The 57,671-nt window shown below is 39.6% G+C and carries 51 protein-coding genes, 4 tRNA genes and 2 pseudogenes (1 of these 57 running past the window's edge); 40 read left to right on the forward strand and 17 right to left on the reverse strand.

Translation table 11 applies throughout. The annotated features are described in order from the left end of the window. From J678_RS14660 to J678_RS14715, 12 genes and pseudogenes are all read left to right on the forward strand, one after another. Positions 1-322 (forward strand): annotated as a pseudogene (locus J678_RS14660) (elongation factor Tu); the annotation flags it as partial. A gap of 60 nt (positions 323-382) precedes the next feature. Further along, positions 383-458, forward strand: a tRNA-Trp gene (locus J678_RS14665). A gap of 75 nt (positions 459-533) precedes the next feature. Next, positions 534-974 (forward strand): preprotein translocase subunit SecE, encoded by a 441-nt coding sequence (gene secE, locus J678_RS14670; protein WP_002157045.1) that lies wholly within the window; start codon positions 534-536, stop codon positions 972-974. A gap of 7 nt (positions 975-981) precedes the next feature. After that, on the forward strand, positions 982-1,515 hold the full coding sequence (gene nusG / locus J678_RS14675) for a transcription termination/antitermination protein NusG (RefSeq protein ID WP_002115092.1): 534 nt from the start codon (positions 982-984) through the stop codon (positions 1,513-1,515). A 109-nt stretch (positions 1,516-1,624) separates the two neighbouring features. Further along, positions 1,625-2,053, forward strand: a complete 429-nt coding sequence (gene rplK, locus J678_RS14680) for a 50S ribosomal protein L11 (RefSeq protein ID WP_001074682.1) — start codon at positions 1,625-1,627, stop codon at positions 2,051-2,053. Between the two features lie 3 nt (positions 2,054-2,056). Next, positions 2,057-2,752 carry a 50S ribosomal protein L1 gene (gene rplA / locus J678_RS14685; RefSeq protein ID WP_002156922.1) on the forward strand — a complete coding sequence of 232 codons (696 nt, stop codon included), beginning with the start codon at positions 2,057-2,059 and terminating at the stop codon, positions 2,750-2,752. Positions 2,753-3,072: 320 nt separating this feature from the next. Next, positions 3,073-3,579: a 50S ribosomal protein L10 gene (gene rplJ / locus J678_RS14690; protein WP_002157004.1), complete on the forward strand. Its 507-nt coding sequence runs from the start codon at positions 3,073-3,075 to the stop codon at positions 3,577-3,579. A 42-nt stretch (positions 3,580-3,621) separates the two neighbouring features. Further along, on the forward strand, positions 3,622-3,993 hold the full coding sequence (gene rplL, locus J678_RS14695; RefSeq protein WP_001229360.1) for a 50S ribosomal protein L7/L12: 372 nt from the start codon (positions 3,622-3,624) through the stop codon (positions 3,991-3,993). Positions 3,994-4,297: 304 nt separating this feature from the next. Further along, positions 4,298-8,386 carry a DNA-directed RNA polymerase subunit beta gene (rpoB, locus tag J678_RS14700; protein ID WP_004710883.1) on the forward strand — a complete coding sequence of 1,363 codons (4,089 nt, stop codon included), beginning with the start codon at positions 4,298-4,300 and terminating at the stop codon, positions 8,384-8,386. 86 nt (positions 8,387-8,472) lie between these two features. Continuing rightward, positions 8,473-12,666: a DNA-directed RNA polymerase subunit beta' gene (gene rpoC, locus J678_RS14705; protein ID WP_002053534.1), complete on the forward strand. Its 4,194-nt coding sequence runs from the start codon at positions 8,473-8,475 to the stop codon at positions 12,664-12,666. Between the two features lie 166 nt (positions 12,667-12,832). Continuing rightward, on the forward strand, positions 12,833-13,198 hold the full coding sequence (locus J678_RS14710; protein WP_002157021.1) for a hypothetical protein: 366 nt from the start codon (positions 12,833-12,835) through the stop codon (positions 13,196-13,198). Between the two features lie 211 nt (positions 13,199-13,409). Then, complete coding sequence (locus J678_RS14715) at positions 13,410-13,766, forward strand: hypothetical protein (RefSeq protein ID WP_023187972.1); 357 nt, start codon at positions 13,410-13,412, stop codon at positions 13,764-13,766. Between the two features lie 41 nt (positions 13,767-13,807). Here J678_RS14715 and J678_RS14720 read toward each other — a convergent pair whose 3' ends face one another. Further along, entirely contained in the window at positions 13,808-14,293 is a 486-nt protein-coding gene (locus J678_RS14720; RefSeq protein WP_031955856.1) for a DUF4442 domain-containing protein, read from the reverse strand. Between the two features lie 117 nt (positions 14,294-14,410). Here J678_RS14720 and J678_RS14725 point away from each other — a divergent pair, with 117 nt between their 5' ends. The 5 genes from J678_RS14725 to htpG all read left to right on the forward strand — a co-directional run bounded on the left by J678_RS14725 (position 14,411) and on the right by htpG (position 20,287). Beyond that, on the forward strand, positions 14,411-15,289 hold the full coding sequence (locus J678_RS14725) for an alpha/beta fold hydrolase (RefSeq protein ID WP_079377330.1): 879 nt from the start codon (positions 14,411-14,413) through the stop codon (positions 15,287-15,289). Positions 15,290-15,393: 104 nt separating this feature from the next. After that, positions 15,394-16,818, forward strand: coding sequence for a Na+/H+ antiporter family protein (locus J678_RS14730; RefSeq protein ID WP_032027373.1), 1,425 nt, complete (start codon positions 15,394-15,396; stop codon positions 16,816-16,818). Between the two features lie 328 nt (positions 16,819-17,146). After that, positions 17,147-17,728: an OmpW/AlkL family protein gene (locus J678_RS14735; RefSeq protein WP_002156917.1), complete on the forward strand. Its 582-nt coding sequence runs from the start codon at positions 17,147-17,149 to the stop codon at positions 17,726-17,728. A 183-nt stretch (positions 17,729-17,911) separates the two neighbouring features. Then, the gene (locus J678_RS14740; protein ID WP_016804569.1) at positions 17,912-18,265 is read left to right on the forward strand and encodes a lysozyme inhibitor LprI family protein; all 354 of its coding nucleotides are present in this window, start codon (positions 17,912-17,914) and stop codon (positions 18,263-18,265) included. 102 nt (positions 18,266-18,367) lie between these two features. Next, positions 18,368-20,287, forward strand: coding sequence for a molecular chaperone HtpG (gene htpG / locus J678_RS14745; RefSeq protein WP_004710874.1), 1,920 nt, complete (start codon positions 18,368-18,370; stop codon positions 20,285-20,287). An 85-nt stretch (positions 20,288-20,372) separates the two neighbouring features. Here htpG and J678_RS0104230 read toward each other — a convergent pair. The 3 genes and pseudogenes from J678_RS0104230 to J678_RS14755 all read right to left on the reverse strand — a co-directional run bounded on the left by J678_RS0104230 (position 20,373) and on the right by J678_RS14755 (position 23,597). Beyond that, positions 20,373-21,274, reverse strand: a pseudogene (locus J678_RS0104230) (selenocysteine synthase). A 122-nt stretch (positions 21,275-21,396) separates the two neighbouring features. Then, a complete protein-coding gene (locus tag J678_RS14750; RefSeq protein WP_004710872.1) occupies positions 21,397-22,536 on the reverse strand; it encodes a hypothetical protein in 1,140 nt (379 codons plus the stop codon). Between the two features lie 350 nt (positions 22,537-22,886). Next, positions 22,887-23,597 (reverse strand): DsbA family oxidoreductase, encoded by a 711-nt coding sequence (locus J678_RS14755; protein ID WP_002156938.1) that lies wholly within the window; start codon positions 23,595-23,597, stop codon positions 22,887-22,889. Positions 23,598-23,774: 177 nt separating this feature from the next. Here J678_RS14755 and J678_RS14760 point away from each other — a divergent pair, with 177 nt between their 5' ends. Further along, complete coding sequence (locus tag J678_RS14760) at positions 23,775-24,533, forward strand: hypothetical protein (RefSeq protein ID WP_031955862.1); 759 nt, start codon at positions 23,775-23,777, stop codon at positions 24,531-24,533. An 18-nt stretch (positions 24,534-24,551) separates the two neighbouring features. Here J678_RS14760 and J678_RS14765 read toward each other — a convergent pair whose 3' ends face one another. Continuing rightward, positions 24,552-24,920, reverse strand: a complete 369-nt coding sequence (locus J678_RS14765) for a MerR family transcriptional regulator (protein ID WP_006580936.1) — start codon at positions 24,918-24,920, stop codon at positions 24,552-24,554. A gap of 71 nt (positions 24,921-24,991) precedes the next feature. On the opposite strand from J678_RS14765, the gene J678_RS14770 reads away from it, so the two are divergent. Continuing rightward, positions 24,992-25,636: an RBBP9/YdeN family alpha/beta hydrolase gene (locus J678_RS14770; RefSeq protein ID WP_068791452.1), complete on the forward strand. Its 645-nt coding sequence runs from the start codon at positions 24,992-24,994 to the stop codon at positions 25,634-25,636. A 67-nt stretch (positions 25,637-25,703) separates the two neighbouring features. On the opposite strand, the gene J678_RS14775 is transcribed toward J678_RS14770, so the two are convergent. Then, positions 25,704-26,420, reverse strand: coding sequence for a hypothetical protein (locus J678_RS14775; RefSeq protein ID WP_031955865.1), 717 nt, complete (start codon positions 26,418-26,420; stop codon positions 25,704-25,706). 275 nt (positions 26,421-26,695) lie between these two features. On the opposite strand from J678_RS14775, the gene J678_RS14780 reads away from it, so the two are divergent. Then, entirely contained in the window at positions 26,696-27,187 is a 492-nt protein-coding gene (locus J678_RS14780; RefSeq protein ID WP_031955867.1) for a hypothetical protein, read from the forward strand. A 47-nt stretch (positions 27,188-27,234) separates the two neighbouring features. Here the strand turns inward: J678_RS14780 and fadA are convergent, their stop codons facing one another. Both fadA and fadB read right to left on the reverse strand, forming a co-directional pair. Next, positions 27,235-28,407 carry an acetyl-CoA C-acyltransferase FadA gene (gene fadA, locus J678_RS14785; RefSeq protein ID WP_002157046.1) on the reverse strand — a complete coding sequence of 391 codons (1,173 nt, stop codon included), beginning with the start codon at positions 28,405-28,407 and terminating at the stop codon, positions 27,235-27,237. A gap of 12 nt (positions 28,408-28,419) precedes the next feature. Continuing rightward, positions 28,420-30,573, reverse strand: a complete 2,154-nt coding sequence (gene fadB, locus J678_RS14790) for a fatty acid oxidation complex subunit alpha FadB (RefSeq protein WP_002156941.1) — start codon at positions 30,571-30,573, stop codon at positions 28,420-28,422. A 476-nt stretch (positions 30,574-31,049) separates the two neighbouring features. On the opposite strand from fadB, the gene J678_RS14795 reads away from it, so the two are divergent. Together J678_RS14795 and lpxO are read left to right on the forward strand one after the other, a co-directional pair. Beyond that, complete coding sequence (locus J678_RS14795) at positions 31,050-32,054, forward strand: hypothetical protein (RefSeq protein ID WP_032027374.1); 1,005 nt, start codon at positions 31,050-31,052, stop codon at positions 32,052-32,054. A gap of 170 nt (positions 32,055-32,224) precedes the next feature. Beyond that, complete coding sequence (lpxO, locus tag J678_RS14800; protein WP_031955870.1) at positions 32,225-33,139, forward strand: lipid A hydroxylase LpxO; 915 nt, start codon at positions 32,225-32,227, stop codon at positions 33,137-33,139. Positions 33,140-33,311: 172 nt separating this feature from the next. Here the strand turns inward: lpxO and J678_RS14805 are convergent, their stop codons facing one another. Further along, entirely contained in the window at positions 33,312-33,596 is a 285-nt protein-coding gene (locus J678_RS14805) for a hypothetical protein (protein ID WP_031955871.1), read from the reverse strand. Between the two features lie 882 nt (positions 33,597-34,478). On the opposite strand from J678_RS14805, the gene J678_RS14810 reads away from it, so the two are divergent. The 6 genes from J678_RS14810 to J678_RS14835 all read left to right on the forward strand — a co-directional run bounded on the left by J678_RS14810 (position 34,479) and on the right by J678_RS14835 (position 40,152). Then, positions 34,479-35,009 (forward strand): CHAP domain-containing protein, encoded by a 531-nt coding sequence (locus J678_RS14810; RefSeq protein WP_004710856.1) that lies wholly within the window; start codon positions 34,479-34,481, stop codon positions 35,007-35,009. Positions 35,010-35,142: 133 nt separating this feature from the next. After that, positions 35,143-36,942 carry an excinuclease ABC subunit UvrC gene (gene uvrC, locus J678_RS14815; RefSeq protein WP_031944813.1) on the forward strand — a complete coding sequence of 600 codons (1,800 nt, stop codon included), beginning with the start codon at positions 35,143-35,145 and terminating at the stop codon, positions 36,940-36,942. Positions 36,943-37,062: 120 nt separating this feature from the next. Next, positions 37,063-37,857, forward strand: coding sequence for a thioesterase family protein (locus J678_RS14820; protein ID WP_004883572.1), 795 nt, complete (start codon positions 37,063-37,065; stop codon positions 37,855-37,857). A 118-nt stretch (positions 37,858-37,975) separates the two neighbouring features. Continuing rightward, positions 37,976-38,563: a CDP-diacylglycerol--glycerol-3-phosphate 3-phosphatidyltransferase gene (pgsA, locus tag J678_RS14825; RefSeq protein WP_002156973.1), complete on the forward strand. Its 588-nt coding sequence runs from the start codon at positions 37,976-37,978 to the stop codon at positions 38,561-38,563. Between the two features lie 126 nt (positions 38,564-38,689). Continuing rightward, a complete protein-coding gene (locus tag J678_RS14830) occupies positions 38,690-39,544 on the forward strand; it encodes a bifunctional transcriptional activator/DNA repair enzyme AdaA (RefSeq protein WP_031955872.1) in 855 nt (284 codons plus the stop codon). After that, positions 39,541-40,152, forward strand: coding sequence for an alpha-ketoglutarate-dependent dioxygenase AlkB family protein (locus tag J678_RS14835; RefSeq protein ID WP_002156920.1), 612 nt, complete (start codon positions 39,541-39,543; stop codon positions 40,150-40,152). The genes J678_RS14830 and J678_RS14835 overlap by 4 nt, the downstream gene beginning before the upstream one ends. A 195-nt stretch (positions 40,153-40,347) precedes the next feature. Here J678_RS14835 and J678_RS14840 read toward each other — a convergent pair whose 3' ends face one another. After that, positions 40,348-41,121: an IclR family transcriptional regulator gene (locus J678_RS14840; protein ID WP_004883565.1), complete on the reverse strand. Its 774-nt coding sequence runs from the start codon at positions 41,119-41,121 to the stop codon at positions 40,348-40,350. Between the two features lie 494 nt (positions 41,122-41,615). Between J678_RS14840 and J678_RS14845 the strand changes: the two genes are divergently transcribed. The 3 genes from J678_RS14845 to J678_RS14855 are packed head-to-tail and all read left to right on the forward strand — an operon-like array spanning position 41,616 to position 44,955. Further along, a complete protein-coding gene (locus tag J678_RS14845) occupies positions 41,616-43,715 on the forward strand; it encodes an FUSC family protein (RefSeq protein ID WP_031955874.1) in 2,100 nt (699 codons plus the stop codon). Beyond that, positions 43,708-43,914, forward strand: coding sequence for a DUF1656 domain-containing protein (locus tag J678_RS14850; RefSeq protein WP_002157017.1), 207 nt, complete (start codon positions 43,708-43,710; stop codon positions 43,912-43,914). Before J678_RS14845 ends, J678_RS14850 begins: the two co-directional genes overlap by 8 nt. Positions 43,915-43,953: 39 nt before the next feature. Beyond that, positions 43,954-44,955, forward strand: a complete 1,002-nt coding sequence (locus J678_RS14855; RefSeq protein WP_002156989.1) for an HlyD family secretion protein — start codon at positions 43,954-43,956, stop codon at positions 44,953-44,955. 58 nt (positions 44,956-45,013) lie between these two features. On the opposite strand, the gene ruvX is transcribed toward J678_RS14855, so the two are convergent. The 3 genes from ruvX to recN form a co-directional block, all read right to left on the reverse strand. Then, positions 45,014-45,454: a Holliday junction resolvase RuvX gene (gene ruvX, locus J678_RS14860; RefSeq protein ID WP_000127528.1), complete on the reverse strand. Its 441-nt coding sequence runs from the start codon at positions 45,452-45,454 to the stop codon at positions 45,014-45,016. Further along, entirely contained in the window at positions 45,454-46,008 is a 555-nt protein-coding gene (locus tag J678_RS14865) for a YqgE/AlgH family protein (protein ID WP_001979301.1), read from the reverse strand. The genes ruvX and J678_RS14865 overlap by 1 nt, the downstream gene beginning before the upstream one ends. 126 nt (positions 46,009-46,134) lie before the next feature. Further along, entirely contained in the window at positions 46,135-47,802 is a 1,668-nt protein-coding gene (gene recN, locus J678_RS14870) for a DNA repair protein RecN (protein ID WP_031955875.1), read from the reverse strand. Positions 47,803-47,916: 114 nt separating this feature from the next. On the opposite strand from recN, the gene J678_RS14875 reads away from it, so the two are divergent. The 4 genes from J678_RS14875 (at position 47,917) to J678_RS14890 (ending at position 51,431) form a co-directional block, all read left to right on the forward strand. Then, positions 47,917-49,227, forward strand: a complete 1,311-nt coding sequence (locus tag J678_RS14875; RefSeq protein ID WP_032027375.1) for a tetratricopeptide repeat protein — start codon at positions 47,917-47,919, stop codon at positions 49,225-49,227. Between the two features lie 76 nt (positions 49,228-49,303). Then, on the forward strand, positions 49,304-49,630 hold the full coding sequence (locus tag J678_RS14880) for a pyrimidine/purine nucleoside phosphorylase (protein WP_000099685.1): 327 nt from the start codon (positions 49,304-49,306) through the stop codon (positions 49,628-49,630). 101 nt (positions 49,631-49,731) lie between these two features. Further along, complete coding sequence (rlmB, locus tag J678_RS14885; RefSeq protein WP_002156969.1) at positions 49,732-50,481, forward strand: 23S rRNA (guanosine(2251)-2'-O)-methyltransferase RlmB; 750 nt, start codon at positions 49,732-49,734, stop codon at positions 50,479-50,481. Positions 50,482-50,516: 35 nt separating this feature from the next. Further along, on the forward strand, positions 50,517-51,431 hold the full coding sequence (locus tag J678_RS14890; RefSeq protein WP_032027376.1) for a DMT family transporter: 915 nt from the start codon (positions 50,517-50,519) through the stop codon (positions 51,429-51,431). Here the strand turns inward: J678_RS14890 and coaE are convergent. Genes coaE through pilB form a run of 4 tightly spaced genes read right to left on the reverse strand, consistent with a single transcriptional unit; the run spans position 51,428 to position 55,852 of the window. Then, the gene (gene coaE, locus J678_RS14895; RefSeq protein ID WP_031955877.1) at positions 51,428-52,024 is read right to left on the reverse strand and encodes a dephospho-CoA kinase; all 597 of its coding nucleotides are present in this window, start codon (positions 52,022-52,024) and stop codon (positions 51,428-51,430) included. The two genes, J678_RS14890 and coaE, sit on opposite strands and share 4 nt — an antisense overlap. A 1-nt stretch (position 52,025) precedes the next feature. Beyond that, the gene (locus tag J678_RS23945; RefSeq protein ID WP_022575844.1) at positions 52,026-52,886 is read right to left on the reverse strand and encodes a prepilin peptidase; all 861 of its coding nucleotides are present in this window, start codon (positions 52,884-52,886) and stop codon (positions 52,026-52,028) included. Then, the gene (locus J678_RS14905; RefSeq protein ID WP_004710832.1) at positions 52,886-54,112 is read right to left on the reverse strand and encodes a type II secretion system F family protein; all 1,227 of its coding nucleotides are present in this window, start codon (positions 54,110-54,112) and stop codon (positions 52,886-52,888) included. The genes J678_RS23945 and J678_RS14905 overlap by 1 nt, the downstream gene beginning before the upstream one ends. 27 nt (positions 54,113-54,139) lie before the next feature. Then, positions 54,140-55,852, reverse strand: a complete 1,713-nt coding sequence (pilB, locus tag J678_RS14910) for a type IV-A pilus assembly ATPase PilB (protein ID WP_031955879.1) — start codon at positions 55,850-55,852, stop codon at positions 54,140-54,142. Between the two features lie 290 nt (positions 55,853-56,142). On the opposite strand from pilB, the gene tpiA reads away from it, so the two are divergent. The 5 genes from tpiA to J678_RS14935 form a co-directional block, all read left to right on the forward strand. After that, complete coding sequence (tpiA, locus tag J678_RS14915; RefSeq protein ID WP_031955880.1) at positions 56,143-56,937, forward strand: triose-phosphate isomerase; 795 nt, start codon at positions 56,143-56,145, stop codon at positions 56,935-56,937. A gap of 12 nt (positions 56,938-56,949) precedes the next feature. Continuing rightward, on the forward strand, positions 56,950-57,279 hold the full coding sequence (gene secG, locus J678_RS14920) for a preprotein translocase subunit SecG (RefSeq protein ID WP_031955881.1): 330 nt from the start codon (positions 56,950-56,952) through the stop codon (positions 57,277-57,279). Between the two features lie 56 nt (positions 57,280-57,335). Continuing rightward, positions 57,336-57,420 (forward strand) — tRNA-Leu (locus tag J678_RS14925). Between the two features lie 38 nt (positions 57,421-57,458). Beyond that, a tRNA-Met gene (locus J678_RS14930) sits at positions 57,459-57,535 on the forward strand. An 88-nt stretch (positions 57,536-57,623) separates the two neighbouring features. Then, positions 57,624-57,671 (forward strand) — tRNA-Met (locus J678_RS14935); it runs 29 nt beyond the window's last position.

Below are 57,671 nucleotides of genomic sequence, written 5' to 3' on the forward strand. Positions count from 1 at the left end.
ACGTGGTCAAGTACTTGCTAAACCAGGTACAATCAAGCCGCACACTAAATTCGACGCAGAAGTATACGTGCTTTCTAAAGAAGAAGGTGGTCGTCACACTCCATTCTTAAATGGTTACCGTCCACAGTTCTACTTCCGTACAACTGACGTAACTGGTGCGATCCAGTTGAAAGAAGGCGTTGAAATGGTAATGCCAGGTGACAACGTTGAAATGTCAGTAGAATTAATCCACCCAATCGCAATGGACCCAGGTCTACGTTTTGCGATCCGTGAAGGGGGTCGTACTGTAGGTGCTGGTGTTGTTGCGAAAGTAACTGCATAAGCATAATATAGTGACGTATTACGTCTCAAGTTGAGAGCTTTGGCTCTCAACTTGCTTTATAGGTCAGTAGTTCAATTGGTAGAGCGTCGGTCTCCAAAACCGAATGTTGGGGGTTCGAGCCCCTCCTGCCCTGCCATATTTTGAAATAAAAAGCTTGATGCTGGCTTAGTTGTTCATATAATAAGTCGCGAGTTCTACGACGAGTACAAAAATGTCGAATGATAAATCGCGTGACGCATTGAGCGACGCGCCAATTCCTCAAAGAAATAATTCTGCTGAAGTTGTTCGTACTGGTTCGCCTTTAGATATCGTTCTATGGGTGATAGCAATTGCATTATTGCTCTCGGCTACCATGGTGAATCAGCATTTACCAGCGTATTGGGCCCCTGCAAATAATGTATGGGTGCGCGTTGGGGTAATTTTTGCTTGTATCGTTGTGGCTTTAGGTTTATTATACGCCACCCATCAAGGTAAAGGCTTCGTTCGTTTGCTGAAAGATGCACGAGTCGAATTGCGTCGAGTAACTTGGCCAACAAAACAAGAAACAGTCACTACATCGTGGCAGGTTCTATTGGTTGTAGTTGTTGCATCGTTAGTATTATGGTGCTTTGACTATGGTTTGGGTTGGTTAATTAAGTTGATTATCGGGTAAAAGAGCTATGAAACGTTGGTACATTATTCATGCCTACTCTGGTTATGAAAAACAAGTGATGCGTTCACTTACAGAACGAATCCAGCGTAGCGCTGTTGCCGATAGCTTTGGTGATGTCCTAGTTCCTACCGAAGAAGTGGTAGAAATGAAGGATGGTAAGAAACGTAAATCTGAGCGTAAATTCTTTCCTGGCTATGTGTTAGTTGAAATGGAAATGAATGATGATACTTGGCACATTGTTAAAGAATGTCCAAAAGTATTAGGTTTTATCGGGGGTACACCTGAAAAACCTGCGCCAATCACTCAACGTGAAGCAGATGCGATTCTTGCGCGTGTACGTAATACTGGTGAAGCTCCACGTCCTAAGACGATGTTTGAACCAGGTGAAGAATTACTCGTTATTGACGGTCCATTCACAGACTTTAAAGGTGTGGTGGAAGAGGTTCAATACGACAAGTCACGTTTAACGTTGACGATTAACGTGTTTAATCGACCAACTCAGGTTGAACTCGAATTTCGCCAAGTCGAAAAAACGATTTAATCTTAATTGGTTGAAAAGCGCCCGATTTTATCGGTCATTGTTGTTGTAACAGTATTGTTACGTAGAAATTGGGGAGCCTAACGGCGCCTGTACCCAGAGGTATTTTAAAATGGCTAAGAAGATTGACGGCTATATCAAGCTGCAAGTTCCAGCTGGTAAAGCAAATCCATCTCCACCAATTGGTCCTGCACTAGGTCAACGTGGTGTAAACATCATGGCATTCTGTAAAGAATTCAATGCTGCTACACAAAAAGTTGAACCAGGTCTTCCAATTCCTGTAGTGATTACTGTGTACAACGACAAGTCGTTCACATTCATCATGAAAACTCCTCCAGCTTCTATTCTTCTTAAGAAAGCTGCTGGTATCCAAAAGGGTTCATCTGTACCTAACAAAACTAAAGTTGGTAAGTTGACTCGTGCTCAATTAGAAGAAATCGCGACTACTAAAGAGCCAGACTTAACTGGTGCTGATTTAGACGCGCGTGTTCGTACCATCGCTGGTTCTGCACGTTCTATGGGCTTGGAAGTGGAGCTATAAGACATGGCAAAGTTAACTAAACGTCAAAAAGCCATTGCTGCTGCTGTTGAAGCAAACAAAGTTTACACTTTGGAAGAAGCAGTACAGGTTCTTAACAGCTTGCCTGCTGCAAAGTTCAAAGAATCTTTAGACATCTCTGTAAACCTTGGTGTAGATCCACGTAAATCTGACCAGGTTGTTCGTGGTGCGACTACATTACCTGCAGGTACTGGTAAAACTGTACGTGTAGCTGTATTTGCTCAAGGCGCTCAAGCAGAAGCTGCTAAAGAAGCTGGTGCTGATGTTGTAGGTTTTGATGACCTTGCTGAAAGCATCCAAGGTGGAAACCTTGACTTTGATGTTGTGATCGCTGCTCCAGACGCTATGCGTGTTGTTGGTAAGCTCGGTACAATTCTTGGTCCACGTGGTTTAATGCCAAACCCTAAAGTAGGTACTGTAACTCCTGATGTTGCGAATGCTGTTAAAAACGCAAAATCTGGTCAGGCTCGTTACCGTGTAGACAAAGCGGGTATTATCCACGCTGCGATTGGTCAAGTTGGCTTTGATGCTGCTGCAATCCGTCAAAACGTTGAAACTTTAGTTGCTGACTTGAAAAAGTTAAAACCTGCAACTTCTAAAGGTGTATACATCAAAAAGATCACTTTGAGCTCAACTATGGGTCCTGGTCTTACTGTTGATGTAAACAACGTTTCTAACTAAGTTTTAACTTAGTTCTGTACAGAATTTTAAAGTCCTGATTGAGTAGGTAGCAAAAATAGAAATAAGTTTCTATTTTTTGCGCAGTTAACGCAACGCTTTGACTCTTGCTTATCAGGCGGACTTTGAATTGATGAATGAGAATTTATCAGCGTCAAAGACCTCAGGCGAGGAGGTGTTATTTTCGGATAGCGGCTTTTCTTAATAATCCAGCCTGCGTAGACGCGGTGGTGTGATTTGTTCCTCCTCCGCGTGTAAGTCGAAAGGCTTACGAATTGGGAGTGTGCCCATTGGGTGCATAAATCACCTTAGGAGGTTTTACAATGGCTCTTCTTATCGAAGACAAAAAACAGATCGTTTCAGAAGTAAGTGAAGTTGCTTCTAAAGCGTTTGCAGCCGTTGTTGCTGACTATCAAGGTTTAAGCGTAGAGCAATTAACAACACTTCGTGTTGAAGCTCGTAAGTTAGGTGTAACTACACGTATCGTACGTAACACTTTGGCTAAGCGCGCATTCCAAGGTACTCAATTTGATATCTTGAACGACAACCTTGTTGGTCCAACAATTCTAGGTTTTTCAACTTCTGAAGATGACATGGGTGCAGCTGCACGCTTGTTTGAAGAATTTGCAAAAACTAACAAAGCATTTGAATTAAAAGCTGCTGCATTTGACGGCAAAGTTTATCAAGGTGCTGATGTTAGCGTAATTGCTAATCTTCCAAACCAAGAGAAAGCGCTTACTATGCTTGCCTCTGTTCTTCAAGCTCCTATTTCGAAATTGGGTCGCCTCATTACAGCGCTCAAAGAGAAAAACGAGTCAGAAGCTGCTTAATCAATTTTACACACCATTCAATATCCATTTGGAGTTATTCTCATGGCTTTAACTAACGAAGAAATCTTAAACGCAGTTGCTGAAAAAACTGTTCTTGAACTTGTTGAATTAATTTCTGCTTTCGAAGAGAAATTCAACGTTTCAGCTGCAGCTGTTGCTGTTGCTGCTCCAGCTGGTGGCGCTGCTGCAGCTGCTGAAGAACAATCTGAATTCAACGTTGAGTTGACTTCTTTCGGTGCTAACAAAGTAGCTGTTATTAAAGCAGTTCGTGAAGCAACTGGCCTTGGTCTTAAAGAAGCTAAAGACCTAGTTGAAGGTGCTCCTCAAGTTCTTAAAGAAGGCGTTTCTAAAGAAGAAGGCGAAGAACTTAAGAAGAAACTTGAAGAAGCTGGTGCTACAGTTACACTTAAGTAATTGTAAAAGGAGTCGGTTTTTAAATCGGCTCCATAAAATGGCTGATGGCTCTTGGGTCATCAGCCTTTTTGCGTTACAATAATCGGCTCGATTTTTGTTAGTTTTGTTTGATTTTTAGAAAAATCTAAATAAAACAAGAAATTTCAAATGTTTACCAATATTTTTCTTTTTTAAAAATATTGTTAAGCGTTTTTATACCACTAAAAATTGCAGCATTTGTAAACAGTGGTGGCCATATCGGCCTGCGTAATTCCTTCTGAGCCCGTTCTGCAGGCGGGCTTAGTTTACTTTCCGAGGACTCCAGATGGCATACTCATATACCGAAAAGAAACGGATCCGTAAGAATTTTGGTAAATTGCCCCAAGTAATGGATGCACCGTACTTACTATCGATTCAGGTCGATTCGTACAGAACATTCTTGCAAGATGGCAAAACTCCAAAAAACCGCGAAGATATCGGTCTCCAAGCCGCATTTCGTTCAGTTTTTCCTATCGAAAGTTATTCTGGCAATGCTGCTTTAGAATTTGTTGAGTATAGCCTTGGTAAACCTGAGTTCGATGTACGCGAATGTATTCTTCGTGGTTCGACTTATGCGGCACCAATGCGCGTTAAAATTCGTTTGATTATTAAAGATCGCGAAACTAAATCAATTAAAGACGTACGTGAACAAGAAGTCTATATGGGTGAAATTCCACTCATGACTGAAAACGGTACCTTTGTTATCAATGGTACTGAGCGTGTAATCGTATCTCAATTACACCGTTCACCAGGCGTATTCTTTGACCATGATAAAGGTAAGACTCACTCAAGTGGTAAAGTGTTGTATTCAGCACGTATCATTCCTTACCGTGGTTCATGGTTAGACTTTGAATTTGATGCAAAAGACCTTGTTTACGTACGTATTGACCGTCGTCGTAAATTACTTGCTACTGTTGTGTTACGTGCACTAGGTTATAACAATGAACAAATCTTGAATTTGTTCTACGAAAAAGTACCTGTGTATCTTGACATGGGCAGCTATCAAATTGACCTTGTTCCTGAGCGTTTACGTGGTGAAATGGCTCAATTTGATATTGCTGACAATGAAGGTAAAGTCATTGTTGAGCAAGGCAAACGTATTAATGCGCGTCACGTACGTCAAATGGAAGCTGCAGGTTTAACTAAACTTTCAGTTCCTGATGAATACTTATATGAACGTATTACGGCTGAAGATATTACTTTACGTGATGGTGAAGTAATTGCTGCAAATACGTTGTTAAGCCATGAAGTAATGGTGAAGTTGGCAGAAGGTGGTGTTAAACAATTTAACATCCTATTCACAAATGACATCGACCGTGGTTCATTTGTTGCTGATACATTGCGTGCAGACACAACAGCGGGACGTGAAGAAGCATTAGTAGAAATCTACAAAGTGATGCGTCCAGGCGAGCCGCCAACAAAAGAAGCTGCTGAAAACCTATTCAATAACTTATTCTTCTCTTCTGAGCGTTATGACTTATCTCCAGTAGGTCGTATGAAGTTCAACCGTCGTCTAGGTCGTCCTTACGAAGTTGGCACTGATCAAAAATCTCGTGAAGTTGAAGGTATTTTATCGCACGAAGATATCATCGATGTATTACGTACGTTGGTTGAAATCCGTAACGGTAAAGGCGAAGTAGACGATATCGACCATTTAGGTAACCGTCGTGTACGTTCTGTTGGTGAAATGACAGAGAACCAATTCCGTGTTGGTTTAGTACGTGTTGAGCGTGCTGTTAAAGAGCGTTTAAGCCAAGCAGAAACTGATAACTTGTCTCCACAAGACTTGATTAATGCTAAGCCAGTTGCTGCTGCAATCAAAGAATTCTTTGGTTCAAGCCAGTTATCTCAATTCATGGACCAAAACAACCCATTATCTGAGATTACACATAAGCGTCGTGTATCTGCGCTTGGCCCAGGTGGTTTAACACGTGAACGTGCAGGCTTTGAAGTACGTGACGTACATCAAACTCACTATGGTCGTGTGTGTCCAATTGAAACGCCTGAAGGTCCAAACATTGGTTTGATTAACTCGCTTTCTGTATATGCAAAAGCGAATGACTTCGGTTTCTTGGAAACACCATACCGTAAAGTTGTAGATGGTCGTGTAACTGATGATGTTGAATATTTATCTGCAATTGAAGAAGTAGGTACTGTTATTGCACAGGCCGACTCAGCAGTAGATAAAGATGGCAACTTAACAGAAGAATTTGTTTCTGTTCGTCACCAAGGTGAATTCGTACGTATGCCACCTGAAAAAGTGACGCATATGGACGTTTCTGCACAGCAGGTTGTATCTGTTGCTGCATCACTTATTCCATTCCTTGAACACGATGACGCGAACCGTGCATTGATGGGTTCGAACATGCAACGTCAGGCTGTTCCTACTTTACGTGCTGACAAGCCTCTTGTTGGTACTGGTATGGAAGCGAACGTAGCACGTGATTCGGGTGTGTGTGTAATCGCAAACCGTGGTGGTGTAATTGAATATGTAGATGCTTCTCGTATCGTTATTCGTGTAAACGAAGATGAAATGGTTGCAGGTGAGGCAGGTGTAGATATCTATAACCTCATCAAATATACACGTTCGAACCAAAATACTTGTATTAACCAAAATGTTATCGTGAATTTGGGCGACAAAGTTGCTCGTGGTGACATCTTGGCAGATGGTCCGTCAACAGACATGGGTGAACTTGCGCTTGGTCAAAACATGCGTGTAGCGTTCATGACATGGAATGGTTACAACTATGAAGACTCGATCTTATTATCTGAACGTGTTCTTCAAGAAGACCGTTTAACTTCTATTCATATTCAAGAATTGTCATGTGTGGCACGTGATACTAAGTTAGGTGCAGAAGAAATTACTGCCGATATTCCTAACGTAGGTGAAGCTGCGCTTTCTAAACTTGATGAATCAGGTATCGTTTATATCGGTGCTGAAGTTACTGCTGGTGACATCTTAGTTGGTAAAGTAACGCCTAAAGGCGAAACTCAGTTAACTCCTGAAGAAAAATTGCTTCGTGCAATCTTTGGTGAAAAAGCTGCTGACGTTAAAGATTCATCTTTACGTGTTCCATCTGGTACTAAAGGTACAGTTATCGACGTTCAAGTCTTCACTCGTGATGGCTTAGAGAAAGATGACCGTGCATTAGCGATTGAAAAAGCACAGCTTGATTCTTATCGTAAAGACTTGAAAGAAGAATATAAAATCTTCGAAGAAGCGGCTCGTGAACGTGTAATCCGTTTACTTAAAGGCCAAGAGTCTAATGGCGGTGGTTCAACTAAACGTGGCGATAAACTTTCTGAAGATTTATTGTCTGGTTTAGAGCTTGTTGATTTACTTGAAATTCAACCGACAGATGAAGCAATTGCTGAGCGTTTAACTCAGATTCAAGTGTTCTTGAAAGAGAAGAGCGCAGAAATTGATGAGAAATTCGCTGAGAAGAAACGTAAGCTTGCAACAGGTGATGAGTTAACAACTGGCGTATTGAAAGTTGTTAAAGTTTACTTAGCTGTTAAACGTCGTATTCAGCCTGGTGATAAGATGGCTGGTCGTCATGGTAACAAGGGTGTTGTTTCTAACATCTTACCTGTTGAAGACATGCCACACGATGCGAACGGTGTACCTGTAGATATCGTATTGAACCCGTTGGGCGTACCATCTCGTATGAACGTGGGTCAGATTCTCGAGACTCACTTGGGTATGGCGGCTAAAGGGCTTGGGGACAAAATCGAAAAAATGTTGAAAGAACAGCGTACAGTTTTAGAACTACGTGAATTCTTAGACAAGATTTATAACAAAGTCGGTGGCGAGCAAGAAGATCTTGATAGCTTGACTGATGATGAAATCCTAGCACTTTCAGGCAACTTGCGTGCTGGTGTTCCTTTGGCTACTCCTGTATTTGATGGTGCTGAAGAAAGTCAAATTAAAGATTTACTTGAGTTGGCTGACATTTCACGTACAGGTCAAACAGTATTGTTTGATGGACGTACAGGTGAACAGTTTGACCGTCCAGTAACTGTTGGTTACATGTACATGTTGAAGTTGAACCACTTGGTTGATGACAAGATGCATGCGCGTTCAACTGGTTCTTACTCATTAGTTACACAACAACCGCTTGGTGGTAAAGCACAATTCGGTGGTCAGCGTTTCGGTGAGATGGAAGTATGGGCACTTGAAGCATACGGTGCAGCATATACACTCCAAGAAATGCTCACAGTGAAGTCGGATGACGTTGAAGGCCGTACTCGCATCTATAAGAATATTGTAGATGGTAACCATTATATGGATCCGGGTATGCCTGAATCGTTCAACGTATTGACCAAAGAGATCCGTTCTTTAGGTATCAACATTGAACTGAAAAATGGTGATTAAGTCGTAAGACTCACGATTTTTTAGGAAAAAACAATATTTGTGACCCAGTCGGGTAAGCGAGGCTTCCCGACACACGGAGAAAAAAATTGAAAGACTTGCTCGATATCATGCGTAAGAAAACGGATTCAGATGGTCATGCGCCAGTTGAGTTCGACCGTATCCGTATTGGTCTTGCGTCACCAGAAATGATTAAGTCATGGTCTCATGGTGAAGTTAAAAAACCTGAGACGATCAACTATCGTACGTTCAAGCCAGAACGTGACGGTTTATTCTGTGCCAAAATCTTTGGTCCAGTAAAAGATTACGAATGCTTGTGTGGTAAATACAAGCGTATGAAATACAAAGGCGTCATTTGTGAAAAATGTGGCGTTGAAGTAACTACAGCGAAAGTTCGTCGTGAACGTATGGGTCACATTGAACTTGCTTCTCCAGTTGCGCATATCTGGTTCTTAAAATCGTTACCTAGCCGTATCGGTTTATTACTTGATATGACACTTCGTGATATCGAACGTGTATTGTATTTCGAATCATATGTTGTTACTGATCCTGGCATGACGCCTTTCGAAAAGTATCAACTTCTTAATGACGAAGAATACTTTACAGCTTTAGAAGAGCACGGTGACGAGTTCGTTGCAAAAATGGGTGCGGAAGCAGTTCAAGACTTGTTGAAAGACATTGATCTTGAAGCTGAGATTGCTCGTTTACGTGAAGAAATTCCTCAAACAACTTCTGAAACGAAGTTGAAAAAAGCATCTAAACGCTTGAAATTGATGGAAGCATTCAAAGACTCGAACAACAAGCCAGAATGGATGGTAATGAATGTACTTCCGGTGCTTCCACCAGATTTACGTCCATTAGTTCCACTTGAAGGTGGTCGTTTCGCGACTTCTGACTTGAACGATTTATATCGTCGTGTAATTAACCGTAACAACCGTTTGAAGCGTCTTCTTGACCTTGCAGCGCCGGACATCATCGTACGTAACGAAAAACGTATGTTACAAGAGTCTGTAGATGCGTTGCTTGATAACGGTCGTCGTGGTCGTGCAATTACTGGTTCTAACAAACGTCCATTAAAATCTTTGGCAGACATGATCAAAGGTAAACAAGGTCGTTTCCGTCAGAACTTGTTAGGTAAGCGTGTTGACTACTCTGGTCGTTCGGTAATTACTGTAGGTCCTACTTTACGTCTTCACCAATGTGGTCTTCCGAAGAAAATGGCTCTTGAATTATTCAAGCCATTCATTTTCGCGAAATTACAAGCTTCAGGTCAGGCAACAACCATTAAAGCTGCGAAGAAAATGGTTGAACGTGAGACTCCGGAAGTTTGGGACGTTCTTGCATCTGTAATTCGTCAACATCCAGTAATGTTGAACCGTGCGCCAACACTTCACCGTTTAGGTCTTCAAGCATTTGAACCTATTCTTATTGAAGGTAAGGCAATCCGTCTTCACCCACTCGTTTGTGCTGCGTTTAACGCCGACTTCGATGGTGACCAAATGGCGGTACACGTTCCATTGACGCTTGAAGCACAGTTAGAAGCTCGTGCATTGATGATGTCAACAAACAACATCTTGTCACCAGCAAACGGTGAGCCAATCATCGTTCCTTCTCAGGACGTTGTCTTGGGTCTTTACTACATCACACGTGATGCAGTAAATGCTAAAGGTGAAGGCATGGTGTTTGCGGATACTCACGAAGTAAACCGTGCACTTGCAACTGGTCAAGTTGCGATTCATGCTCGTGTTAAAGTACGTGTGCATCAAACTGTTATCAATGAAAATGGTGAGCGTGAACAGCAAACTATTATTGTTGATACGACACCAGGTCGTTGCTTACTTTGGGAAGTTGTTCCAGAAGGTTTAAGCTTTGACATGATCAACCTTGAGATGACTAAAAAGAACATCTCGAAGTTAATCAACTCTTGCTACCGTAAACTTGGTTTGAAAGATACAGTTATCTTCGCTGACCAGTTAATGTACTTGGGCTTCCGTCAAGCGACTCGTTCAGGTGTATCTGTAGGTATGGAAGACATGTTAATCCCACCTACTAAGCACACAATTATTGATAAAGCTGAAACAGAAGTTCGTGAAATCGAACAACAGTTCGAACAAGGTTTCGTAACTGCTGGTGAGCGTTATAACAAAGTTGTCGATATTTGGGCGCGTACAAACGACCAAGTTGCTAAAGCGATGATGGATAACTTGTCTTACACACTTGTGAAAAACAAACAAGGTGAAGACGAGAAGCAAAAATCATTCAACAGCATCTATATGATGTCTGACTCTGGTGCCCGTGGTAGTGCGGCGCAGATTCGTCAGCTTGCTGGTATGCGTGGTTTGATGGCAAAACCGGATGGCTCGATTATTGAGACACCGATTAAAGCGAACTTCCGTGAAGGTTTAACAGTACTTCAGTACTTTATTTCTACACACGGTGCGCGTAAAGGTTTGGCCGATACAGCATTGAAAACAGCGAACTCTGGTTACTTGACTCGTCGTCTTGTAGACGTAGCACAAGACTTGGTAATTACTGAGCCTGATTGTGGTACAAATGGCGGCCTAGTAATGACTCCATTCATTCAAGGTGGTGATGTCATCGAGCCATTACGTGACCGTGTATTAGGTCGTGTAACTGCTGAAGATGTACGTCGTGCCTCTGATGATGAAGTTGTATTACCTCGTGGTACGTTAATTGACGAGAAAATCGCAGCTCAGCTTGAAGAAGCTGGTGTCGATGAAGTTAAAGTACGTTCAGTAATCGCATGTGAATCTACATTCGGTGTATGTGCTCGTTGTTATGGTCGTGACCTTGCACGTGGTCACTTGGTGAACCCAGGTGAATCAGTAGGTGTAATGGCTGCGCAATCAATTGGTGAGCCAGGTACACAGTTAACGATGCGTACGTTCCACGTAGGTGGTGCTGCGAGCCGAACTTCTGCTGCAAACAGTGTTCAAGTACGTAACAAAGGTACTGTACGTTTCCACAACGTGAAAACTGTACAACACGCGAAAGGTCACTTGGTTTCAGTTTCACGTTCAGGTGAAATTGGTATTGCCGATGAGTTAGGTCGTGAGCGTGAGCGTTATAAACTTCCTTACGGTGCAAGCATCTTGTTGAAAGATGGTGAAGTCGTTGAGGCAGGTGGTATTGTTGCAACTTGGGATCCGCATACACATCCATTAGTAACAGAAGTTGCTGGTAAAGCACGTTTCAGCCAAATCGCTGATGGTGTAACTGCAACATCGAAAACTGATGATGCAACTGGTATGACAACTGTTGAAATCTTGCCTGTAACAGCACGTCCTGCTTCTGGTAAAGATTTACGTCCAGCAATCGTATTGGATACGGCTGATGGCGGCGAACAGTTCTACTTCTTGCCACAAAACACAATTGTTACCGTTCGTGATGGCGAAACAATTGGTGTGGGTGACGTTATTGGTCGTGTACCACAAGAATCTTCACGTACTCGTGATATTACCGGTGGTCTTCCACGTGTTGCTGACTTGTTCGAAGCACGTAAGCCGAAAGAACACGCGATCTTGGCAGAAGTGTCTGGTATCGTAAGCTTTGGTAAAGAGACTAAAGGTAAGAACCGTTTAGTAATTACTCCAGATGACGGTTCTGAAATTTACGAAGAGTTGATTCCAAAATGGCGTCAAATCAACGTGTTTGAAGGTGAACATGTGAACCGTGGTGAAACCATTTCTGATGGTCCACAAAACCCACATGACATCTTACGCTTGAAAGGCGAAGTTGCTTTAACTAACTACATCGTGAACGAAGTTCAAGACGTTTACCGTCTCCAAGGTGTAAAAATCAACGATAAGCATATTGAAGTTATCGTACGTCAAATGTTGCGTAAAGTTGATATCATCGATGGTGGTGATACAAGCTTCATTAAAGGCGAACAAGTGGATTACATCCGCGTTGTTCAAGAGAACCAAGCTGTCTTGGCTCAGAACAAGTTCCCTGCGAAGTTTGAACGTCAATTGATGGGTATTACGAAAGCATCGCTTTCTACTGACTCGTTCATCTCTGCTGCATCGTTCCAGGAAACAACTCGTGTGTTAACTGAAGCGGCTGTAACAGGTAAAGAAGATGATTTACGCGGCTTGAAAGAGAACGTTGTAGTGGGTCGCTTGATTCCAGCTGGTACTGGTCTTGCATACCATTTAGAACGTCGTCGTCAAGAAGCAGAAGCTGCAGAACATGAGCTTCATAATGACTTCAGCGAAGTAGACCAAGCATTTAGCCAAGCTTTAAACTCAGAACAATTCTAAGCTTAAAGTTTTATTAAAAAGACGCCTTAGGGCGTCTTTTTTGTGGAAAAAATAAGCTATTTTTACAAAAGTCTATTAAAGCACTCTTAATCTATTACTTAATGAGAAAAAACTCTCCATGAAAGCATACTATCCTAGGCACAACTGAGTAGAGGAGTAGCTTTCAATGAAAAAAATGATGATGATTGCAGGTGTGGGTCTGATGTCAACCACTCTATTTGTAGGTTGCCAAAATGCAAGTCCAGAAAGTAAACGTATTGGTTCTGCAGCTATTGGTGGCGGTGCAGGGGGTGCAGTAGGTAAACATGTAGGCGGTAATATTGGTGCAGGTTTAGGGGCAGCTCTTGGCGCAGGCGTTGCAGCAAATGCAAAAGGGTCTAACAGTAAAACTGTACGTAACAGTGCAATTGGTGCTGGTGTTGGTGCAATCTTAGGTGGTGCAGTGATTGGTGGTGATGCTGGTGCTGCTGCAGGTGGTGCACTTGGTGGTAGTGCGGGCGCGGCCTATGAAGAGAAAAAAGGGAAATACTAAAAGTACCTTTAAATATATTTAAAATAGAAGCTCTTTGTAAAATAAGAGCTTCTATTTTCTTTGCTTATTAGATTGAAATTAAATAATAACTAGACCTAGAATGCTTTTACAAAATATTAATCTATTGCCACAGTGCGATAACATAAACTGATCAAATTCCTCATAAAAGAAGATTATGCTTTGATTAGAGCACAATGGAGTGAGTATGGTCATGAAAAAAACAATTGGTTTAATTTCTACTTTAATGTTATCTGCATTCATGTTCACTGGTTGTCAGAATATGAGTCCATCTGATCAGCGTATTGGTGCAGCAGCATTAGGCGGTGCTGTTGGTGGTGGTGTCGGTAACCATGTCGGTGGCGGTCTAGGTGCTGGTGTAGGTGCAGCAGCTGGTGCGGGTGTAGGTGCGAATGCTAAGGGTAGTAATAAGAGTTCCACAACAAGTAGTGCTATCGGTGCCGGTATTGGATCTGTAGTAGGGAAAGCCATTTTTGGTGGTGACACAGGTGCTGCGATTGGTGGTGCACTTGGTGGTGGTGCCGGCGCTGCGATTGAAGAAAAGCGTTAGAATTTACTAAAATAAAAATAAGTGCCTTTAGGCACTTATTTTTATGGGTATAAGGCTTTTACCTTTTTTCTACGGATGTATAGCGTCTTTTGCACTTCAGCAATTCTCACACCTGATTCATCAAAAATATTTAAATGATATGTTCTAAGCACTGGAGCATAGTTCTCGGCAAGTTCTCGAATCTGTTCAATTTCTGCTAAATCAACTCGAATATCAGCATAAACAGTGCTTCGCCCAGGCGATAAAAAATTAATCTCAGCCGCTTTATCCCAAACTATATATTTTGATCCAAGGTGATGCATAAGAATCAGCATATAAAATGGATCAACCATAGAATAAAGACTACCCCCAAAATGAGTACCTACCAGATTTTGGTTTTTCCAGGTCAGTGGCATTTTTACGCGAACATGACAAAGCTCTAAATTCATGATTTCAATATGAATCCCTGCACCGCGGTAGGGAGGATAATAATTAAATAAGAATTTAGAAATTGAGGGAATGTTCTGAAGTTTTTTTAAAATAGCCATAATAGTCAATTTTTTTTATTGCAACACTGGTCATACTAGATAAGTATCATCTTTTTTATATTGATGGCAATGCTTTATCCGATTAACGACATGATCGATTGAAAAACAAAATAGGAAATGATTATGCAGCCAAAGATTTATACAGTAACAACAAGTGATCAACAAACTCTATGCGCTAAGGCTTGGGGTGATGAGAAAAATACTCCATTAGTTTTAGTACATGGTTATCCAGATAATCAGGAAGTATGGGAATCAGTCATTGAGCATTTGATCAATGATTTTTATATTGTTACTTATGATGTCCGTGGAGCGGGTTTGTCATCTATTCCTAAACGAATACGAGATTATCGTTTAGAACGTTTATCTTTAGACTTACAAGAAGTCGTCGATGAAGTACTCCCAAATCGACAGTTCCATATGGCTGCCCATGATTGGGGATCAATTCAGTCTTGGGAGTCTGCAACTGAACCTAAATTTAAAGGCCGTTTACTCTCTTATACAACCATTTCTGGTCCTTGTTTAGATCATGCTTCGCTCTTTTTAAGAGATAAATTTAAAACGACGCCTGCAAAAATCTTAAAAATACTAACAAAATCATGGTATATCGGTGCTTTCCATTTACCATTAATTGCTCCGACGGTCTGGTCTCTTTTTACTCCAGAAAAATGGGGCAAAATATTAAAAGACTTAGAGAGAAAAGATAATTTACCGTTAAATAGTAATATTTCTGCTGATGGTAAATACGGGATTAATTTATATCGTGCGAATTTTATTCCTCGCTTAACAGCTCCTCGCCAGCGTTATGCACAGTGTCCAGTCAAAGCAATAATTTTAAAATACGATACTTTTGTGAGTCCTGAATATATTACGGAAGCAATGCCAAAATGGGTTGAAAACTTTGAGTATGTTGAGCTTGAAGCAAACCATTGGGCGATTCTGAGTCAGGCTGAAAAAGTGGCAGGACATATTCGTCAGTTCATCGAATCACAAAGTTAATAAGTGACTGTTTAATTTACAAAACTGATAATTTGGCGATATTTTCGGCTTCGTAGATGTGAATCTGATAGAATATCGCCTTTTGTTTTGTTCTGAATTTGTTCATGAATGCTGTTGTTGTGGCGATTGCTGTGATGTTTTTACTATCACTAGCACGCGTTTCTGTCGTATTGACATTAGTGGTCTCTGCCATTGTTGGTGGTCTTGTCGCGGGTTTAAGTCTTTCTCAAACAGTTGAAGCTTTTAATGCTGGTCTTGGTGATGGAGCCGAAGTTGCTCTCGCTTATGCTGTATTAGGTGCATTTGCACTCGCTCTCTCTAAATCGGGTTTACCCGACCTGCTTGCTCATAAACTTATTGGTCTGTTGGGAATGGAAGCGGGGAAAAGCCGTGAAACCAAAGTAAAATATTTACTCTTAGGTATTTTACTTATTGCAGCTATTTTCTCTCAAACCCTCATACCGGTTCATATCGCGTTTATTCCTGTACTGGTGCCGCCATTATTACGAGTCATGAATCATTTAAAACTAGACCGCCGTGCAGCAGCTTGTGTTCTGACTTTAGGTTTAGTAGGTACTTATATTTTTCTACCCGTTGGCTTTGGTGCGATTTTCCTTGAACAAATTTTGATGGGGAATATCAACAAAATCGGTGCTGCTTATGGTTTGCATGTAGAACGTGGGATGATGCCAATTGGCATGGCTATTCCAGTTTTAGGTATGGTTTTAGGTACTTTGGTTGCAGTATTTATTAGTTACCGTAAGCCAAGAATTTATGCGGACCGTGCCATTACCCCTGTAGCTACCATTGATTTAGACAAACCTCTGCGTGCAACAGCGCAAGATGAAACAGTAGATCTAAAAGCAGATGCAGAAGAACTTAAACACGAAGCAGAGCAAGGCCCTGTAATTGCGAAAAAAACAATTTTTATGGCTTTACTGGCTATAGGTCTCACTTTAGTTGCACAGCTTTATTCCGGCTCAATGATTTTGGGTGGTTTAGTAGGCTTTGCAGTTCTGTCTACAGCCGGCATTTTTAAATGGCAAGATGCAGATGATGTCTTTGTACAAGGCATGCGAATGATGGCTCTAGTAGGCTTTATTATGATCTCTGCCGCCGGTTTCGCTTCAGTCATGACGCATACAGGAGATATCAATCAACTGGTTAAAGGGGTGGTTGAAATCATTGGTGATAATCGTGCGCTCGCGGCTTTCTTAATGCTGAGTATTGGTTTATTTGTCACGATTGGTATTGGTTCATCTTTTTCAAGTGTGCCTGTTTTAGCAGTTATTTATGTACCTTTATGTGTACAGTTTGGTTTTTCGCCATTAGCGACAATTGCATTGATTGGTACAGCGGCGGCTTTAGGTGATGCTGGATCTCCAGCTTCCGATTCTACCTTAGGACCAACAGCTGGTTTAGGGGTCGATGGACAACATGACCATATTTGGGATACCGTCATTCCAACATTTATCCACTTTAATATTCCATTGTTAGTTTTTGGTTGGATTGCAGCCATGGTTTTATAAGTTTTTTATAATATATTAAATTAAAACCTTCTTAATAATTATCTTAAGATAAGCATTAAGAAGGTTTTTTTATGCTCTAAATAAAATATGTATTTAAAATAAATTATATTAAAATACTCGGAATTTAAAGTATATTAAAAAGGTTGGTTATATAAAATAATTCTGATTAATTGAGTTGGAATAAAAACCAATTAAAATAGTTGGTTAATATATATTTTTATTTAAAACAGTTATTTAAAAATAAATATAAAAATAATTTTATAATGGGTGTTGCATCAATTTAAAATAAATGTTTATTATAAATATAAATAAGGTTGGAGATATTAACGTGTTCAAAAAAGCTTTGATTATTGCATTAATGGGGATGTCTTCATTTACTTTTGCTGGTAATTGGCAAGTAAAATTTGGGGGTAGTGTTATTGCTCCATCTGACGATACAACAACTGCTTTAGGTGTAGTAAAAGCTGATCATGAATATGCATTTACACCATCAGTTGAATACTTTTTTGGTGAATCACCTTTTTCGGCAGAATTATTATTAGCAGCGCCGGTTAATCATGATGTTTTATTAGACGGTAAAAATGTAGCACGTATTAAACAATTACCTCCGACAATTACCGCAAAATATCATTTTAAAAACTCAACTCGTTTCACACCGTATATTGGTATTGGTGCTACAGCGTTTATTCCTTGGGACGAGCAAGGCGTTGCTGACAAAGTAAAAGAAGATTTTGGTGTAGCTGGACAAGTTGGTTTTAACTTCCAACCTGCTGATGCGAAAAATTGGGGTGTATTTGTAGATGTTCGCTATGCGGATATTAGCCCAGAAGTTACTTTAACAAATGGTGCTAAATTCGACTTGGATATTAATCCATTTGTTTACACTTTAGGTTATAGCTATAAATTTTAAGCATAATAATAAATAGAAAAAATATAATAACAAACCTAGACTCAGGCACCTCACATAGTTTTTATGTGAGGTTTTTTATTTTATTGCTCTCACTAAAAAAAGCATAAAACAGACAGTTTTATACATATTCTTTTGGTCTTTATTTTTAAACTATTTTTTATATATTTTTAAAGGAATAACCTCATGAATAGAAAATTTGCCATAGGTCTAGCACTTTTTAGTGGCCTCACTCTTGCTCATAATGTACAGGCTGCTAGTTTTTCCTGTGATGCTGCAAAAACTAAGACTGAGCTGAGTATTTGCAAAAATCGTTCTTTAAATGATGCTGATGTCAAAATGGCAACAACATATCAAATTGTTTTACATGCATTGCCAATGGGTGGCCGTGATAATCAAAAAGATACACAGCAGCAGTGGTTAAAAAAAAGGAATGCTTGTGCAGCTAATGTAAGTTGTATTTCTAAAGCTTATCAGCAGAGACAACAACAATTGGACTCTATCTTGCAAGATAGGGTACTAAGTCATGGTCCGTTTTAATTAAAGAAAAATTTTTTAATATTCAGGATTGAAAAATTGTAGAAGTACTCCATTCATAAAGCATTCGAGAACAAACAAACTTCAAAATTTAAGGAGTGATTTATGAGTGAACAAGCATCACAAAATTATAGTTTCCAAGCAGAAGTAGCCCAGCTTTTACATTTAGTGACGCATTCTCTCTATTCGAACCCTGAAATTTTCTTACGTGAACTTATCTCTAATGCATCTGATGCATGTGATAAGTTGCGTTTTGAAGGAATTAATCATCCTGAATATTATGAAAATGATCCGGACTTACATGTACGCATCAGCTTAAACAAAGAAGATAAAACTTTAACGATTTCTGATAACGGTATTGGATTAAGCCAACAAGAAGCAATTGATAACTTGGGTACTATTGCAAAATCAGGTACTAAAGACTTCATGTCAAAATTAACGGGCGATCAGAAAGCGGATGCTCAGTTGATTGGTCAGTTTGGTGTTGGTTTCTACTCAGGTTTTATTGTTGCCGATAAAATTACAGTTGAATCACGCCGCGCAGGTCTCGATGCTTCTGAAGGGGTGCGTTGGATCAGCGGTGGCACAGGTGAGTTTGAAGTTCAGCAAATTGATAAAGCTTCACGCGGTACTGACATTATTCTTCACTTGCGTGATGACGCGCTTGATTATTTAGAGTCTTATAAAGTTAAGCAAATCGTTAATAAATACTCTGACCACATTAGCTTGCCAATTGAAATGCAAAAAGAAGTTTGGCAGGAAGAGGAGGTTGCTGAAGGTGAAGAGCCTAAAGGCGGCCAAATGGTCAAGACTGATGAATGGGAAGCGATTAACTCTGCAAGTGCTTTATGGACACGTAACAAGAGTGAAGTGACTGAAGAGCAATATGTTGAGTTCTATAAAAACTTAACTCATGACTTCGAAGCACCACTGGCTTGGGCACACAACCGTGTTGAAGGTAGCACCGAATATACCCAATTACTTTATATTCCAAGTAAAGCGCCACATGACATTTTTACACGTGAAGCAAAAGCGGGAATTAAGTTATATGTAAAACGTGTATTCATTATGGATGATGCGGATAATTTAATTCCAAACTATTTACGCTTTGTTCAAGGTGTCGTGGATAGCGCCGATTTACCGCTTAATGTCAGCCGTGAGTTGTTGCAAGAAAGCCGTGATGTTAAAACAATTCGTGAAGGTAACGCACGCCGTGTACTCACTTTGCTTGATGGCTTGGCTAAATCAGAAGATGAAAAAGACCAAGAAAAATTCAAGACCTTCTACACTGAGTTTGGCTCAGTACTTAAAGAAGGCTTGGGCGAAGACTTTGGTAACCGCGAACGTATTTTAAAATTATTACGTTATGCAACTTCAACAAATGATGAAGTGGTAACTTCTTTTGCAGACTATAAAGCGCGCATGAAAGAAGGCCAAAAAGCCATTTATTATGTTACTGCTGACAGCTTAGCTGCTGCTAAAAACTCTCCACAGCTAGAGTTGTTTAAGAAAAAAGGCATTGAAGTATTGTTAATGGCAGAGCGTGTTGATGAGTGGGCAATGAACTTTGTTCATGAGTTTGACGGTACGCCATTAAAGAATGTATCTAAAGGCGCTGTTGATTTAGGTGACTTGCAAGATGCAGAAGAGAAAAAGGCACTAGAGCAAGCGGCTGAACAGTTTAAACCTGTTGTTGAGAAATTAAGTGACTCGTTGAAGGCTAAAACTAAAGAAGTCCGTGTAACGACTCGTTTGGTAGATTCTCCTGCGTGTTTAGTAACAAGTGAAGGTGAGTTGTCTCCTCAACTTATTCGTATGCTGAAACAAGCGGGACAAGCTGTACCTGAAATCAAGCCAATTTTAGAAATTAACCCTGAGCATCCTTTAGTGAAAAAACTTGAAGGTTCAGAACAGTTTGATGACTTGGCAAACGTGATTTTTGATCAGGCTGTGATTGCAGAAGGTGGTTTACCAGAAGACCCGGCAGCTTATGTGAAGCGTATTAATAGCTTATTGTTGAAATAATATTTGATGTAAAAAAAGCCTCTGAACTGTCAGAGGCTTTTTTTGTGGATAAAGAAAGAGTTATCCACAACTTGATGATTTTTGGCTAAAAATTAGCTTCTAAATTCATTTGGACACTAAGCTGATGTTTCGGGTCATCATCAATATGATTAAAAAAATTAAGATCATTTTGCATAAAAATCCAATCTCGCCATACGGGCTGGCGCCATGAAATATAAGGTCCCCAACTATTTACCCGCATGTCATTTTTGGTATATACACCGCCACTATAAATGCCGTAAGTCAGGCTATTATCTTTTACGAACTCAAATTGTTGAAAAGTCCAATTGCCCCAGTTGAATTCTTCATTTTCACTCTTATTCACATTAAATTTGTTAGCGAACAGGGTGTTGTCTTGCATCTTTTGCGTTAAGTTTAGCGTGGTTTCAGTATAGTTTCGGCTGGTTGAGCCATAGCGAAAGACTTGTTCGGTATCTATGCTAATGTTATGTCTTAAATTCCATTTTTTCTTGGCAAGAAATTGTACATAAACATCACTTTCTGAATTTGAGCCTAAATCAAGATTATTTTCGAAAGGCATCCATGTTGAAATCGTATCCCAGCTTGCAGTAATTGGGTTGCTGATCGAAATATGGGGTGTTGAAGCTTTCTTCTTTTTCTTACCAAAGGTTTTATAAGGTTGTTTGTGCTGGGTTGCTCGGTTCCACAGCGTATCATTTCCAAAACGGCCATCAGGTCCTGAATGAGTGCTGCATCTGAATCATTATTATTTTCTACTTCACATGGTGAATTTGAAAAAGTTAGAGAATGACTTTTGCTTTTTATGAATAGGCTCGACGGATGTAGGGAGCGTCTCGTGGAGCGTTGATGCTTTATGGACGTAGAGAAAAGCTGTGTATGAGGGATTAAAACCAACATACCTAAACTATAAATACAAAGTAGAGCTTTAGATTTATATTCAAATGACAAAGAAGAGAATTGATTCATTTTTCTGAAAATCAGGAATCAAAAGTTAGCTCAGTATTGTAAGGGAAAAAGCTTAAATTTTTATTTAAAAGTATTTTATTATTCATCACCTTGGAGATAACCTCCAAGGTGATCTTGCTCAATTAGAAAAGTGCTTCTAAACGTAAGAATGTGCTGACAAAATGGTTACGGTCTTCACGGTGGTCATTAAAGTAGTTGACGTCACCTTGTACAAAGAACCACTCACGTAAGAGCGGCTGACGCCATGATACAAATGGTCCCCAACTGTTTAAGCGTAAATCGTTGTCGTTGTAATAGCCACCTGTGTAAATACCATAGTTAAAACGGTTATTTGCAAAGAAACTATGTTCACGGAAAACTCGGTTTTCCCATGTTAAATCATCATCTTGATCGTCGGCATAAGTTAGGCTGAACTGATTTGATAAGATGGGTTGATTTGGACGAGCATGGGTGAGTTCCAAATTGGTACGTAAATAATTTTCACTATGAATGCCATAGCGATAAATTTCTTCAGCATAAAACTTAAAGTCATTACGGAGTTGCCAATCTCTTGATGCTTTTAAGCGAACATACACGTCGTCTCCAGAACGAATACCTAAGTCGGCATCTGTTTCAAACGGCAGTTTTTTGGAAAAATTCGACCAACGTAATGCGATTGAGCTGTTGTCATCTCGTGTTCGTTTAGTATCAAGTTTCTTATTTGAATCTTGATTTGGGTTCTGGTTAATATTGGCTGGACTATTATTAAATTCGTTATCTAAAGAGTCATCACCAAATACCACGCTTAAGCGTTTTTCTAGCGTCGGGAGTTTAATTTTACCGCGTATTCTTGGCTTAATTTCAAAGTTATCATATTCGTTCCAATAGTTATCAATCATGACTCGAATGGTAGCCGAAGCAGGCTTTTGAGGGTCGACTTCACCAAACCAGTTATCAATTTTTTCCGAAGTGTGATCGGCCCAATTTCGAATTTTCTTTTGCTTACGGTCAAACCAGGTCTGGTCTTCGGTCTGCTCGGTAGGTGGAACAATTGGTTGGTTGGACTGCTCCGGAAAAATCGTTGGAGTGGCATCAATCCACCTTGGAATTTGATCTAAAAGATTTTCATCTTTATTTTCTTCGGTTTGTACTCCAGATGACGAACCATTGACTTGTTGAGTTGAAGAAGAATTTACTTCTGCATGAGCCATGCATATAGAACCAAATCCCAATGTTACAAGTGCAAAAAGCTGCCGATACGTAATAACGTGAAATGTTTTCATATCTATCTTTATGTTTTGTTGTTATTGCCACTTTTGTTGATTTTTCTAATAAAATCAAGAGGACGACACAAAAGTTAAGTAAATTTAACTTTTCTTACATATTTGAAATAATTTAAAAAGTTTAAGCTATTAGCGAGAATTTTTAAGTAAAAAAATCCCCCAAACTAGGGGGATTTTAGATCAAGGAAACTTCAAATTCCGATCATTAAACACATAAAAAACAGAACATTACAGCGCGAATATTCTAAGTGGCAATCATAAACGCATTTTAAGCAATTGAATAGTTCTTTTTTTAGAACGCTCTATTGCTAAAACGATGATAAAACATACGATTTGTTCACACTTTGCAATTAAGACTGTTTATTTTGTGGAATATCACATGTTTCATCATTACAAACAGCAGCATCATCTTGCTCGATTTCTTCAGCATTTGCCTTGAGCTGTGCTTGTTCTAAGACTTGTAAAAACACTTCACGAGGTTGTGCGCCTGCAAGCGCAATTCTTTGATCAAATACAAAGAATGGTACGCCTGTTACATTAAGTTGCTCATGCGCAATCTTTTCGTCATGACGAACAAAGTCAGCTAATTCATTTGTATCGAGTACATATTCAACTTCGGCATTATCTAGGCCAATACGAGAAGCGATTTCTTCTACGACTTCACGTTCGCCAATAGCTAAACCTTCAGTCATATAAGCGTGAAAAAAGGCTTCTTTTGCTTCGTTACCTAAGCCTTTACTTTGAGCTAGGTGAATAATACGGTGGGCGTTAAAGCTATTGCCTGAGTTGGCTTTTTGCCATTGGAAGTCGATTCCTTCAGAGGCAGCCATGGCCGCAATGTTGCGCTCCATTTCTTCCATCTCTTCATAGGTACGACCATATTTTTTCGCTAAACGCTCAGTATTTGAAGTGTCGTGGGTCGCTGGCGCATTCGGATCTAACTCGAAACTATGCCAATGAATATCAAGTTCAATGCCAGCTTCAGCCGCGACATGCTCAAGGCGTTTTTTGCCGATGTAACAAAAAGGACAAACTACATCAGACCAGACATCAACACGCATGGGAGAATCTCATAAATTTTAATTACCCATCATAATAGGGATGATGTACAAGGATTTAAAGCATTCAATAGCGAATAGAGTGTTGCGTATTGTGAAATAAATGACATATAAAGAAGTAAGAGCTCTATTTTATAACTATAAAGAGCAAAACTATAAGAATGGAAAGAGGAGGTGTGTATGCGCCGAATTTTGATTGCGATTGCAGGTTTGGTGGTAATTACAGGTATTGTCTTTTTTTCCTATCAACATATTAAACAGCAACAAGCTAAAGACAGTAGCCAAATGTTCGATGTGGTGATGAATGAAAAAATGAGTGAACTTTATGAACAGGCTCAAGATTGGTCTAAACCTGTACAACTCGATATTCATGATAAACGGCTCGCAGGGCATTATAAGCAAGTCTCAGAATTTCTTTTAAGTTATTGGGTTCAAAATGTAAATGCGCGTAATGAATATTTAAGAGAACTAAAGGCTGCAAAATGGGATACTTTTTTAAATGTTGACCGTTTGGATATTGATAAAAAACAAAAATATGCTGAAACAGAAAAGATGTTGGCTGACGTTCGAAAAGCTTCAGATAAATACCAATCTGAATATGAAAAAATTCATAAAATCTTTCTCGCTAAAATACAGGAATTATCTGTTGATGCAGATACCAGACAACTTCTTGAAATGAAATTGGGAACTCAGCAAAAGGCTGATCAAGACCATACGATTTTTATGATTGAGCTGCAAATTTTAGTTGACGCAGAGCAAATGTTTAAACTTCTAAAAAACTATTCGTGGCAAAAGAAAGACCATATGATTCTTTTTCATGAAAATGCTCAAGTTAAAAAATTTAACGAGCTTTACCAACATGTCTTAAAGCTTAATGCAAAAATTGAAAGTATTAAGAAAAAGAACGTGGCTGCTTTAGAAAATGAGTTAGAAGAATAATTACAGCATGAGCATCAATCATGATGTATTGGTGCTCTCAGCTTTGCCTTTTATCAAGAAAGATTGTAATAAACTTTGAGAAGTTTGTAGTTTGTTTAACTGCTCCGATACATGCATCAGCTCTGTTTGTAGCTTTTCTTGAACAATAGGGCAAAGCGTAAATACCCTTTCATCTAAATCAAAACATGGTAATAACACCTGAATGTCTTTTAGTGTCATACCCGCATCATTTAATATTTTAATTTTCTTAATATTTTCAATATCTTTTTGCGTATAACTTCGATAGTTATTACTTGCTCGATGCGGTTGTATTAGCCCTAAACTTTCATAATAACGCAGCATACGCGGACTAACTTTTGTAAGCTCAGCGACTTTAGCTAGGTTCATAAAATAGGCTTGACCTTAACAGTGGTGTCATAGTTTAGCATGTTTTTATCTTTCAAAATGGTACTTGTTCAATGATCAGAAAACTCATTTTATTGGTGTTATTTGGATTAATGTCATTTGCTGCAAATACCAAAACACTGGAACATCAGGAGAAGAACATGCGTCAAATATTTGTACTTCACGGTTATTCGGCTTCTATACATGATCACTGGTTCTTGGACCTAAAAAATCAAATAGAAGACGAAAATACCTCTGTTACTTTAATACCATTTCCAGATTCTGAGCATCCCAATGTAGATGCTTGGCAGAAGGTTTTAGATGAACAGATACCAGAGGTTAATGAAAATAATTATTTTGTGGCACATAGTTTGGGTGTCATTACCTTACTGCACTTTTTGCAAAGACATGATTATAAAAATATTGGAGGAATGATTTTAGTATCCGGATTCTCTGGACTAATTGCAGATTCTTCCCCTCTCACAGCTTATATAACAAAGAGCAAAGTCGACACCAATTATTTTAAGAGCATAAAGAAAAAGTTGGTGTATTTATCTGATAATGATGATTTGGTTCCACCAAAACTGACGATTCAATTGGCTAAGGATATTGATGCGCCGTACATTACTGTTCCTAATGGCGGGCACTTTTTAGGTCGGGAAGGTTATACGGAATTTCCGCAATTAGTCGATTCTTTAAAAGAAATGTTAGAAAATTGATAAAAATCCCCGCATTAAGCGGGGATTTTTATCTTTACTGAAATTTGTAATTTTTATTCCTAATCTATTAAGGCTGGTAAATGATACCCATGACTTTCGCAGGTAAAGCGATAATATCGAAAGTTAAGGTAAACGGAAGCAGTGGTAAACTTGCTAGCTTCTCCTTAGTTGATAAGGGCACTTTTCCGCTTTTATCATGAAGATATTGGATTCTAACGTGATATGGCTTGGATAAAGGGGTTATTTTTTTAAGATTGTTTACAGGAGGATAAACAGTTCCTCTAAGATTTAACTCAAATTTATGTAGTTCTAATGTCTTTTCATAGTCACATGGAACTACACCATATTGTTTAAATAAAGCTGATTCTTTCTCGTTCAATTTCCCATTAGGTGGGATGTAAGAAAATCTAATATGTCCGTAAAAATGGTTACTATTCGAAGCTGGAGCATTAAAATCTAGCTCATTACTTATTTGAATATATTGTGGATTTAATTGACTAATTAATTGAATGAAATCGTTACCGCCTTTACTAATGACATAACTATATTTTTTCCCTGCGATGACAATACTGTCCTCTGGTTCATTTGGGAGAGATACTGATGGTTTACCGAATGCAATTACATCATCTTCTGTTAAAGTGATCCATTCATAGCCTGAGTCGTATTTTGTAAATAGCTCTCGCGTGTGTTCACCAATAATTCGATTACTCGCACAACCAGTGAGAAGGAAACTGACTAGTAAGCAGCTCATAAGAATATTCTGATTTAATATTTTAAAGTTCATTATTTCTGTCGAATTCAATGGATTTATAAAAGGCTGACTATAAACAAAAAATCGTAATATTTAAATCTGGCAATATAATATGACTTAGCCATATTCAGATTAATTTCTAAAATCTTTTATGAATTTCTTTTTAATAAGTTTAAAAATCTAACGTTATTTACCGTTTATCTGAGCATTACTGAATCAAAAATGACTTTGTTGTAGCCTATTTATAGAACATTTTATTTAGTCATCATTTTTAGTTCGCGTAGGGTGACTGATTTTGGGAGCAAGTTATGAACTTTCTAAAACAATCAGCCTTCATTGCTGTATTTGCTTTTATGGGTTTACCAACTGTTCAAGCAGAAGAAGTAACGACTTTACCCACTATTCGCGTTATGGCTGAATCTGAGCTACGTGATGAGGTGGGCTTTGTGCCGTTTCAAGAAGATAAGAAGGTACGCCAAGCACTACAACACCATGAATATAAAATACATAACGATATACAGAATGCTTTAGTCCCAGAAGGGATGACGACCATAGATTATCAGCCCGTTATGGCGCAGCCTGATCTCTCACAACTTTCTCCATTTTTACGAGAATATATTCTAGCGGTAGCGGGCGGGATCCAGTCTTCTGACCCAACCAATGGTCTTTTTGAAATGTTAAAACCGTTGAACATTAACCGAAGTAATGTCGATGCTTATCGTGAAGGTACGATGAAAGTAAATTTAGATGATATTTTGAAATTACAGCAACAAATCCAAGATGGTTTAAAAGGCCGGTAAAATAAAAATCCCCGCATTGAGCGGGGATTTTTTTATCTTGGTGTTAATTAAACACGTTCGATAATGGTTGCAATACCTTGACCAAGGCCGATACACATAGTCGCAAGACCAATTTGAGTATCTTGTTGTTCCATCACGTTCAACAACGTAGTTGTAATACGTGCACCAGAACAGCCTAGTGGGTGACCAAGTGCGATTGCACCACCATTTAAGTTCACGATGTCTTGTTTGTCATAAAGACCTAAGCCCTTAAGAACAGACAAGCCTTGTGCAGCAAATGCTTCATTTAACTCAACAGTCTGAATATCAGCAATTGATAAGCCAGCACGCTTAAGCGCTTTTTGAGTCGCTGGAACTGGGCCGTAACCCATGATTGCTGCGTCACAGCCTGCTACTGCCATAGAGCGAATTACAGCACGTGGTTTTAAACCTAATGCTTGTGCACGTTCAGCAGACATAAGCAACATTGCAGAAGCACCGTCAGAAAGAGCAGAAGAAGTTGCTGCTGTTACTGAACCACCTTTAGGGTCAAATACAGGTTTTAATGCTTTGAATGCTTCAAGGTTTGCATCTGGACGAATCACTTCGTCGATGTCGCAAAGGATTTTGAAACCATTTGCATCGTGGCCTTCAACACCAACGATTTCATTTTTGAAACGACCTTCCTGAGTTGCAGCCCAAGCACGGCGGTGAGATTCAACACCGAACGCATCTTGTTCTTCACGAGTAATGCCGTTCATACGACCTAACATTTCAGCAGTTAAGCCCATCATGTTAGATGCTTTTGCATAGTGTTTAGATGCTTCTGGGTTAAGGTCGATGCCGTGCATCATACCTACATGACCCATGTGCTCTACACCACCAATAATGAAGATGTCACCTTGGTTAGTCGCAATTTGTGCAGCCGCAGTGTGGATTGCCTGCATAGACGAACCACAAAGACGGTTCACTGTTTGACCAGCAACAGTTTTAGGCAAGTCAGCCAATAAACCGATGTTACGGCCAATGTTCATACCTTGTTCTAGAGTCTGGTTTACACAGCCCCAGATCAGGTCTTCAACTTCGTTTACATCAAACTGGTTACGGGCAACGAGCGCACGTACAAGTTCAGCAGATAAACTGTCGGCACGTACATTACGGAACATACCGTTTTTAGATTTGCCCATGGCAGAACGAACGCCATCAACAATCACAACGTCACGTGGATTTAAAGTAGCCATTCACGTCGCTCCTTAACCGTAGAATTTTTTATTGTTAGCAGCCATGTCGCGCAACATTTGCGGCGCTTCATAAGCCTTACCTAAGTGTGCATATTTATCGCAAAGTGCAACGTATTCAGCAACACCAGTTTGGTCGATGTAACGGCATGGACCACCACGGAATGGAGGGAAACCTACACCCATAATCATTGCCATGTCTGCTTCAGATGCAGTTGCTACAATCTTGTCTTCCAAGCAACGAACTGTTTCGTTACAGAAAGCAAGCATCATACGGTCAATGATTTCTTGGTTATCAAATTCGCGTTTTTCGCCAGTTACGAACGGAGCAATCACTTCATACGCTGTTGGATCAACAGTTTTTGCTTTCTTGCCTTTCTTGTCGAGTTCGTATTTGTAGAAACCTACGTCATTCTTTTGACCAAGACGCTTCGCTTCATACATTGCTTGGATTGCGCCTTTGTAGTCTGGCTTCATACGGTCAGGGAAACCTTCCGCCATTACTTCTGCACCATGCACACCTGTATCAATACCTACAACATCGATCAGGTAAGCAGGGCCCATTGGCCAACCAAACTTAGACATTACATTGTCGATTTGTTGGAAATCTGCGCCGTCTTTTACAAGAAGGTCAAATGCACCGAAGTAAGGGAACAATACACGGTTAACCAAGAACCCTGGGCAGTCATTTACAACGATTGGTGTTTTACCCATTTTTTGAGCAAGAACGACAGTCGTTGCAATTGCTTCTTCAGAAGTCTTTTCACCACGAATAACTTCTACAAGCGGCATCATGTGAACTGGGTTAAAGAAGTGCATACCAACAAAGTTTTCAGGACGTTGTAATGCTTTTGCCAAACGTGTAATTGAAATTGTAGAAGTGTTAGAAGCAATGATCGTGTTTTCACGAACATTTTTCTCAGTTTCTGCAAGTACGATTTCTTTAACTTTTGGATTTTCAGTTACCGCTTCGATCACGATGTCGACTTCTTTAAACTCTTCGTAGCTTAAAGTAGGACGAATACGTGCAAGCGTTTCACCCATTTGTGCAGGCTTCATTTTCTTGCGTTCAACTTGCTTAGTTAACAAGTTGTTAGCTTCTGACATACCTAGTGCAAGTTGTGGGTTACCAATATCTTTCATGATAATTGGAGTGCCTTTGCTTGCTGCTTGGTAAGCAATACCACCACCCATAATACCTGCACCTAGAACAGCTGCTTGGTTTACAGGGTGAGCACCTTTTTCATGTTGTTTAGATGCCTTTTTCACAACTTGGTCATTGATGAATAGACCAATCAATGCGCCAGCTTGTGGAGTAATTGCTGCTTTAGCAAAGCCTTCAGCTTCAGCTTTTAATGCTTCATCACGTGCAAGGCTTGCACCAGCTTGTAATGAATCAAGTAATAATTTTGGAGCAGGGTATTGAGCAGGATTTGCTTTAGCAAGTACTGCACCTTTTGCTGTGTTGAACGCCATCATTTGTTCAAGCGGATTCAATTTTACAGCTTCAAGTTTCTCTTGGCGTTTTGCTTTCCAGTTTAAACGACCAGAAATTGCTTGTTTAACCAAGTCAGTTGCAGCATCAAGTAATTTGTCAGCAGCTACAACAGCATCTACAGCACCATCTTTAAGCGCAGCAGCTGGTTTTTTAGGAGCAGCCATTGCCATCCATTCAACTGCATTATCGATACCAATAAGACGGCTTAAACGAACACTACCACCGAAACCTGGGTAAATGCCGAGTTTAATTTCTGGTAAACCCACTTGTGCAGCTTCTGACATCACGCGATAGTCACAAACTAAACACATTTCAAAACCACCGCCCAAAGCCATGCCGTTAATAGCAGCAACTTTTGGAAGGTCTAAATCTTCAAAGCTATTGAAGATTTCGTGAACAGGCATAAGCCAGTCAACAATCGCTTTTTCGCCTTGTGCGAAGTTTTCACCAAACTCGGTAATATCTGCACCTACAATAAATGTAGATTTACCAGAAGTTACGACTAAGCCTTTAATATCGTTATTGGCTTTTACAGCCGCGATAGCAGCTTTGAAATCTTCAATTGTTGCACGGTTGAATTTATTGACCGACTCACCTTGTAAGTCAAAGCGGAATTCTGCAATTCCGTCCGCAAGCATTTGGACGGTAATGGCATTGCCAGCGTGGATCATGCCTGATCTCCTTAGTTTTGGAGGATTTCTAAGTTGATGTTATGAAGCGTGTGTACAGCTCCGGTACACATTTATGCTTCGCTAATCTTACGATAACTATATCTAAAAAGAAGCCAACAAGTTGTATCAAGCCGTGACGCAAGGGTCATCAATTGTCTGTAAATAATTTTTTTTAATTTATTTATATGAAAAATATGTTTTTTTATAGGTAATAATAGCTTGATAAGCAAGGGTTGAAGGGCCCATAAGAGAATGTAGTAAACAATGAAAGGAATGATAAAAGAACATTGAAATAATAGAGTTCTTTATGGGGTAAATGCATGTATGGAAGAATGATAAAGACTGTTGAATAACTCAATTTTTTGAATTGGTAATAAAAATTAAAATCTTATGTGAATTATTAGACAGAAAGGGTTGTCTATTTTTTTATCTTTCGATAAACTTTATGTTATAAAAATGTTAGATAAAGTAATATTATGTTAAAAAATAAGTTTGTAATTTTAGCCATCCTACCAATGATGTTAAGTGCGTGTGGCGGTGGTGGTTCTAGTGATAATAATTCCGTAAATAACGATCAAAGTAGCGCATCACAAGATTCTACGGCGAACGGAAGTCGTTACTATTTTATGGATTACAATGCGAATGAAACAGATGAGTTAAATATTTCCTATTTTGAAATATTCAATAAAAAATCAACAGATGGGTCTTCTAATCAAGCTTTAGGTGAGTATTTGCTCACAGAGAAAAACCTCTATCTTCCAACTGATCAAGCCATTAATGTTATGAATATTAATTCGCTAACGGATTGGACACTGGATCTTATTGGTGATGTTAAAGAGGATTGGAAACTTCAGAGAGTTAATCTTTCTGGTCAGAATATGTTTGACGCTGTTTTACCGGGTTATCGAGCAGTAGGCTTTCCAGTAAATGATGCAAGTACAACTAATGGACGTATATTTCTTAATACTTATGGACAGAATAAATTTCCTGACGGAAGTAGTTGCTATCGTTTAATTTCAAAAAAATCTAATCAAGAGTCTTTTGCATTCAATGTCGGTCAAGATTATGAAATTAACCAGAGTTTTGACGAGTTCGATGCAGACAATGCTTCGTACCTTAATTATTTGAATCAAACTAATCCATTCGGCTTTACTTATAAAGCAGTTAAAGGAACATGGCAAACAGTTCAGTGGACGACAATTTATGATACTAGTCTAGGTTTTGCTGCGAGCGATAGTGTTGCGGTGCAATATCAAGGTAAGCCATACACAGCAAGTTATACAAGTAATATTGGTTGGACTGCTGATCAAGAAGTTAAGCATTGGGAAACATACCTAAAAAATGCCAATGATCCCCAACGCATCCGTTTTGCTCAGTTAAGAATTGCACAATTGAAATCAGGCTGTTATGTCTATAATGAAACCGCTGCAAGAGCACTTGTTTCTCTAAATGCGTTAAATTGGAAACCCTATCAAAACTAATTTAAAGCCTGATTTTAAGAAATCTCAAGAATAAATATTCTTGAGATTTCTTTTTGCTAAAAATAATAGTTAATCATATGAGTCTGAATTTTCTTCGAGAGTTTGTTATTATTTCTCCGATTTTAAATTTCTTCGAAGTATTTTAAAGATGCTTAAATGCGAGTAACTATATGATTAAATGGGTCATATTAGCGATTTTTGTAATATCTGCATTGTATATCCAACATCGCGGCAAAGTGCGTCACTCGTTTTATCGTCAATTTTTTGACCATTCAACCTTGCTCGCACCGATTAACTTTTTAATGTACATCTTTTCAAAGGTACCGAATCAGCCTTATATCGACACTCAACACTTCAAAGATTTAAAAGTGTTAGATGAAAATTGGGAAATGATTCGAGACGAAGCGAAAGCTTTATATGACCAAGGTGGGATTAAAGCATCGAGTACCTACAATGACTTAGGGTTTAACTCGTTCTTTAAAACAGGATGGAAACGTTTTTACCTCAAGTGGTATGAATCAAGCCATCCTTCTGCTGCTGAGCTTTGCCCAAAAACAACGGCGTTACTCAAAACATTACCAACCATTAAAGCGGCAATGTTTACAGAGCTTGCTCCTGATAGCCGTTTGGTTAGACACCGTGACCCGTACGCAGGTTCACTTCGTTATCACTTGGGTTTAATTACACCAAATGATGACCGTTGTTTTATTGATGTAGATGGTGAAAGATACTCTTGGCGTGATGGTCAAAGTGTTGTGTTTGATGAAACTTATATTCACTATGCTGAAAATAAGACTGATCAAAACCGTATTATCTTCTTTGCCGATGTTGAACGTCCGATGAAAGTGAAATGGATGGAACGTTTCAACCATTGGTTTGGTCGTAATGTGATGACTGCGGCAAGTTCACCGAATGAAACAGGTGACCAAACAGGGGGCTTAAATAAAGCCTTTGGTTATGTTTACCAAATTCGTATTAAAGCTAAAGCTTTAAAAGCTAAAAACCGTAAGTTGTATTACTTCTTGAAGTGGTTCCTCATGCTTGGAATTTTCTTCCTGATTTTTGTTCGACCATACGTGTTTTAATGAAAGCGCCCGAAATAAAAATTCTGCGTGATTGAATTAAGCCACACTTTCGAGTGTGGTTTTTTTGTGGAAAGTTTCTGAGAGGCCTCTGTGCCACAACATACTTTAATTTTTTGCGCTGATTTAAAGTAATCAACCATTGCGACACAGAGATAAAGAGCTAAGCCAACGCTTAGCCCAGACTACTTTTGTCACACCGCTGCATGGTGCTTAAAAAAGTAGGGACAAAGTCCTGTGGGAGAACAGGACTTTGCAAACTGACATGTTCTAGGCGTTGCATCATTTTCGGGGAATAAGCTTTTTCAAGTTGCTGGTAAATACAGTCACAACTGGCCTCGCTATGCCCACCTGACAAGCAAATTTTTTCAAACTCCTGCTGAGTGTGTAAATTGCAACCCGAAATACCCAAGCTACCTAGAACTAAACTAAAAGTTAAAATAGATTTATAAGTTTTCATATTATTCTCATAATGATTTATATCTATGAGTAGAATAAAAATATAATGGGTTTAAATGGTTAAAATAAATTTTAGTTAATAATTAATCCTCCTAAAAAAACAGGAAAATAAAATAATTAAAATTTTTAAAATAAAAATAATTTATAAATATAAAAATAAGGCATAAAACCAAATTTTAAATAAATAAAATAATTAAATTAGAGAGAAAAAAAGTTTGAATAATGGCATGGCTAACTCCTTAAAAATGGAGTCCTACCACCAGATTACCGCGAATTAATTAGGGTGGTAGAACGGAAAGGGGTTGACAGACTGGGATCCATAGAACCAGCACGCACGGGGCGTCCCCCAACCGTCCTACCGCAAAGAAGGGGGACGCAAGGGTCCAGCGAATTATAGCAGAACTATAATCCGTGGTGGATCAACGGTCTGTCAAAACCGACTGGCAATGTAGGCCAGCAACGAGATAATAATAGTTAAAATGAAAAGCGTCAATTATTAAAAGGGATTTTTATTTAAAATAAATGTGATTTATTTTTATTAAATTTTTTCATTTTAAATATTATTTGGGGAAATGTTTATAATATTTAAAATTTCTAATTAATCTGAAGTTTTATATAAGTGTTTGGTCGGTTGAAATGAATTTGATTGATTGGTTGTAGCTAAGTATTTTGCTTTTATAAGAGGATATCTTTGCCTCAATATTTATAGAAAGATTAAAGGGCCAGAAAAGGTATTTTTTTATAAAATAAAAACGATAAATTCATTTTGTGACTCATTTCACAGTGCTGGCAATTTGTTACAACTATTAAAAGCCAACGCATAATTTTGATTCTACAATTGCTCCGTTTTTTCGAAGACTGATTAGCGGAAGTAGGTTTCAAAATGGCTCATGCTCATCACGTAGCTCATGCACATGTTCACCATATTAAATTGAGAAAAGAAGAAAGTTCTCAGGGTGACTTAAAAACGAAAGCGATGTTACACAAAGCTTCTGCTGAGACTAAAAAGCATGGCCGAACAACTTCTAAAAGACATAAAGTAGAAGATCAAAACATTGATCTACATAAGTTCTCAAGCAAACTTGAAAGTATGTCAGCAAAGCACAGCAAAGAGAAATGTGCCAAGAATATCCGTATTGCTCTACAAGCAGCAGGTGCAGATGTTTCCAAGCATCCAGTAGCTGCATCTGACTGGGGACATACCTTAGAAAAGAACGGCTATAAGAAAATCAAACCGGCATTTAACCGTCCTCAAGAAGGCGATATCTATATTATTGAACGCACCAGTGGTCATACCTACGGACACATTGCTGGCTATACGGGTAATGGTTGGTTCTCAGATTTTCGTCAAAAAACCTATGCGGTATATAAAGAAAAAGACGTGAAATATAGTTACTATCGCCTCGATTCTTAAGGTAGTACGACACATATTGTCGGGCTAATTCATGATGTGTTTTCAAATTTAGGTTCTGCCACAGTAAAGCACTTGAAAAGTAAGGGTGAAAACATCACATTAGGTATTCAATATTAAGCCATGTATGCCAATAGTGAATCAAAACGCTCGTCCCCATATTGAAAAAATTTTAGCTAACCTGACCCAACTTCCAGGCGTTTATAAGATGCTAGGGAAAGAGGGAGAGTTGTTATATGTGGGTAAAGCTAAAAACCTAAAAAATCGGGTATCGAGTTATTTTGTCAAAACTATTGAGCATCCGAAAACTCAGGCTTTAGTTGCACGAATTTATGATATTGAAACGCTAGTTACGCGTTCAGAAACCGAAGCGCTGCTTTTAGAACAAAACTTAATTAAGCAACATCGTCCGCCTTATAACATTATGCTGCGAGACGATAAGTCATATGTCTATATCTTTGTATCGGCAGATAAGCCTTATCCGCGAATTGCCAGTGGACGTGGCAAAGGTAAGCATCAAATCGGGAAGTTCTTTGGCCCGTATCCAAGCGCTTATAGTGCTCGAGATACCTTACTGGTTTTACAAAAACTTTTTAATGTGCGCCAATGTGAAAATACTTACTTCTCACAGCGCAAGCGTCCATGTTTGCAATATCAAATCAAACGTTGCTCGGCCCCATGTGTAGGCTTAGTCTCACCAGAAGATTACAAAGAAGACGTCAATAACAGTATTCGCTTCTTACAAGGTGATACCAAAGAATTAAACCAAGAACTGATTGCGAAAATGGAGCAGGCAGCGGCAGATCTTGAATTTGAAAAAGCTGTTTTTTATCGAGACCGTTTGTCTTTGCTCCGTGAAGTACAAGCACAGCAAGCTGTTTTCAAAGTGAAAGGTGAGGCGGATATTTTAGCCATTGCCTATCAGGCTGGAGTGACATGTGTGCAGATTATGCATGTGCGTAATGGTCGTATGTTAGGCGGCAAAAGTTATTTCCCTGATATGTTAGGGGATGACCTCGGGCAAATGCTAAGTGACTTTATGGCAAACTTTTACTTTCAGGTTGCCGATGAAGTACCAAGCGAACTGATTGTGAATACTGCTTTACCTGACCGTAAAGAATTGGAAGAAGCCTTAGCACAACAGTTTGGAAAGAAAGTTCAAATTAAGAGTAATGTACGAGAAACACGTGCCGAATGGTTAGAACTTGCCGAAATGAATGTTCAGCATGCAATTAAAGGGCAGTTGAGTAATCATTTAGAACTTAATGAGCGCTTCCACCAACTTGAGCAGGTGGTTGGCCGTCCGATCGATCGTATTGAGTGTTTTGATATTAGCCATACCATGGGTGAAGCGCCTATTGCATCGTGTGTGGTGTTTGACCAAGGCGGTGCACGTAAACGAGACTATCGCCAATTTGCCATTCAAGATATTACCGCAGGCGATGATTACGCTGCGATGCGACAAGCTTTAACACGTCGTTATAAAAAGGCAATGTTGCCAGATTTACTTTTAATTGATGGTGGTAAAGGCCAGCTCCATATGGCCATGGAAGTTATGCAAGATCTTGGGCTTGATGCTTTCATGATTGGTGTTTCAAAAGGTGAGGGACGTAAACCGGGCCTTGAAACGCTTCATTTTACTGATGGCACAAAAATCCAGTTACCTGAAGATAACAAGGCACTACATTTGATTCAACAGGTACGTGATGAAGCTCATCGCTTTGCTATTACCAAACACCGCGCTAAACGCGACAAACGCCGTAGTACTTCAGTTTTAGAGGCCATTCCGGGCTTAGGACCTAAACGCCGTCGAGATTTATTAACACATTTTGGTGGAATTCAAGGTGTGTTAAAAGCATCTGAAAAAGAACTGACAGTCGTGCCGGGCTTGGGTGAAGTGATGGCAAGAACGATTTATAAAATTTTGCATGAGTAGTCATGTCTTATTTATGTGAGTGACAAAAGCGCTCGTAAATTAATAGCTGAATGATCATTCACATAACATTCAAAATAATGAAAGATATTTCCTTATCACGCGCATGATTTAGGGATAGGAATGTCGTTACTACAACTATTTGAAGATGTAAAACAAAATGAATGGATTGATATACCCGCAGGATGGTTACAGGGCCGCACCGTTTTTGGGGGGCTTGTTGCAGGGTTATTAATGCAAAAAGCATGCGCCCATATTCAAGATTCAAATAAAAGGTTATTAAGTTGTAGTGTTACTTTTGTAGGCCCTGTACAACAAGGCGCTGCCCGATTGACTATTGAAGTTTTAAGAGAAGGAAAGTCAGTCACTACGCTTGAAGCGCGGTTATGGCAAGATAATGCAGTTCAAACCATTTTGGTTGCAAGTTTTGGCGTGTCTCGTGTGTCGAGTATTGAGGTAAAACAAGAACCCATAGCACCTGCTTATGTACAACCAGAAAATTTAACCGTCATTCCTTTTGCGAAACATATGCCGGAATGCTTTCAGCATTTTGAAGTCTGTTGGGCTGAGGGTAATTATCCGGTAACGGCAAGTGGGCATCCTGACTTTGGTGGTTGGTCAAGGTTCTCACCAGAACAACATGAAAATCGTCAAATGACATTACCTGATTTGATTGTACTTATGGATATTTGGCCGCCGGGTGTATTGCCAATGTTTAAGCAAGTTGCGCCAGCAAGCTCTTTAACATGGCACATTACTTATGTTCATCCAGTTCAGCATCAGTTGTGCGACTGGTTTAAATATAAAGTCACGACTGAATATGCAGCTGAGGGTTATTCCACAGAATATGCATATCTTTGGGATCAAAATGATCATTTAATTGCAATCTTGCGGCAAACTGTTACGGTATTTACCTAAGTAATCTACTTTCTCGATTCACATATTTCGTATAAAGTGGCTGTTACAGATAGATACAATATTGAAGTATGTGTCTTTGTCTGTTAAAAGATGCGTGAAGACTAAATTGGCGGTGTTTATGACCACAGGGCGAATCCTGAATATCCCAAATATCCTAACTTTGGCGCGTATCGCGCTTATTCCTGTATTTTTGGTGATTGCATATTGGCCGCCTGCAATAGGTATTGGTGAGCACGTAGGAAGTATGACGCGTCATATTATCTTGACGGCTATTTTTGTGCTGGCTGCCGTAACTGACTGGTTTGATGGCTACCTAGCACGAACTTTGAACCAGACTTCAGCATTTGGCCGATTCTTAGACCCAGTTGCAGACAAACTTATGGTGGCAGCTGCACTTATTGTTTTAGTGCAGTGGAAACCGACAATTGCGATGGCTTTTGCTGCAATTGTTATTATTTCACGGGAAATTACCGTGTCTGCTTTACGTGAGTGGATGGCAGAGCTCGGTGCACGAACCAGTGTAGCAGTGTCAACTGTAGGTAAATATAAGACCGCATTTCAAATGATTGCGATTAGTGTATTTCTACTGAATTGGCAACCTTTAGAAATGCTGGCTTATGCTTTGTTATATACCGCTGTGATTCTCACTTTATGGTCAATGTTTATTTATTTAAAAGCAGCGTGGCCATATCTAAAACAACCCTAATGTCAGGTTGAATGATTAAGCCTTTCTATAACGAAAGGCTTTTTTTATTTTTGAAGAGTGCAAGAATCGGGTCGTCATAAGACTTTGGCTACTTTAAAGTAAGATTAAGTGCTAAGGAGGTGACAGATGCAAATGCTTTCTTCTCGGCAATTTGCTGTGATTGCCACAATTATTGAATATTTATATGAACATCTAGACCAGCAACCAAGCTTAGAAGATGTCGCTACATATATGGATTTAAGTCCAAGTTATATCCAGCGGCAGTTTCAGGAATGGGTAGGCATTAGCCCTAAAAAGTTTGTGCAATATATGAGCTTGCAGCAGGCAAAATATTATTTAATGCAGCAACGTAGCTTATTAGATACTGCTTTAAATACTGGACTATCGGGTACGGGTCGTTTACATGATTTGTTTATTCAGCTTGAGGGGATGACCCCAGGTGAATACAAGCAGCAAGGTAATGGGGTTGAACTGAATTATTCAGTTGAAACAAGCCCATTTGGTGATTTATTAGTAGTAAGTAGTGAGAAAGGGATTTGTTCTGTTCGCTTTGTTGATAGTCGTGAAAATATTGAAGACATCATTAAACAATACTTTCCGAAAGCTCAACTAAGAAATTACTCTCCGATTTGGCATCAGCAAATTGCACAGTGGTTTAGACAAGATTTTTCAGAACACTTACAGCAGAAATTACCGCTTAATCTTGCAGGAACACCATTTCAGCTTCAAGTGTGGGAAGCATTACTTACTATTCCCGAAGGACAGCTACGTACTTACCAAGATATTGCTGATCAAATTGGAAAACCTAAAGCAGTCAGAGCAGTCGCTACGGCAATTGGCCAAAATCCGATTGCGTATTTAATTCCGTGTCATCGAGTCATTCGTGCAACAGGAATGGTCGGTGAGTACCATTGGCAAAAAGGGCGTAAACTGGCATTGTTAGCTTGGGAAATGGCTAAGCAGCAAGGGGAGATTGCATGACACTAGATTTATTTTCTCCGGAGCCTTGTTCAAACTTATTGCCTTATGAAGGTGAGGTTCAGGATTATGGATGTATTTTAAGTACGGAAGAAGCCGAACAATATTTTCATTATTTGTACCACCATTTGGCATGGCGACATGATGAAGCGAAGCTATATGGTAAGCACTTTATTACACCCCGCAAGGTTGCTTGGTATGGAGATGAGCATTATCGATATAAATATTCTGGTGTCTTTCGTGATTCTTTGCCGTGGGACAGAGCACTTGCCAAGCTAAAGCAGCAAGTCGAGCAGATTCTTTCAGAAAAATTTAACTCTTGCTTGGCAAATCTTTATGAAGACGGAACACAAGGTATGGCTTGGCATAGTGATTCGGATGTGTCTTTAGCTAGAACTACTACAATTGCTTCTTTAAGTTTTGGAGCAACACGGAAGTTCTCTTTTAGACATATTCAAACCAAGGAAAAAGTTGAGATGTGGTTACAACCGGGTCAACTTATTGTGATGCGTGGTGAGACTCAACAATATTGGCAACACCGTTTAAATCGTTCTACAAAGATTTTACAACCGCGTATTAATCTGACATTCCGTCAGTTCAAATTTTCATAAGTTTTATTCTAAAAAATGGGCAAGAAAAAAGCCCATGATGGCAGCATGAGCTTATTCCTCTGAGGGAGAGCCTTCTATTGATGAGCTGCTGATGAAAAGAATCATCAATAGGTGCTAAAATCATAATATGAGAATATTTAGATATTTTCAATGCTTCAAAGTGTAAGAAAACTTTAAATTATCAAAAATATTATTTTAGATCTCGCCTTTTTCGGAAAGTTCCATAAAGCGCTGTTCTATTAATGCAGCATTTTCTTGCAAAATTTCAATGAGTTTTTCAATATTTAAAAAATCAAAGCGATTTTTTGATGCGACTAGTGTTAAAGCTAATGGAACTTCTTTACTTGAAAAACGAACGGGTACAGCAAGCCCTGAAACATTAGGATCAATCTCACCTTGTGAGAAATAGAAGCCTTGTTTCTTTATTTTACGCATGCGTTGGATAAAGCTTGGTTCATCCAGAGCAAAACCTGATTCAGACAGCTCATGTTGAAAACGTTGATAATAGTCATGCATGCGCTGTTTACTTAAATGTGACACCATTGTTTTTGGTGATGCTCCAACATAGATCGGACGCGGGCAACCTCGGCCATATGAAAGTAACTCTGTATCTTTGAAGATTTCATGATGAATATCAATACAGTAGTCATCATTTAAATAGGTGAGTAAACAGCAAAGTTCAGTGCGTTCAACAATGTTGCGCATAAACGGCGTACTGATTTGAACTAATGGATCGGTTGTTCTGGATACATAGTCAAGAACTGCTATTTTTGAGCCTAAAGTGTAATCGCCAGAAGTACCATTAATACGTTTTAATAAGTCGGCTGATACGAGTTCTTTCAGATAACGATAGCTGGTCGGTTTAGACAAGCCAAGTTCTTCGCAAATAATATCGACATTAATCACTGGTCGTGAAACTGAAAATAAATCCAGTACGGTTAAAATTTTGCCAAAACTTGAAATTGCCATGATGTCTTATTCGTATCCTTAATAAACGGGTCACACTTGAGTTCTTATAACAGAAAAATTGAAGCTTTGTCTCAATTCCAAGATAACTACCTGATTTAAATATTTTACGCTCAGAATCAGAAAAGTTCTCTTGATTCACACATCATATATGATTAACTAAAAACATATCAAATTATCAAATAAAGATATTTTAGTTGACTAAATCACTTTATTTTGAAAAAATTGTGCAGCAAAATATCTAATCGAGAAATTGGTTTACTCTGCCGACTTTTTCGATGTCTCTCCTTTCCTAAGCTTGGTCGTATAAATAGCGGCCAAACTGAAATCATCTCGGTACATCATGCAGAGATGTAGGAAAAATCATTGTATTGAAGGATGCTCTCATTAACTCATTTGTCTATAAGGCAAATGACAAAGTCGTGTTGTCTTTTTAAAAGGCAAATGGACACTGATGAGCATGCTCATCAGTTCAAATCTGTATTTGAGATGAGTTCATGTTATTAAAGCAAATACTGGCTTTCCGCCCGAGTAAGCTGGATCTAATTTTTGCAATAAAGACATTTATTGCCGGCATGTTGGCATTATTTGTTTCGTTTGAATTAGACCTGATTAATCCAATGTGGTCGATCGGTACCGTCCTGATTATCGCCAACCCTTATTCGGGTATGGTGTCGTCTAAGTGTGTCTATCGTGTTTTAGGTACGGTGGGTGGTGCCATTGTTGCATTAACAATAACACCTCACTTGATTAATACGCCGTGGATATTTACGGTTGTGTTGTCACTATGGGTGGGCTTTGCGCTTTATGTATCCTTACTCGACCGGACACCTCGCAGTTATGCATTTATGTTGGCGGGTTATTCAACTGCAATGATTGCATATAACGCGATTACATATATTGATCAGTACAATATTTTTGATATTGCTTTGGCGCGTGTACTCGAGATTTCAATTGGGGTAATTTCGAGTGCGGTTGTGTCTGCAACTATTTTGCCCATGCATATTGGTTCGGCAATCAAACAGCGTGTAACTAAGACACTCAAAGATACAGAAAACCTATTTGCTAATTTGTTAAATGCAGATCAACAGCAAAACAATACACAGCTTTTGGCTGCGATTACTCGTGATACGACCGATATTCATGCTCTGGCAGTTCACTTGAGCTATGAAAAAGGTGAGTTACATGGCATGACCAAACCTTTGCAAGAAATGCTCCACCAAATGTCGATGGTAGTTGCGAACTTGGTTGCCTTATCTGAACGAATTAAACAACTGCAAGAACTCAATTTTATTGAAAGTCATTCAGTCAAATTAAAGCAGCTTTCAGGTCATGTGATTCATTTTCTTGAACAGAAAGACCAGATGACTGATGAAAATGTTTTGCAGTTGCCTGACGAGTTTGAAAATGATTTTTTGAACTTAAATGACTCGGCTTCTGAACATCAACAAGTGCTATTGGCTGCCATGAAAATGGATGTGCGCCATTTCATTAGTAATGTTCTAGCTGTAAAAGTTTTATGGCAACGCATTAAGCAGGGCAATAAAGAGATTCCAGATAGCATTACCCCAATGACGACTAAATATCCAAGTTTGCACCGAGATCATGGTGTGGCAGTCAGAGGCGGTATTAGTGCGGTACTCATTACATTTATTGTGACTGGTGTGTGGATTCTCTCTGGCTGGAAAGCTGGATTTATGATGGCACAGATTGGTGCAGTAACTGCTTGTATTTTAACGGCCTTAGATAACCCTGTTCCTGTCTTGCGTATTTTTATATGGGGCAGTGTGGCATCGGCTGTTTTAGTGTTTATTTATGCTTTTGGTGTTTTTCCTCATGTCACAACATTTTGGGAACTTGGACTCGTTTTGTTGCCGATGTTCTTATTTGCGGTTTCTATGATGGCGAATCAAGCGCTCATGCCAGTGGGAATGGTGCTGGGTATTAACACCATGATGGGTCTGAACTTGCACAATGCTTACAGCATGGATGCAGTGTCTTACCTAGACAGCTCATTTGGTATGGTTATGGGCGTATTGGTGTCTCTCATTGTTATAGATGTGGTACGAGCCATGTCACCCGATACCAGTGCAAACCGTATTTTAGCTTTACATTATCGCGCGATGCGTCAAGCGATTTATATACCTTATGGCATTGAATTCAAAGTTCATTTGCGGGCGATGTTAGACCGTGTTGGTGTTTTAAATACCAAAATGGTTCAGTCAGAAGAGATTAAAAAATCGATTCATCAAGCATTGGTTGAATCAAGTGCGATTGTCGATTTAAGCCGACTTCAAGAGTTAGCAAATCAATTTCAGCCATCTTCAGAACTAGCTCATCACATTGGCCGTTTGCAACAAGATTTAGATGAGCTGTTTAGAGCCAAAGAAAATGAAAAAGATGAAAGTGATGTATTGGTACAGCACATTCATCAGACCTTGTTTGAACTTAAACAACTTGCTTCACATATTGAAGATATGACTTTGCGTCAAAGATTATTTATTTCGCTAAATAATATTGCTTATAGCATGTGTCATGTTTCATCAAACCAAATGAATGCAGATCGTACGCTTACAGGAGCCACAGCGCATGGGTGAGTTTAATGTCTACGGTATTTACCTGCCTGCTTTGCTCGTCCAAGCCTTATTTGCATATATATGTTTCCGCTTGTTAAGTCCTTTAACTAACAAATGGATTGCACAAGGCTGGATTGCACTACCCAGCATTTTCAATTTGTGTTTTTACCTTTTACTACTTTTGGTGATACACCAAATTTTTGTTGGGTTAGGTGCTTAAAGATGATTGCCAGATTAAAGATTGAGTTAGGTGAGTAAAATGAATCAATTGGAGTTGAAAAAAGTCATCCGTCCAGTGATTTTGATTGTCGCATTAATGATTGCGGTCTATACCATTGTGCATTTATGGAACTACTATAATGCAGCGCCGTGGACACGTGATGGCCGAGTTCGTGGTGACGTTATTCAAGTCTCCTCAGATGTAGCAGGACTTGTAACGGAAGTATTGGTTCAAGATAACCAGACTGTCAAAAAAGGTCAGGTGCTTTTTAAAATTGATGTCTCTCGCCGAGCTTTAGATGTAGAGCAAGCAAAGTCTGATTTGGCAAAAGCAAAAGCGGCATATGCTCAGGCACAAGCAGGTTTAGCACAAGCCAAAGCAAACTTGATTAAGTCGAGCACTAACATTAAGTTAGCCGAGAAAAACGCAAACCGTTATTCAAACTTAATGGATGGCGCGATTTCTAAACAAGAACAAGATCAGGTCTTTGCAACTCGCGATCAATCACATGCGGAACATGAGCAACTCCAAGCAGCTATTCAACAAGCTGAAGCCACTATTAAACAGCAACAGGCATTGGTTGAAGCAGCAACAAGTAACTTACATTTAGCAGAACTCAATATGCACCGTGCCGCTGTTGTTGCACCGGCAGATGGAACACTCTCTAACTTTGATTTGCGCCCTGGTAACTATGTCCAAGTTGGTCAAGCGGTGGCAGCATTGCTGGATCGTAAACAACTTTATGTGGTGGGATATTTTGAAGAAACAAAATTAGACCGCATTCATATTGGCGATCAAGCAAGTGTGCAATTAATGGGTGACAGTCAGAAAATTAAAGGCCATGTGCAAGGTATTGCATCGGGTATTGAAGATCGTGAGCGTTCAAGTAGTTCTAAATTGCTTGCAAACGTAAATCCGACGTTTAGCTGGGTTCGTTTAGCACAGCGTGTACCTGTAAAAATTGTGTTAGATGAAGCACCAAAAAACGAGCTGGCTTTTGTTTCTGGTCGTACTGCTACAGTACATATTATTGAAAAATAAAAAATTGAAGTTTTTAAACCCAATAAAAAAGCATGTGTAAAACATGCTTTTTTATTTTTTATGGTGTTAAACCAACTGGATTGCGATACCAGCTTTGAATCAGCAAGGCTGCGGCAAAACTATCTGCTGATAATTTCTTTGCACGGCCTTGTTCTTGATAAAAACCAAGTTCTTCTCTTGCTTCACGGGTGGTGAGTCGTTCATCGACCATCCATGTTTCAATATTGGTTTGATGGCGTAAACGGCGTGCAAACTTACGTGCACGTGTAGAAAGCTCTGATTCGCTATCATCCATATTTAATGGAAGACCGACAATGAACAAATCAGGTTGCCATTCTTTGACAATTTTTAAAAGTTGGTCCCAGTTGGGAATCCCATCTTTCATCACAAATAATGGCAACGGATTAGCACTTTCAATTGCAGATTGGCCGATTGCCATTCCCATTTTTTGAGTGCCAAAGTCAAAAGCCATAATTGATTTTGATTGTGTTGCAGTCATTAAGCATGTCCGATTTCAGAAGCCAGCCATGTACGATCTACACCAATTTTTTTATAGGCTGCATCCCAACGGTCATCGTACGGCAAGTTAAAAATCAGATCCATGTCGGCATCACAAATGAGCCAGTCACCACGAGCAATTTCATCTTCTAGCTGGTTTTTACCCCAACTCGCATAACCGAGGGCGATTTGGTAGCGACCAACACCTTCGTTATGTGCAATTGCATCGAGAATATCTTTACTGGTGGTAATACAGACATTTTCACCGACAGCAATAGAGGAGTGCCATGTTGGTTGACCAGTATGAAGGACAAAGCCTGCTTCAGGGCGTAAAGGTCCACCTTGTAAAACCTCATGCGGATTTACATTGTCTGCATCAATGTCTAAATCATTGAGTAGTTCTTTAATTTGGATACCAGCAGGGCGATTGATAATAATACCTTGAGCACCTTCTTCGTCATGGCGGGCAAGATAAATTACAGTATTTGCAAAAAAGTCATCTGCCATTTCTGGCGGGGCAATCAGACAACGGTGAGTCATGTATTGTTTGGTCACCTAAGCGGTTCTCCCTCAAAAAATGTCGCTATAGGGTCTCTCGACCCTTTTTATGTATATAGGTTCTTTTTATCAACATACAAGAGTTAATCGGATTTCGCCAATCTTTTTCTCTCATTTTCTTTATTAATTTGAAGAAGCCTGAAATTTAAGTTGGCGTAATTGTTTAGCATGCTGCAAGGTCGTTTCATTAATTTCAACCCCACCTGACATACGTGCTAGTTCATAAATAATCTGATTTTCATCGAGTTGTACGATGGTGCTGCTTGCCGGATCTGTTTGCTGTTTTTTAACTAACAAATGTTGATCAGATTGTGCAGCGACCTGCGCTTGGTGAGTAATACATAGCAGTTGGACATGCTGAGCCAAATCGGCAAGTAATCGTCCAACCACTTCAGCCGTGCCGCCACTAATCCCGACATCAATCTCGTCAAATACCAAAACTTCTGCTTCGGTCTTTTCAGCATTCATCACTTGCATGACGAGTGCAATACGTGAAAGCTCACCACCCGATGCCACACGCGCCAATGGTTGTGGTGGTATGCCTTTGTTGGCAGTAAATAAAAGTTGAATAAAGCTTAAGCCTTCTGCACTTGGTTGCTCTAATGGCTCAAATTTAAACTCAAAGTGTGCTTCAGGTAGTGCCAAAGGCTTAACCTGCTCGGTTAACTGTTTGGCAAGTGGGATAGCAGCTTCACGACGAATATTGTCTAAATGCTGGGCTTTTTCTAAGAACTCTTGATGTGACTTTTCTACTTGTTCTGCCAGAGTCTCTGGGTCTTCAAGTTGATGCAACTGTTCAAGCTCATTTTGCCATGTTTCGTACTCTTCTTTCAGCGTCTCTGGCTGAGTACGGTATTTACGAGCAAGGCGATGGAAAACTTCCAATTTGGAATTCAGTTCTTCCATCCGTTCAGGGTCAAAGCTCTGACGGTCAATAAACTGACGTAAATTTGATGTTGCATCATCAATTTCACTTTGAGCATTAAGTAAAGAATTATAAATTTCAGAAAGCTGTTCACTACGTCCAGCATGAGATTCTAGTCGGCGAATGATCGATGACATTTCTTGAGTAATGTTTTGTTCAGCTTCATCAAGCGCATTCAAACTATAGCTACAATCTTGCATGATATGTTCATGATGACTGAGACGATCAAACTCTTGCTCGATTTCTTTGTAATCGGTCTGAATGACTTCCTCAAGTTCTTCGATTTGCAGCTCTAAGGTCGCAATACGTTGTAGACGAGTTGCTTGAGCATCTAAGGCTGCTTGGTGTAAACGAATCGTGCGTTGCCATGTGCTATAAGCTTCGCGGACATCATTCGCTTCAGCATAAAAATTGTTATAACGGTCTAACCAATGCTTTGGATAAGGTGGTTCAAGAAGCTGTTGCTGGCTGTGCTGGCTATATAATTGAACCAATAGGCGCCCCAATTCTTTAAGCTCAGAGAGGCTACTTGGGCGGCCATTCACCCATGCTTTACTACGACCAGTTGCGAAAATAACCCGACGTAAATGAATTTCCCCAGAATCATCATCTAGCTCATGGTCTTGTAACCATTTTGCCTCAGGGCTATTGTTCTGATAAGTAAAAACTGCGGTTACATCCGCTTTGTCCGAACCATAGCGGACATAATTTGTATCTGTACGTTCCCCTAAGCAGGCAGAGAGTGCATCCAGTAATAATGATTTTCCGGCACCTGTCTCACCTGTTAGAACATTAAATCCTTGTTCTATATCAATAGCTAAATGATCAGCTAATGCAAAATTGATTAAAGTTAAATGTGTGAGCATAAACGCATCCAACGCGCCAAATTATGGGTTAAAGATAGAGAAGTTTTGAATTTGCTACAAGTGATCTATTATTCTAAATGAAATTATAGAACAGCAAGATTGCGGAACTTTACAATGAAAAAAACATTAAGCTTACCGAAAGCACCAATAGGGATGATGAACCGCCATAAAAAAACAAATCCTGCTGAAATGAATAAAATTTTAAGTCAGCATTTTAATGCATTTAAACAGGCTGCTGCACAAGGTGATTATGCCAAAGCTTATCAGCATGTAAAAAAAGCGGTAAATCTAGTGCCACAGCATTCTGGAGCACTATCTGATTTAGCTTATACTGAGCTGCGGTTACGCCGTTATGACGATGCATATCAACATTATATGCAAGCTATTAAAGCAAGTGGTTCCAACGTTAATACAAATTTATATGATGGCTTAACCGAAGTTTGTCATCATTTAAATAAAAAAGAAGAAAAAATCAAATTTGGGCGTTTAGCCATTTCAACAAAAAAAGAACTCACAAAGAATGAGCCTGCTTTAAATATACCCCCGCATAAACCTGTACCATTTAGTCCCAATCCTCAAGAAAACATTATTGCTTTTTCTTTATTTGGAGCAAATCCGCGTTACTGTGAAACTTCAATTTTAAATACTAAGTTAGCGCAAGAAATTTATCCGGAATGGACGTGTCGGTTCTATATAGATGATACCGTTCCTGAACTTGTACAGAAACGTTTACAAGCAAATGGTGCCCAAGTAGTACATGTCAGCCCCACTCAAAAACAGTTATCTGGTTTATTTTGGCGCTTTTTAGTCATGGATGATCCACTAGTTAAACGATTTTTGATACGGGATGCTGACTCTATCGTGTCTTATCGTGAAAAAGCTGCTGTCGATGCTTGGCTCAAGAGTGATCAATGGTTTCATTTAATGAGGGATAGCTATTCTCACACTGAATTAATTTTGGCGGGAATGTGGGGTGGTTGCTCAGGTATTTTTCATAATATTGAAGCACATGTCAGAGATTATGTCGCCACTGGAAAGTATCCGGGCAATCGGGTCATAGATCAGCATTATCTTCGTTATCGTGTTTGGCCGACTTTAAAACAAAGTGTGCTTGTGCATGACAGCCAGCAATTTGATGAAAATGGTGTCGATTTTCCGGCTTATGAGTCAGCTTCAATGCAAAATGACCCAGACAATTTTCATGTTGGCATGGATAATGGTTCACCAGTGGTTACAACTGCTGTGACACACCCAACTGCAGAGAAAGTTTATTGGGTTGTATTCGATGAAAATCACGATGAAGTTTGCAGATATGATGCAATAGTGTCGAAGAGTCGAAATATTGAAGTAAATTTACCCCACGCTTTTGCTAAAAAAATTCAGTTACAGCAGTGGAAATTACAAGTCTATCCGTATGAAAACTGATTGATTAGTTATTTAGGCACAATTAAACTACATTCATCATAATTTATATAAATGCGGCATTATCTGGAGAGTGTGCATGAGTTCAACCCAATTTGATCATGTAACGGTCATCAAAAAATCAAATGTTTATTTTGGTGGAGCATGTATCAGCCATACCGTGCAATTTGAAGATGGAACGAAAAAAACATTAGGTGTTATTTTGCCGACTGAGCAGCCTTTAACATTTGAAACACATGTTCCTGAGCGTATGGAAATTATTTCAGGTGAATGTCGCGTTAAAATTGCAGATAGCAATGAAAGTGAATTGTTCCGCGCTGGTCAATCATTTTATGTACCAGGCAATAGCGTTTTTAAAATCGAGACTGATGAAGTACTCGATTATGTTTGCCATTTAGAAGGCTAAGAAATTCCTGTTTAAATCGGGTACACTATGCCCAAAGAAATCCTGTGAAGTTGGCTTTGCAGGATTTTTATTTTTTGCTCAAACGTTGTTAGAGGTCATGCATGGCAAAACCGGAATATTATTATGGCGTTCACTCAGTGGAGTCATTGTTAGAACTTGAGCCGGAGCGCGTGCTGACCTTGTTTACATTGAAGGGGCGCGATGATCAACGTTTACAAAAGATTTTGCAATTGGCTGAGCCTTTTGGAATTAGCGTACAAAAAGCAAGCCGTGAAAGTCTTGAGAAGCTTGCAGGCTTACCATTCCACCAAGGTGTAGTTGCAGCAGTACGTCCGCATCCGACGTTAAATGAAAAAGATCTCGATCAGATTTTGGCTGAAACTCCAGATGCCTTATTGCTGGCATTAGATCAGGTGACAGACCCGCATAACTTAGGGGCTTGTATTCGTACAGCCGCTGCAATGGGTGTTCAAGCAGTCATTGTTCCTCGTGATCGCTCAGCAAGCTTAACTCCAACTGCTCGCAAAGTCGCAGCGGGTGGGGCCGAAAAAGTTAAATTTATTCAAGTAACAAACTTAGCGCGTACTTTAGCGCATCTTAAAGAGACAACTCACGTACGTGTGATTGGTACAATGCTTGATGAAAGTGCTTTGCCTATTCAAAAATGTGATTTCTCTGGCCCAGTTGTCATTGTTATGGGTGCAGAAGACACAGGTTTACGTCCAATTACTCAGGCACAGTGTGATCATAAAGTTTATATCCCGATGTCTGGGAATTTACAGAGCCTAAATGTGAGTGTGGCAACAGGTATGGCACTTTATGAGGCTTGCCGTCAGCGTTCTGAGGTATAATTTAGCTGCCTTTCTCGTTTTAAAGCAGTCTAAATATGTCTCCCCGTAAGCAAGGTTATTTTTTTGTATTGGTGACCATGTGCATTTGGGGCGGGGTTACGCTTTTTGCCCGTTTAAATGCACAATGGCACATCAGTGCTTGGGATATTGCTGCACTGCGCTTCGCTATTGCTTTCCTCATTTTGATGCCTATCTTAATTTATAAAAAAGATCTCGCTTTTTTATGGAGTAAGCATGCGGTTATTTTGGCGCTCATTGGTGGAGTCATCTATTGTCTCACCGTCTATACTGCGTTTCTTTATGCGCCAGCTGCACATGCCGCAATATTTTTAAATGGTTGTATCCCCATCTGTACAGCTATAGCTGCCTATATTCTATTTAGACAACCATTTGATAAACATACATGGGTGAGTCTGGCAATTATGATCACTGCCTTGGCCCTCATGAGTGCATTAATGCTACAAAGTAGTACCTCTGCTTTTGGAATTGGCGATTTACTTCTGTTTATCAGTGCAATTTGGTGGGGAATTTTTACTGTACTACTTAAACAGTGGAAACTCTCTGCCTGGCATTCTATGGCAAGCGTCGCGATTTGGTCTGCAATTATTTATTTGCCGATTTACCTATTATTCTTACCTAAACATTTTATGGATGTAGATCCTGTACATTTGGCTGTACAAGGCATTTTTCATGGCGTATTTGTCGTTATTATTGCAACGTTGACTTATGTTGCTGCTATTCAACGTCTTGGTGCTTTTAAAACGGGAAGTATTGTAACTTTGGCACCGTTTATTGCAGCTATTTTAGCTGTACCTTTACTTGGTGAATCATTAAGCCCATCAATTGTTGTGGGCTTGGTAGGTATGGGGATAGGCGCTTTACAGCCTTGGCGCTGGTTTAGACAAGATAGCCTGACACAAAAGATTAAGCAGCAAAATACACAAAATTAGTTTGTACGCTTCAAATAGCTTTGATGTAAAGACTCTAATTGCTGATATAAATGTTCGAGTAATCCGTCGTTAAACACGATGTCATTGGCAAGCTCACGTTTTCGTTCGCGTGGCATTTGTGCAGCAATAATTTTTTGGATTTGTTCTTGGTTTTGCCCATCGCGCTGGCTTGCACGCTGAATTTGAGTTTGTTCACTCGCATCAATTAGTAGCGTGTGATTGACCAGTTCATGTTGATTTGTTTCAAACAATAATGGCGAAACTAAAATTACATAAGGACTTTTAGGATTTTGTAGCTGTTGAATAATAGATTGACGGATTGCAGGGTGGGTAATTTGCTCGAGTGTATGACGCGCTTGTGGATTTTGAAAAATATATTCACGTAAGGCACGACGGTCTAAACTGCCATCGGGTTGAAGCACCCAGTCTCCAAAAGTTTGCTGAATTTTTTGAAGGGCAGGTTGGCCCTTTTCAACTACTTCGCGAGCAACAATATCGGCATCGACGACTTGGATTCCTTGGGATTCAAACCATTGTGTTGCAGCTGATTTACCACTGCCTATACCACCTGTGATTCCCAGAATAAAAGCCATCTTAACCTCCCAAATAAATTTTCATAATCTGATCACCCCATAAAAAGGCAACCCAACCTGCAATGGCAATATATGGCCCAAACGCAAAAGGCTGATTGTCATTTCTTAACTTTAATAAGATGATGCCAATGATTGCACCCAATAAAGACGACAATAACACAATTAACGGTAGCATCAATGGCCCCATCCATGCGCCCAATGCTGCAAGTAACTTAAAGTCGCCATAGCCCATACCTTCTTTGCCAGTAATTACTTTAAATAAGTAATAGACAATCCAAAGACATAGAAAACCAATGAGGTAACCCCAAATGGCCGAGTTGGGTGAGGTGTAGATATTAAAGGTGTTAATGCCTAAACCAAGCGCAGCTAAAGGTAGGGTAAAGCGATCAGGCAATAATTGTGTATCGAAATCAATAAAGGTAAGTGCTATCAATACCCATGTGAGGACGAGTCCAAAAAGCATTTGTATGGTTGGACCAAACACCATAACCACCACCAATGAACATAGCATGGTAAGTAGTTCGATGGCTGGATAGCGAATGCTAATCGGGTGCTGGCAATGACCACATTTTCCTCTTAACACTAGCCAGCTTATGAGTGGGATATTTTGATACCAACGGATGGGTTGATGGCATGCAGGGCATGATGAAGCAGGCTTACTTAAAGTTAGCTTCTCATGATCAATAATGGGTTGCTCAGGATTGAGTAACATTTGGCATTCTTGCTGCCAATCTTGCTCCATCATTCTTGGCGTGCGGTAAATCACTACATTCAGAAAGCTACCGATACATAGGCTCACGAGTGCAACAGCAATATAAAGTGCAGTTAAGTTTTGAATAAAATAAGCAATGATGTCTTGCATTATACAACTGAGCCCATTTGGAAAATTGGAAGATACATAGCAATTACCAGACCGCCTACGAGTACCCCTAAAATTGCCATAATTAAAGGTTCCATCATAGAAGTTAAACCATCAACGGCATTATCCACTTCATTTTCATAGTAAGTGGCAACTTTATCGAGCATGCTGTCTAGTGCACCCGATTCTTCACCAATTGCAACCATTTGTATAGCCATAGATGGAAAACGATTAGATACTCGCATAGCAAATTGAAGTTGTTGACCGGTTGCCACATCTTCACGAATTTTCATCACAGCTTGCTCATAAATGACATTATTTGTTGCGCCTGCAGTCGACTCTAGTGCATCAATAAGCGGAACACCTGCTGCAAATGTTGTAGCAAGCGTGCGGCTATAACGGGCAATAATTGCTTTATAAACCAGATCTCCGAAAATAGGTAACTTAAGCGCCAGTTTATCTAAGCCATCACGAAACTTTTTACTACGTTTTTTTGCTTCTAAAAACGCAGCAATAAATACACCAATCGCAATAATCATAATGAACCAGTATTCCTGCATCCATTTCGACATATTCACGACCATTTGTGTAAATGCTGGTAATTCTGCGCCGAAAGAAGCAAATAAATCTTGGAAAACGGGGACTACTTTAACCATCAAAATAATAGTCACCACAATGGCTACCACAATAACTGTTGCAGGGTATTTCATTGCTTTCTTGATTTTTTGCTTGAGCAACTCACTTTTTTCTTTATAAATTGCAACGCGGTCCAACATCGTTTCGAGTGCACCTGACTGTTCACCAGATTCAACAAGTGAACAAAACAAGTTATCAAAATGTTGAGGGTACTTTTTTAAAGCTGAGGCAAAGGTACTACCCCCTTCAACTTCACTTTTAATACCGAGGACAACCTCTCGCATGGCAGGGTTTTCTAAACCTTCTGCTACAATTTCAAAGCCTTGTACCAGCGGTACACCAGCTTTCATCATGGTTGCAAGTTGTCGGGTAAAAATCGTAATATCGAGTGTAGTGACTTTTTTCTTAAATAAACCTTCAAGAATATTTTTACGTTTTTCACGTATAGTTCGAACAGTCACCCCTTGTTTGCGTAAGGTTACTTTGGCTAAAGCCATATTTTTAGCCGGAAGTTCTCCTTTAATTTTTACGCCCTTACGGTCAACCCCTTCATAAGCAAAAGTCGGCATCATTTGTGCCTTTTTGACAGCCATTAGATTATCCTTATTTTAAATAGTGTCTTATTCACTGGTTACACGGTTAACTTCTTGTAAAGAGGTCACCCCTTGCATCACCTTTTTTAAACCTGAACGACGTAGATTATTAAACCCCAATTTTTCAGAAGCAGCCGCGATTTCTAAAGCGTTGCCATCTTCCATAATAATCTTGGATATTTCAGGTGTAACTTTCATTACCTCATAAATACCGACACGGCCTTTATAGCCTTCACGACATTCAGGACAGCCCACGGGTTGAAAAACCCGAAAATCTGGATGTGCTAAATCTTGTTCGGTAAAGCCCATTTCTAATAAGCTTTGTTTAGGAATATCAGCAGGTATTTTACATTGAGAACAAAGACGACGTGCTAAACGCTGTGCAATCACTAGATTTACTGATGTTGCAATATTAAAAGAAGGAACCCCCATATTGCGTAGACGGGTCAATGTTTCCGGAGCACTATTGGTATGTAGTGTTGACATCACCATGTGGCCGGTTTGAGCAGCCTTAATCGCAATTTCTGCTGTTTCCAAGTCACGAATCTCACCGACCATAATAATGTCAGGGTCTTGACGTAAAAAAGACTTAAGAGCAGCTGCAAACGTTAAACCCACTTTAGGATTGACGTTAACCTGATTAATACCTTCTAAGTTAATTTCCACTGGATCTTCGGCAGTAGAAATATTGGAACTTTCAGTATTTAAAATATTTAAGCCTGTATATAGAGATACAGTTTTACCAGAACCTGTTGGTCCGGTAATTAAAAGCATGCCTTGAGGTTTATCTAATGCCTCCATAAACAAAGCTTTTTGATCTTCTTCATATCCTAGTGCATCAATTCCTAGCATTGCGCTTGATGGGTCAAGAATACGTAGAACTAACTTTTCACCAAACAAAGTCGGGAGGGAGTTCACACGAAAATCAATCGCTTTGGTTTTTGACAGCTTGAGCTTGATACGACCATCTTGTGGGACGCGTTTTTCAGAAATGTCCATTTGAGACATTACTTTTAAGCGTGATGCCAAGCGGTTTGCAAGCTGTAGAGGGGGATTGGCAATTTGACGTAACACACCATCGACACGATAGCGCACCCGATAGGATTTTTCGTACGGTTCAAAATGTAAGTCTGAAGCACCCATACGAATGGCATCAATTAATAACTTATTAATATATTTAACAATCGGGGCTTCATCGCCTTGAGGAGCTTCTTCTTCATCTTCTTGAGCGGTAGGATCATCAAGATTAACATCGAGATCAAACTCTTCATCATTGAAGTCAAAGCTGCTTTCTTCTGCAAAATGCTGGCCTAAAACTTTTTCGAGTTTATGGTGCTCCACAATTACAGGCTCAACCAGCAATTTACTATTAAAACGAATTGCATCAATCGCTTCGATATTGCTTGGATTACTGGTCGCAACATATAAAATTTGCCCTCTTTGAATGAGCGGCAAAATTCGATGTTTTAAAATCAGTTTCTGATCGACCAGATCTTTAGGAATCTGAGAAGTGTCATAAACATCCAGATCGAAATATGGTTCAGCAAACTCAGCAGAAATTGTTTCAGCCAATAACGAAGGGGAGAGATGAACCTCTTCAATTAAATATGCGACTGTGTCCTGCTTAGCTCTTTTCGCTGCATCTAATGCAGTTTGCATGGTCGCTGCCGACACATGCTTTTCTTCGACTAAACGTCGAAAAAACCCCGTAAATTTTGGAGATGTATGTAATACTGACATCTGCCTGCCTATGCTAATGTGTTTATAATTGGTATATGAAAAATTATACTTTTGTTATGTAAAATTACTACCTTATAAAGTGTTGCTCTAGTCTTACTCGAGCTATTAAAGCTTGAACTAGTCGAAGTTTTTAAAGATTAATTTTTAGAATGTTTAACTTCGAATGGCTATAAAGTTTTTCTTAATTTCAAAGAGAAGAAAAGATATAAGTAATCCCTTTAAAGAAAAGTATCTGAAATTTGTATAAATGCGTGTAGAATGTGCTGCATTTTTGATGAAAGGTGAGCAGTATGTCGGGTTCGACGATTACGCCTTGGGTAGTTGGCAACTGGAAAATGAATCCAATGCGTGCTAACGCCAACCAACTTATAGAAGAATTTAAACAATTATTGCAACAAAACCAAATTGCAGATGAAAGCTGCCATGTGGGCGTTGCCCCTGTTTCTATTGCACTTACAACAGTACAGGCGCAATTGCAGGATGCTGCAAGAACGGTATATACAGTTGCGCAAGATGTATCGCGTATTGCAGGTACAGGTGCTTATACTGGCGAAGTTAGTGCAGAATTATTAAAAGATAGCAAAATTAATTTCGTATTGGTCGGACACTCTGAACGCCGTGATATTTTTGGCGATAACGTTGAAATTTTGAAGGCGAAACTCCAAAATGCATTAAATGCGGGCTTGACTGTCATTTATTGTGTGGGCGAAAGTCTTGAACAGCGTGAACAAGGGCAGGCAGAGCAAGTTGTTTTACAACAAATTTGTGATATTGCACCTGTAGTGACTGCTGAACAGTGGCAAAACCAAGTCGTAATTGCTTATGAGCCGATTTGGGCAATTGGTACTGGTAAAACAGCTTCACCACAAGATGCGCAAGCAATGCACGCTAAAATTCGTGAAGGCTTATGCCAGCTTACTTCAGCGGGTTCAAGTATTGCTATTTTATATGGTGGTAGTGTAAAAGCTGAAAATGCTGTTGAATTAGCTGCATGTCCAGATATTAATGGTGCGTTGGTGGGTGGTGCTTCATTAAATGCAGCATCTTTTTATCAAATTGTACAAGCCTTCGCGCAAAGCAAATAACGAGGATAGGGTATGCACTCTTTTGTACTTGTTGTACATATTATTTTAGCTGTACTGATGATTGCATTGATTTTAGTGCAACATGGTAAAGGCGCAGATGCTGGTGCTTCTTTTGGTGGTGGCGGTGCAGCAAATGTATTTGGTGCATCTGGTTCGGGTAACTTCCTTACTCGCCTGACTGCTGTTTTAACTGCATTGTTTTTTGTAACGAGTTTGACTCTTGCTGTTTTTGCAAAAAAACAGACTACAGAGGCATATAGTTTGAAAACTGTACAAACAACAGCACCAGCTCAAACAACATCGCCTGAAACTTCACCAAATGCACCAAAAACGGGTCAATAATTCGAAATAGGGCTTTCCTTTTGCAGTTGGAAGGACTAGAATGCGTCCCACAAGCTGCGGTGGTGGTGGAATTGGTAGACACGCTACCTTGAGGTGGTAGTGCCTTCGGGCGTGGGGGTTCAAGTCCCCCCTTCCGCACCAACTTTGAACCAGAAAGTTGAGTGCAAGCAGTTTATTGATGCGGGATGGAGCAGTCTGGTAGCTCGTCGGGCTCATAACCCGAAGGTCGTTGGTTCAAATCCAGCTCCCGCTACCAATTTGATTAAGGTGCAACTTAATCAAGCGAATATTGTAAAGTTTACATTGACTTTTTTCGATATTTGTATATAATTTTTGCACGTTGATGCGGGATGGAGCAGTCTGGTAGCTCGTCGGGCTCATAACCCGAAGGT

This window comes from Acinetobacter sp. 1424608, from assembly GCF_000588255.1.
Taxonomy (GTDB): Bacteria; Pseudomonadota; Gammaproteobacteria; order Pseudomonadales; family Moraxellaceae; genus Acinetobacter; species Acinetobacter nosocomialis.

Excerpts from the sequence above, each read along its gene's own strand:
- J678_RS23945 (WP_022575844.1), bottom strand. The coding sequence starts at position 52,886 with ATGCAAGACATCATTGCTTATTTTATTCAAAACTTAACTGCACTTTAT.
- J678_RS14750 (WP_004710872.1), bottom strand. The coding sequence starts at position 22,536 with ATGAAAACATTTCACGTTATTACGTATCGGCAGCTTTTTGCACTTGTA.
- rlmB (WP_002156969.1), top strand. The coding sequence starts at position 49,732 with ATGGCAAAACCGGAATATTATTATGGCGTTCACTCAGTGGAGTCATTG.
- htpG (WP_004710874.1), top strand. The coding sequence starts at position 18,368 with ATGAGTGAACAAGCATCACAAAATTATAGTTTCCAAGCAGAAGTAGCC.
- rplJ (WP_002157004.1), top strand. The coding sequence starts at position 3,073 with ATGGCTCTTCTTATCGAAGACAAAAAACAGATCGTTTCAGAAGTAAGT.
- J678_RS14805 (WP_031955871.1), bottom strand. The coding sequence starts at position 33,596 with ATGAAAACTTATAAATCTATTTTAACTTTTAGTTTAGTTCTAGGTAGC.
- secE (WP_002157045.1), top strand. The coding sequence starts at position 534 with ATGTCGAATGATAAATCGCGTGACGCATTGAGCGACGCGCCAATTCCT.
- J678_RS14795 (WP_032027374.1), top strand. The coding sequence starts at position 31,050 with ATGTTAAAAAATAAGTTTGTAATTTTAGCCATCCTACCAATGATGTTA.
- secG (WP_031955881.1), top strand. The coding sequence starts at position 56,950 with ATGCACTCTTTTGTACTTGTTGTACATATTATTTTAGCTGTACTGATG.
- coaE (WP_031955877.1), bottom strand. The coding sequence starts at position 52,024 with ATGGCTTTTATTCTGGGAATCACAGGTGGTATAGGCAGTGGTAAATCA.
- J678_RS14840 (WP_004883565.1), bottom strand. The coding sequence starts at position 41,121 with ATGGCAATTTCAAGTTTTGGCAAAATTTTAACCGTACTGGATTTATTT.
- J678_RS14740 (WP_016804569.1), top strand. The coding sequence starts at position 17,912 with ATGAATAGAAAATTTGCCATAGGTCTAGCACTTTTTAGTGGCCTCACT.
- lpxO (WP_031955870.1), top strand. The coding sequence starts at position 32,225 with ATGATTAAATGGGTCATATTAGCGATTTTTGTAATATCTGCATTGTAT.
- J678_RS14880 (WP_000099685.1), top strand. The coding sequence starts at position 49,304 with ATGAGTTCAACCCAATTTGATCATGTAACGGTCATCAAAAAATCAAAT.
- J678_RS14820 (WP_004883572.1), top strand. The coding sequence starts at position 37,063 with ATGTCGTTACTACAACTATTTGAAGATGTAAAACAAAATGAATGGATT.
- fadB (WP_002156941.1), bottom strand. The coding sequence starts at position 30,573 with ATGATCCACGCTGGCAATGCCATTACCGTCCAAATGCTTGCGGACGGA.
- pgsA (WP_002156973.1), top strand. The coding sequence starts at position 37,976 with ATGACCACAGGGCGAATCCTGAATATCCCAAATATCCTAACTTTGGCG.
- rplA (WP_002156922.1), top strand. The coding sequence starts at position 2,057 with ATGGCAAAGTTAACTAAACGTCAAAAAGCCATTGCTGCTGCTGTTGAA.
- J678_RS14890 (WP_032027376.1), top strand. The coding sequence starts at position 50,517 with ATGTCTCCCCGTAAGCAAGGTTATTTTTTTGTATTGGTGACCATGTGC.
- J678_RS14810 (WP_004710856.1), top strand. The coding sequence starts at position 34,479 with ATGGCTCATGCTCATCACGTAGCTCATGCACATGTTCACCATATTAAA.
- J678_RS14830 (WP_031955872.1), top strand. The coding sequence starts at position 38,690 with ATGCAAATGCTTTCTTCTCGGCAATTTGCTGTGATTGCCACAATTATT.
- J678_RS14725 (WP_079377330.1), top strand. The coding sequence starts at position 14,411 with ATGATTATGCAGCCAAAGATTTATACAGTAACAACAAGTGATCAACAA.
- J678_RS14715 (WP_023187972.1), top strand. The coding sequence starts at position 13,410 with ATGAAAAAAACAATTGGTTTAATTTCTACTTTAATGTTATCTGCATTC.
- rplK (WP_001074682.1), top strand. The coding sequence starts at position 1,625 with ATGGCTAAGAAGATTGACGGCTATATCAAGCTGCAAGTTCCAGCTGGT.
- J678_RS14770 (WP_068791452.1), top strand. The coding sequence starts at position 24,992 with ATGATCAGAAAACTCATTTTATTGGTGTTATTTGGATTAATGTCATTT.
- J678_RS14755 (WP_002156938.1), bottom strand. The coding sequence starts at position 23,597 with ATGCGTGTTGATGTCTGGTCTGATGTAGTTTGTCCTTTTTGTTACATC.
- J678_RS14845 (WP_031955874.1), top strand. The coding sequence starts at position 41,616 with ATGTTATTAAAGCAAATACTGGCTTTCCGCCCGAGTAAGCTGGATCTA.
- J678_RS14855 (WP_002156989.1), top strand. The coding sequence starts at position 43,954 with ATGAATCAATTGGAGTTGAAAAAAGTCATCCGTCCAGTGATTTTGATT.
- pilB (WP_031955879.1), bottom strand. The coding sequence starts at position 55,852 with ATGTCAGTATTACATACATCTCCAAAATTTACGGGGTTTTTTCGACGT.
- rplL (WP_001229360.1), top strand. The coding sequence starts at position 3,622 with ATGGCTTTAACTAACGAAGAAATCTTAAACGCAGTTGCTGAAAAAACT.
- J678_RS14875 (WP_032027375.1), top strand. The coding sequence starts at position 47,917 with ATGAAAAAAACATTAAGCTTACCGAAAGCACCAATAGGGATGATGAAC.
- J678_RS14765 (WP_006580936.1), bottom strand. The coding sequence starts at position 24,920 with ATGAACCTAGCTAAAGTCGCTGAGCTTACAAAAGTTAGTCCGCGTATG.
- recN (WP_031955875.1), bottom strand. The coding sequence starts at position 47,802 with ATGCTCACACATTTAACTTTAATCAATTTTGCATTAGCTGATCATTTA.
- J678_RS14850 (WP_002157017.1), top strand. The coding sequence starts at position 43,708 with ATGGGTGAGTTTAATGTCTACGGTATTTACCTGCCTGCTTTGCTCGTC.
- J678_RS14710 (WP_002157021.1), top strand. The coding sequence starts at position 12,833 with ATGAAAAAAATGATGATGATTGCAGGTGTGGGTCTGATGTCAACCACT.
- J678_RS14780 (WP_031955867.1), top strand. The coding sequence starts at position 26,696 with ATGAACTTTCTAAAACAATCAGCCTTCATTGCTGTATTTGCTTTTATG.
- nusG (WP_002115092.1), top strand. The coding sequence starts at position 982 with ATGAAACGTTGGTACATTATTCATGCCTACTCTGGTTATGAAAAACAA.
- ruvX (WP_000127528.1), bottom strand. The coding sequence starts at position 45,454 with ATGACTGCAACACAATCAAAATCAATTATGGCTTTTGACTTTGGCACT.
- J678_RS14760 (WP_031955862.1), top strand. The coding sequence starts at position 23,775 with ATGCGCCGAATTTTGATTGCGATTGCAGGTTTGGTGGTAATTACAGGT.
- J678_RS14775 (WP_031955865.1), bottom strand. The coding sequence starts at position 26,420 with ATGAACTTTAAAATATTAAATCAGAATATTCTTATGAGCTGCTTACTA.
- fadA (WP_002157046.1), bottom strand. The coding sequence starts at position 28,407 with ATGGCTACTTTAAATCCACGTGACGTTGTGATTGTTGATGGCGTTCGT.
- rpoB (WP_004710883.1), top strand. The coding sequence starts at position 4,298 with ATGGCATACTCATATACCGAAAAGAAACGGATCCGTAAGAATTTTGGT.
- J678_RS14835 (WP_002156920.1), top strand. The coding sequence starts at position 39,541 with ATGACACTAGATTTATTTTCTCCGGAGCCTTGTTCAAACTTATTGCCT.
- J678_RS14730 (WP_032027373.1), top strand. The coding sequence starts at position 15,394 with ATGAATGCTGTTGTTGTGGCGATTGCTGTGATGTTTTTACTATCACTA.
- J678_RS14720 (WP_031955856.1), bottom strand. The coding sequence starts at position 14,293 with ATGGCTATTTTAAAAAAACTTCAGAACATTCCCTCAATTTCTAAATTC.
- tpiA (WP_031955880.1), top strand. The coding sequence starts at position 56,143 with ATGTCGGGTTCGACGATTACGCCTTGGGTAGTTGGCAACTGGAAAATG.
- J678_RS14905 (WP_004710832.1), bottom strand. The coding sequence starts at position 54,112 with ATGGCTGTCAAAAAGGCACAAATGATGCCGACTTTTGCTTATGAAGGG.